We start from the raw sequence: 54,799 nt of genomic DNA, 5'->3' as shown, positions 1-54,799 counted from the left end.
ACGACCATACTTTAGCGGGTGAATACGTGCTGGGTACGCTGTCGTTAGAGCAGCGTAAGGCGCTAGAGGCCCGGCTACCTAACGAGCCTGAATTGCATAAAGCCGTGATGGCTTGGGAAGAACGTTTCTTGCCCTATACCGCTATCACCGACCCGGTAACGCCTTCTGACAATTTATGGCCGCGTATTGAGCGCAGCTTAGCGTCACAGGAAGCGCTTGCTAAGCGTGCTCGACCTGCCTCTGTCGTGCCGCCAAGACCTCGCCGCATGCTGCACAGCCTGCCGCTTTGGCGCGGCGCTGCCGGGTTTGGCTTAGCGGCGGCGTTAGTATTGGGCGTGATGCTGGCCAATGAAGTCACTGAACCGACGACCCCCGAGTACATGGTGGTTCTGCTTGCTCCGCAAACACAGTCAGCGGGTTGGGTAGTGCAGGCCTCATCGCGCCAGGAAATCGAGCTGATCCCGTTGGGCACTTTCGAAGTACCCGAAGGTAAAGCGCTAGAGTTTTGGACCAAAGCAGATGAGTGGCAGGCGCCGGTGTCATTGGGGTTGGTGGAGCCAGGGCAGCCGATCCGTTTGCGCTTGGATGAACTACCGCCCCTTGAGGATAACCAGCTATTTGAGCTAACGCTGGAAGATGACACTGGTTCGGCCACCGGCCTGCCCACCGGGCCGATTGAGTTTATTGGCCGCGCGGTAGAGATTTAGCCTCTCAAAAGCGCCAATTAAAAGAACGTTAAACCCTAGTAGCTCGAAGCGATCCTGCTGGGTTAGCTGTGCATCCAGTGTACGTAGCGAGATGGCTGCACCAATAATTGACGCCAGTGGGGTACGCAGGTCATGGGAAGCCGATGAAAGTAGTGCCGAACGCAGCCTTTCTTGCTCTTCAGCCAACTGCGCGGCGCTAAGCTCTAATAGACGTCGGCGACTATTCCTGCGAGCTTGTTTGCTAAGCGGCATGACATTATCGCCCTTCATGGTGATTCACTAGCGCCGCCAGAACATCGGCGTCAGCAATACCACGACGGTCAGTATCTCTAGGCGCCCCATCAGCATGCCAATGCATAGAAGCCACTTCGCTGCGTCAGGCAACGATGAGAAATTACCGGCGGGGCCAATGATATCGCCAAGCCCGGGCCCTACATTGGTCACCGCGGTGGCGGCGCCGGAAAGCGCAGTGACTAAATCCAGCCCCAGCGCGGATAGGCTGAGTGCCAGGGCTGCGATGGTGATAAAGAAGAAAAATGAGAACGCCACGACGCTGCGCGAAATATCGTTAGTCACCGGTTGGTGGTTATAGCGATTAGTAAAAACGCCGTTGGCATGAATTAAATACCGCAGTTGGTTTTGCAGCATTAACGTAGCAATTTGGAAGCGGAAAATTTTCATCCCGCCGCTGGTCGAGCCGCTGCAGCCACCTACAAAGGTCAGGTAGAAAAAGGCGGCCACCGGCAGCGCTCCCCACAGCGTATAATCATCAGAGGCGTAGCCGGTGGTGGTCACTACGGAGACCACATTAAAAGTGACATGGGTTAACGACACAAACCAGTTATCGCCGTGCAGGACTCGCCAAGCGCTGAGCACTAAAATCGCAGCCATTAAAAGCTTCAAAAGGCCACGAACCTGCTGGTCTTTCCACAGAGCATCACGTGATGAGCGTATAAAGCGGATATAAAGCACAAACGGTAATGCGCCGCTGAGCATAAATAAGCTCGCCATCCAAAGTAGCCACGGCTGCTCGCTGTAAGCGCCGAAGGAGGCGTCTGAGTTCGCAAAACCGCCGGTAGAGAGGGAGCTCATACCATGGACGGTGGCGTCCAACAGCGTCATTCCGCCAAACCAGTAACTGCCAATCGCGAACAAGGTGAGGCTGACATAAATCGTTAACGTCGCTTTAGCGATACCGCCAGTGCGTGGCATGACTTTATCCGACCAGTCGGATGATTCGGTATGAAACAGCCGCATACCGCCGACTTTCAGAAAAGGCAGAATGGCAATGCCCATCACGATAATGCCAATGCCCCCCATCCACTGCATCAGCCCTCGCCATAGCTTCAAGCCATCGGAGAAGTGTTCAATACCGACCAAAATGGTAGAGCCGGTGGTCGTAATCGCCGATACCGATTCAAACACAGCGTTCGTGAAGGTTAATTGAGGAGCACCCAGTATTAACGGTAGGCTGGCAAAGCCGCTAATTGTGACCCAACTCGCCGCAGTCAGGATAAACATCTGCCAGGGCTTGAGTTCCAGCGATGCCCGATAGGTAAGTAGCCAGGTCAGCGCGGCTGCGCTGATGATTATCAGCACGGAAACAGCAAAGGCGGGCGCATCTGGATCATTTTCAAGAAGCAATACAACCAGGGGTACCAGCATAAACGTGGCTAGCACAATCCAGAGAATCGAGATGATTTTAAAGACAGGCGCCCAATGTCGATAAATATCCCTGCTACGATAAACCCATGGTGTGAACGGTGTCATATGCCCAGCTCGTGATTTAGTATTCTTAACATGAGCTATAACATCATGTTCTTCCATAAAAAATCCGTAAAAAATACAGTTGTATTGAAGACGTTTACCGAAAACCACGCGATGCCCATTAGCTTTTTTTATCCTGCGAAGGCGTCGTGTAGATTTTAAAGTACTCCTTTATCATTACGGATTATTTTTGTAGTAAAATTACACGAATTATTGCGTATAATGCCCACTTTACGGTAGATTTTAGGTAATCTAACTACATTAGATAGCCTAATTATAAATAGGAGCAACGATGAGCCAGTCCAATGCTTCCCAAGGTGCTGCGCTTGGTGATCCGAATTACGCTATTGATTTAGCGCTTTTTGGAGCGCTGGGTGATCTTGCCATGCGCAAGCTATTCCCTGCTTTATACCATCTTGATCGCGAAGGTTTGATGCCTGAAAGCACGCGCATTATGGGACTGGCTCGCCAAGAGCACGATGCGGTGTCTTTTCGGCAACGGGTAAACGAAGCGCTGCAGAAGCGGCTGAAAAGCAGCGAACAAGACGAGCAGAGCCTTGAGCGTTTTCTCGCGCGCTTAGATTATTTAAAACTCGATTTCTCCAGTGTCGATGGGTATGACGCTATTCGCCAGTGGCGAAAGGGCTCGCCTCGTCCCATGGTGGTTTATCTTTCTGTCGGTGCGCGGATTTATGGCGATATTTGCCGACACCTACAGACCAGCAAAAGCCTGGATGAAGAGTCCCGCGTCGTGGTTGAAAAACCCATCGGCTACGATCTGCACTCCTCGGTTGAAATTAACGACGCTATTGGCGAGGTGTTTCCCGAGTCACGTATCTATCGTATCGACCACTATTTGGGCAAAGAGACCGTACAGAACTTGATTGCACTGCGCTTTGCCAATCCGCTATTTGGCACCCAGTGGAACCAAAACAATATCTCCCATGTGGAGATTACCGTTGCTGAAAAAGTAGGTATCGAAGGGCGCTGGGGCTATTTTGATGAGGCAGGTCAACTGCGCGATATGGTGCAAAACCACTTATTGCAGCTGCTATGTTTAATTGCAATGGATCCTCCCTCTAATTTGGACGCTGACGCCATTCGCGATGAGAAGGTAAAGGTTCTAAAAGCCCTTAAACCCTTTGTGGGCGAAGCGCTTGGGCGCGATGTGGTTCGTGGCCAGTACATCGCGGGGACCAGCGATGGCCAGTCAGTGCCTGGGTATTTAGAAGAAGAGGATGCCAATACCCAGAGCCAGACCGAAACGTTTGTGGCTATGAAAACCGAGGTGTTTAACTGGCGTTGGGCGGGCGTGCCCTTCTATTTGCGCACCGGTAAACGCATGCCGGAGAAACTGTCGCAGATTGTGATTCACTTCCGTCAGCAGCCACACTATATCTTCGATCCGGATCAGCGTGGCATCGCTTCAAATAAACTCATTATTCGTCTACAGCCGGAAGAGGGCATCGCTCTGCAGGTATTAACGAAAGACAGCGGCCTGGACAAAGGCATGCGCCTACGCCCCGGCCCGCTGCACCTGGACTTCAATAGCGCCTTTCCCAAATCGCGGATACCCGATGCCTACGAACGCCTGTTGCTGGAGGTAATGAAAGGGCAGCAGTACCTGTTCGTTAGACGCGATGAAATCGAACACGCCTGGCGCTGGTGCGATCAGTTAATCGACGGTTGGAAAAAACGCGATACGCCGCCACGCCGCTATCCGGCAGGCTCCTGGGGGCCCGTTGCGTCTATCGCCATGATCACCCAAGACGGCCGCAGCTGGTACGAGGATTATTAATATGAGCCAAGTTCGCCAACAGCTCGCCGAGCAGCTTGCCGAAGCGGTGTTTCAAGCCCTTCAAGAAGATTTGAACCATCAAGAGCGTGTTTTATTAGTTGTCTCTGGCGGCTCAACGCCGGTGCCCTTTTTTAAAGCGCTGGCGGCGAAAACACTGCCCTGGGAGCGCATTGATGTCACTCTTGCCGATGAGCGCTGGGTAGAGGAAAAAAGCAGCGACAGCAACGCCAAATTGGTTCGTGAGCATCTTCTTCAAGGCGAAGCGAAGGCGGCTAATTTTATACCGTTAACTTGCGCGACACAGACTCCTGAAGAAGGTGTAGAGGAAGTAGCCAAGCGAACGTCTTCCCTGGCATGGCCTGCTAGTGTCGTGGTTTTAGGCATGGGCGGCGATGGTCACACTGCCTCACTATTTCCTGACAGCCGTGAGTTAGACCTGGCACTTGCCACCGATGAGTTGCTGGTGGCTGTGCGTACTCCTAGCCAGCCACAGCCGCGGATAACATTTTCAGCCGACCGACTGCATCAGGCACGTCGCCATGTTTTGCATATTACCGGGGACGATAAACGTGCCGTATTGGCCAAAGCATTAAGCGGCGACGACGTGCGCCAACTGCCTATACGCGTTTTCTTAACCTGCCCACTGGCGATTTATTGGGCGCCTTAAGGCCAATTCTTAAAGCTTAGTCCGTAAAGATTTGCCTTTGAGAAGTAGCCGCCTTAGCCAATAATAATTTGCTTGGAGTCTCACTAATGACTATCGAAAAACAGTTACCGTCCACACGCACCGCAGAGCTTGATAGCATTTGCTCGAAAGCCGAGGTTATTCCTGTCATCACTATTGAGCGCCTGGAAGACGCCGTGCCGTTGGGGCGAGCGTTGGTAGAGGGCGGGCTAACTGTGCTGGAAATCACCCTGCGCACCGACTGTGCTCTAGAAGCAGTCAAGCGCATGCGTGAAGCGCTGCCGGGCGCGAGCATTGGCGTGGGGACGGTATTAACACCGGCGCAGTACCGCCAGGCTGAACAAGTGGGCGCCGATTTCGTTGTTACGCCTGGCGCGACGGAGGCGCTTTATCGGTATGGTGTTGAAAGCCCAGTGCCGATGCTGCCGGGCGTATCCACAATTTCTGAACTGATGACCGGCTGGCAGTATGGCTACCGCCGGTTTAAGTTCTTTCCTGCGGAATCCAGCGGCGGCGCCAAAGCAATCAAAGCGTTTGGCGCCCCCATTCCTGAGGCACGTTTTTGCCCGACGGGCGGCATCACAGTTGACAACGCTGATGACTATTTATCGTTGCCAAATGTTATATGCGTCGGCGGTTCATGGTTGACGCCTAAAGGGATGGTGGAAGCGGAAGATTGGGATGGCATTCGTGAACTGGCCCGCCAAGCAGCTGAGCGTTTTCATCATTAAATAAGCGGTAGTTGCCCAACTTCGCACAGTGTTCGACGTAGCCCCAGTTTATGTTTTTAAACGTTAGTTTTTAAAAGCATAACTGGGGCTTTTGTTGAGTTTTACGGCTTTTTGAACGCTTCATAAATTGTATAAGACCAAAGGCGTATAACGGGCTAAATTTAGCTCAACTAAAATAGCTATACGATTTGTCTGACATTTCGCTATACGCGCATACAGTATCGTGCGTGCCACTTATAATGATGATGAGGTGAGTCAAAATGCACGCGTTGACCCTGGCGTCCTTCCTGTTTTTTACAGGACTTGTCGCCTTTATCACTTGGCGTATCACCCGCCGAGATGACCACTCAAGCACCAGCGGCTACTTTCTCGCTGGACGTACTCTAACCTTCCCATTGATCGCCGGCTCCTTGCTGATGACCAACCTCTCCACCGAACAAATGGTGGGGCTTAACGGCGCTGCTTTTGCCGATGGTTTGAGCGTCATGGCCTGGGAAGTAGTGGCGGTCATTGCGCTGGTGGCATTGGCGCTATTTTTTCTACCCCGCTTTTTGAAAAGCGGTATTGCTACGCTACCGCAGTTACTCGAAATTCGTTTCGACAAAGATACCCAGCTAATCACAAACATTATCTTTTTGATTGCTTATGCCGTTATTCTTTTGCCGATTATTCTCTATTCGGGTGCTATAGGTTTGCAGGGGATGCTCGACCTCCAGGGGCTAACCGGCATTGAGTCTTCTACGACATTGCTATGGTTAACGGTCTGGATTGTCGGCATTATCGGGTCGGTGTATGCACTGTTTGGCGGGCTACGTACGGTAGCGGTTTCCGATACCCTTAACGGTGTTGGCCTATTGATTGGCGGTTTCGTTATTGTCTATTTCGGCTTGCAGGCCGTCAGTGACGGTACTGGCGTTATGGAAGGCTGGAATATCCTTAAAGAGAGCGACCCGGAGAAGCTTAATTCGATTGGCGGCTCCGAGCAGCAAGTGCCATTTTTCACCCTATTTACCGGCGTTTTCTTCATTAACCTTTTCTACTGGAGCACTAACCAGCAGATTATCCAACGCACCTTTGCAGCGAAGAACCTTGCTGAAGGGCAAAAGGGCGTCCTGTTGACCGGTCTCTTCAAGCTGCTAGGGCCGCTGTACCTAGTGTTGCCGGGTATCATTGCATATCACCTTTATGCCGACCAGGGCGTACGGGCCGATGAGGCCTATGGTCACTTGGTGTTCAATGTACTACCACCTTATCTAACCGGGTTTTTCGCTGCGGTCATGGTTGGCGCGATTTTGTCGTCGTTTAACTCGGCACTGAACAGCACCACCACGATTTTCAGTCTAGGTATCTATAAAGGCGTACTGAATAAGGACGCTACAGAAGCGCAGGTTGTTAAGTCGGGCAAGGTGTTTGGCTGGATCATGGCTATTATCACCATGATCATTGCGCCGCTGCTGGCAGGCCAGGAGAGCCTGTTTGGCTATCTGCAAAAAATGAACGCGATTTACTTTATTCCAATCCTGGCGGTGGTACTGGTCGGGCTGTTAACGAAGCGCGTTCCTCCCATGGCGGCTAAAATTGGCTTGGTAGGTGGCTGCTTATTGATTGCCGCAGGCTATTTTGTACCGCCGTTTACCCTATTACCGCAGATAATGCATGAGTTCCACTTTGTGGCGCTAGTCTTCGTGCTGTTGGTAGTGATGATGCTGATTATTGGCAAGGTTTGCCCAAGGGAAACGGACTGGATTCAGGAACACAGTGGGGATGTGGATCTAACGCCCTGGAAAGGCGCCGTGCCCGCCGGGATCGTTTTGGTGGTATTGGTAATCGTTATGTACATTAGCTTCGCTGGCTAAGCGACGATTGTCGGGAATGAGGCCGCGTCGTTGCGAGGAGCGCAGCGACGCGGCAACGCCAACAAATTTATTCTAGACGCAGCAGTGGATCTGCTAGCCCTTTAACACCGGTTTCGACGACATAAAGCGAGCCGGCGGTTGGCTCCTGGGCAAGCTGTTCAGCGCTAAACCCCTCTTGGGCCGTTGTGATATACAGCGTTTTGAGGTCCTGACTAGCAAAGGCTGAGCAAGAAGGTTGGCTGACGGGAAGCTCAACACGACCGATAACTTGGCCGTTATTGTCCAGACGAACAACCCGGCCCGCGCCCCAAAGGGCCAGCCATAGGCAGCCTTCGCTATCCACTACCGCGCCATCAGGATTGCCTGTTGTTGAGGAAAAGTCTGCCCAGGGCTGCGGTTCACCTTGGGGCCAACCCTCACTGTCGAGCGACCAGCGCATAACCACGCCCGTCACTGTGTCGGTAAACCAGGCAAACTTGCCATCAGCCGAGAAACAGATGGCATTGGGTATCGTCAGGTTTGAGCGCAAACGTGTGAGCCTACCGCGATGCAGGCGGTAAAGGCTGCCTGCGTTTTTTTCAGCGGCTTTTCCCATGGTGGAAAGCCATAAGCTGCCGTGACGATCCACACGGGCATCATTGCTACGGGTGATAGGGTTATCGGCTTCAAAATCACAAAACGTTTCAGTACTGCCGTTGCTTGGATCGAAGCGGCTCAAGCGGTCTTCACCGACTAGTAGCAGGCCGCCGCCATCGAGTGGAGCGGCCAGCGATACCATATGATCAAGCTGGTAATGACCACTATCTCCGCTGACAGGTGACAACCAGTGCAGTCGTTGTTCGAGAATATCGCACCAATAGAGACGTTTGTTATCAGCGTCCCATTGAGGGCCTTCACCCAGGGTGCAGCGACAATCGACCGCTAATTCGGCCTGCCACGCTGAATCACTCATGTCGGTATGCATTTTAGTTTGTTCTCCTTATTGTTTTCGTTATTGTTCTCCCGCTTGCCAAGCGTCGACCAGTGCCTGCGCCTGTTGACCTACCTGAGAGGCACTTTGGCCGGGTCTGTATAAGGCGCTGCCAAGACCAGCGCCATCGACGCCTGCAGCGCGCCACTGGGCAAAGTTTTCGACGCCTACGCCGCCCACTGCATATAAAAGTGTACCTGGCGGTAGTACCGCGCGTACGGCTTTCATACCTTCTAACCCAACCTGTACTGCCGGGAATAATTTAAGCCCGGTAGCGCCTGCATCGAGTGCATCGAAGGCTTCGGAAGGTGTGACAATGCCTGGCCAACTTGCCATGCCAAGCCGGTGCGTTTCTTCTATCACCGCGGGTCGGCAGTTGGGCGAAACGATTAATCGTCCTCCAGCGTCGTACACATCGCGCACTTGAGCAACCGTCAGTACCGTGCCTGCGCCAACCAATGCGCGTTCCCCAAAAGCATTCACCAACAGACGAATGCTTTCCAGTGGGTTGGGTGAGTTGAGCGGCACCTCAATTTTCGTAATCCCCGCGGCCAGCACCGCTCCTGCGATTTCAACGACTTCTTCGGGGGTAACACCACGCAAAATACCAATCAGTGGCAGTGACATAGGCAATCTCTCCATTTTATGTACGGTACAACTTATGTAGGGCACAACGACGGCAGCCTCAAACCTATAACGCATGGTGGGCTAGCCGTAAGCCCGCAAGCACCGCCATATCGCCATCCAAATGCTGCGTCTGATAGCCGATCGTATTCAGTGCCACGGTATAGCGTTGGCAAAGGGCTTGACCGCCAATCAACATGATTGGCTCATCGTTAGAGCGCTGACGACAGGCGCCGGAGAGTTCAAGGCCGATGGCAAGACCCGAAAGCCTTGCAGCAAGTGCTGCTCCGCGCATCTTCCCAGTAGGAAGCTGGCTATCGAGTAAATCTTGCGCGCGCAGGCCAAAAAGGCGGCTGCTGAATGCTTCGGGCGCTTCATAACTCTCTTTGGCTGCTGCAGTAAAAGTGTCAAGACAAACCGCGTCGTTCAGGTCGTCATTGCCAATAGAGTGCTGCAAAACCGATTGGCGCGCTAGCAACTGGTAAAGCTCACCGGTTAGATAGGTAGTGAACTGAGTGACGGCGCCAGCTTCAAGCGTTGCCCATTTGGCGTGGGTGCCAGGTAGGCAGGCGAGGCCCGAAAAATCTGGTCTCTCGGCGACCAAGCCTGCCAGTTGGGTCTCTTCACCGCGCATCACATCAAAGTTCGTCGTGGCACTGCGGGTTTGGCTTAATCCCGGGAGCAGATAAACACGTAACTGGCTGCCCGTCAGCATGGGCGTTACCGCACCCAGGCTGAGTTGGTCAAGCCGCGTGGGTACCGGCAAATAGGCGGCTTCCAGCCAGCCCTGGCGGGCACCCGCCATACCGCATATCATTACATCAACCTGGCCAGTGGTGGGCAACCAGTTGCCCACCAGCCGCAGCAGTTCGGTTTCATACTCATTGGCCTTTAGTGACAGCATGCCCTTATCGCTATTGGCTTGGCTAATCACTTGGTCGTCTTTATCCAACCCCCAGGCACGCAGGTTGCTGGAACCCCAGTCCACAGCAATCCACGCTAGGCTATTTAATGCCTTGTTTGTACTCATCAGCTTGCTCTCAAGATTGACCGCATGGCTTACCATTCCGCAACAGAGCCGTCTTCGTGAGCCCAGACCGGATTACGCCAGCGGTGGCCCACTTTGGCGCGTTCTTCAACGAATTCTTCGTTGATCTCAACGCCAAGCCCAGGGCCTTGGGGAATGGCGCAGAAGCCATCTTCAATGGCAAGTGCTGACTTATCGACCAAGTAGTCGAGTACGTCATTACCCTGGTTATAGTGAATGCCCATGCTTTGTTCTTGTATAAAGGCGTTGTGACTCACCGCGTCCAGCTGCAACGAAGCCGCTAAGGTCAATGGGCCAAGCGGGCAGTGAGGCGCCAGGGCAACGTCGTAGGCGGATGCCAGGGCAGCGATCTTGAGGCCTTCACTGATACCGCCACAGTGAGAGATATCCGGCTGAATAATATCGATCATACCGTCGGCTAGCAGGTCGCGGAACTGAAAGCGTGTATGTAGCCGCTCGCCGGTGGCCAACGGGTAGCCTAAACCACCGGCAATGTCTTTCAGGCAAGGCAAGTGCTCGGGCGCGACCGGCTCTTCTACAAACATCGGGTGGAAGGGTTCTAGCTCGCGCAGCAGCGCTTTGGCCATTGGGCGGTGTACACGGCCATGAAAGTCGATACCAATACCCACATCAGGACCCACCGCATTACGGGCTTCCGCTACGCGAGCCACAGCTTCATCGACCTTGCGGTGTGAGTCGACGATTTGCATCTCAGGCGTGCCGTTCATTTTGAAGGCGGTAAAGCCTTTCTCGACCAACGCTTTGGCGCCAGCGCCCACATCGCTTGGGCGGTCGCCACCTGTCCAGGCATACATGCGCATTTTGTCGCGCACGGCACCGCCTAATAGTTGATGAACGGGCACGCCCAGGTCGCGACCTTTAAGATCCCATAGTGCCTGATCGATACCGGCAATGGCGCTCATTAAAATGGGCCCACCGCGATAAAAACCGGCGCGATACATGATGTTCCACAGGTGTTCGATGCGGTGAGGGTCCTGGCCGATCAGGTAGTCGGAAAGCTCGTGTACGGCAGCTTCAACGGTGGCGGCACGGCCTTCTATGACCGGCTCGCCCCAGCCGTAGCAACCTTCGTCGGTTTCGATCTTGAGGAACAACCAACGCGGGGGAACTTGCCAAGTCTTGAGCTGGGTAATTTTCATATTCGGTCGTCCTTCTATTATTGACTAACGATGCCAAGGTCGGTGGCGGTGCGGCGCAATACTTCTCTGGCGGCATTTTCAGCTGCGTTGACATCGCGGTTGCGTATGGCTTCAAGCACTTGGCGGTGGCGGGCTAGGCTGTCGTCTAAGGTGTCGGTGCGGTGCTGTGAACGGTGTACCAGCGCCATGATGGAAGGGCGGAGTAAATGACCCATTTGCCGCCAGACAAGATTGTGGCTGGCCCGGTAGGTGGCATCATGAAAAGCAACGTCGTACTCAGCATGCTCGGCACGCGAATCAACACTGCCAGCGGTGTTTTGCATGCCCGCAAAAGCTTCCTCCAACTGATCAATGTCCTCAGCCTGGGCTGCCAGTGCTGCCAGCCCCGCCACTACCGGCTCGGCGGAGTAGCGAAAAGCGTAAATCTCCCGTACCAGCTGAGGATCAAGGTTAACCAGGCCCGTCATCCACTCGCTCATGAGTGGGTCGAGCAGGTGCCAGTCCCCTATCTCGCGAACCAACGTGCCGCGGCCCGCCGTGCGTTCTAATAATCCCGCGGCAGTGAGGCTGGTCAGTGCGTTACGGACCTGATTGCGGCTAACCGCAAAGTGTCGGCTGATATCCAACTCACGAGGGAAGGTGTCCCCCGGCTGCCAGTGGCCTGCTAGTAGCGCTTGGGCGAGTAAACGCGCTAAATGTTCGGCGCCCCCTTGATGGGGCGGCAGGGCGTCCAATGTCATGGTGTGTCTCGTAATAGACGTTATTGAACTCAGTCTATTAAATGTCTGACATTTGTACAAGTCGACAGCTTTAGACATAAGTACGAATAGAATTCGCGTATAGAAAACCCCTCAAGAAGCATAGCAACTCTTAACGGAGGCATAAAAAATGGCGTGCCTTTTTGAGGCGCGCCATGTTGTTAATACTCTGCTTTCTGTTGATTAGGTAATATCAGCCCGCGTTGGCAACGCCGCGTACGCGCCGGGCCGGGTGACTGCGTGGGCACCGCAGCGGCAAGCAGTAACAACGGCACGGCGTAGAAAGTCGCTATCGCTTTGCCAGTTTTCATTGATGCCATGGGCCGAGAGCTCAGCCAGCAATCCACCAATAAAGGCGTCGCCCCCGGCCGTGGTGTCTACGGCTTCAACGTTTGGTGGTGTAATGCGCTGGTCGATTCCGACGCCTTTAAGCACGACGTCATTGGGGCCGTCGGTAATCAGAATGACCTTAACCCCCGATGCCAACCGTTCTGAAAGCCAGGCTTCTGCGGGGTGGTCGGCGCGTAAGTAGTCAAGCTCTTCCAGGGAGAGTTTGAGCAGCTCCGCGCTGTCCAGCAGTTGCGTTACCAAGTGGGTATCCGCTTCTCTACTCGGCCAAAGGTTATGACGCAGATTAGCGTCTACGCTGACCAAGCAGCCTGCCCGTTTGGCCATGGTGGCCATCGCCAGGGTAACGTCGGCAATCTCTGGGTCGGTCAGGCTATTGCTGCATAGATGCAGAATGGCTGGGTTTTCAAATACGCCCTGGGGTAAATGCTCAAGGCGATAAAGTAAATCAGCCGCGGGCGGGCGATAAAAATCAAAGGTGCGTTCACCGTGTGTATCACGGGAAACAAACGCCAGTGCAGTGCGTGATTGCTGAGTGTAGACCACGCCACTGGTATCTACGCCGTGGCTGGCGAGTTCGCGCACGATGAAGTGTCCGAACGTATCGTCGCCCACCATACCAAGGAACTGGCTAGGCACTCCTAAGCGGGCACAGGCGACCGCCACATTGCCAGGTGCCCCGCCCGCATAGGGCGTAAAGGTTTCCTGGTCATTCGTTGCTGCCCCTAAACGGCTGGAGAGCATATCAACCAGTGCCTCCCCAAAGGCGATGACTGGAGTCATCTGTCGCTCCTTTATTGATATTGTTAGAAAACTTCTTCGTTATGCAGCGCTTCGGCGGCGCCTAATAAGCCGGTCCAGGGGGCGGTAACCACCCAAATAGGGATGTCGGTGTTGTAGGTGCCCATACGGCCTTTATTGCTAAAAGCGGCGCGCAATTCGCTTTTTGGCAGCCAGTCCAGCAGGCGCGGTAGTATGCCGCCACATAGGTAAACGCCGCCGCGGGCGCCCATGGTTAAGGTGGCGTCGCCGCACGCATCGCCAAGAATTTTTAGAAAGCGTAGTAGGGCAGCAGTGGCTAGACGGTCGCCTTCATTGGCTGCTTGTGTGACTTCCGCTGGGCGGGTAAAACGTGGCTCAGTGCCTTCAAAACTGCAGTAGGCTTGGTAAAGCTCTACTATGCCCTGACCGCATAATATGCGCTCTACGCTGATGCGTGTACGGCGTTGTTTAAACACATCTACAATCGCCCGCTCGGTATCATCTGTCGGTGCGAAGGTGACATGGCCGCCTTCGGTGGGAAGCGGGATCCAGGCTCGCTGACCGGGAAACACGCCGGCAACGCCTAGCCCCGTGCCAGGCCCGATGATAAGGCGCGTGGCGTGCGCTTGGCTCTTGCCCGGCTGGACTTCGACCAATTCATTGGCAGCGACATGAGGAACGCCCAACGCCTGGGCGGTGAAGTCATTGATAACCTTAAAAAGCGACAGGTTCAGCGTCTGCCGAACATCGCCTTTTGAAAACGCCCAGTGGTTATTGGTCATTTTGACCCGCTCAGCGTGAACGGGGCAGGCGAAGGCTAAGCAAGCCTCTTGGGGCGCGTTTGCACCCGTGCCACCTACGCGTTCCAGATAGTCATGAACCGCTTCGATAACGCCGGGGTAGTCAGCACAGGGTAGATTAATAATATCGTGCGGCGTGATTTCGCCTGGCGTTACTAGCGCCAGGCGTGCATTGGTGCCGCCGATATCGCCAATGAGGGCCGGTCGGCTCATTGGTCCTCCTGCTCAATTTTTTCGAGTTCCCGCGCTAGCACTTCCGCTTCGAAACCGCCAAATACGCCCGCCCCCTCTTCAGCCTTAGTGGCTAAGTGGCGGAAGCCGCCAAAGAGCTCACGCCCCATGCCGAAGTGGTTATGCTCCAGGTTAGCCTCAGCACAGGGGCGTGCATTCATTGTTGCGGCATCCAACAGCACATTTAGTTCGCCGCTCTCGGCATCAAGGCGCACGATATCGCCATCTTGCAGTTTTGAGAGTGGTCCGCGATCAACGGCTTCTGGCGTGACGTGGATGGCGGCAGGTACCTTGCCCGATGCACCGGACATGCGCCCGTCGGTTACCAGGGCAACTTTGTAGCCACGGTCCTGGAGTACGCCCAAAAACGGAGTGAGCTTATGGAGTTCGGGCATGCCGTTGGCCTTGGGGCCTTGGAACCGAACCACAACGATAACATCACGATCAAGCTGGCCGGATTCAAATGCCGCTTTTACCTGATTTTGGTCATCAAACAGTTTAACCGGCGCTTCAACAATCCGGTGAGCCTGCTTAACCGCCGAGATTTTGATTACGCCACGGCCAAGGTTGCCGTCAAGCACGGTAAGACCGCCGGTGGGGGAGAAGGGGTTGCTAACCGGACGCAGTACGTCTGAGTCATGACTGGTCGTCGGGCCTTCTTTCCATATGAGCTTACCCTCTTCAAGGAAAGGCTCCTGGGTATAGGCGGTCATATCAGTGCCAAATACGGTAGGAATATCCGCATGCATTAGCCCTGCCTCAAGTAGCTCACGAATAAGTAGGCTCATGCCGCCAGCTGCCTGGAAGTGGTTAACATCCGCTTGGCCATTGGGGTAAATGCGGGTCATGCTGGGCACAACGGCTGAAAGGTCGGTGAAGTCGTCCCAGTTAATGGTAATCCCCGCTGCTGCCGCCATGGCAACCAAGTGCAGGGTGTGATTGGTAGATCCGCCTGAGGCCAACAAGCCGACAATGGCGTTAACGATCGCACGCTCATCAATCTGCTTGTAGAAGGGGCGATAATTGCCACTTTGCTCGGTATTACGAATAGCTTGTTCGGTTGCGTAGCGGGTGAGCGCGTCGCGTAGGGGAGTGCCGGGGTTCACAAAGGAGGCGCCAGGCAAATGCAGGCCCATCATTTCCATCATCAGTTGGTTGGAGTTGGCGGTGCCGTAGAACGTGCAGGTGCCGGGGCTGTGATACGACTGCGATTCAGCCTCCAGTAGTTCTTCACGACCGGCTTTGCCTTCTGCGTAAAGCTGACGAACACGTGCTTTTTCGTCGTTGGGCAGCCCAGTCGTCATCGGGCCGCCGGGCACAAATATGGCGGGCAGATGGCCGAAACGGGCCGCGCCAATGAACAGCCCAGGCACGATTTTATCGCAGATACCTAAATACAGAGCGGCATCAAACATATTATGGGAAAGTGCCACTGCTGTCGCCATGGCGATCACATCGCGAGAGAAAAGCGATAGCTCCATGCCCGGCTGGCCTTGAGTCACCCCATCACACATGGCGGGTACACCACCGGCAAACTGAGCGGTTGAGCCCATGCCGCGTGCGGCTTCTTTAATAGCGGCGGGATAATCTTCAAAGGGCCGGTGGGCTGAAAGCATATCGTTATAGGACGATACGATGCCCAAGTTCGCGCTATTGGTTAACTTAAGCCGCCCCTTATCGGTAGGCACGTCGCAGCCTGCAAAGCCGTGCGCCAGGTTGCCGCAGGAAAGTTCGCCACGATGTACGCCTTGTTTATGCTGGGCAGCCATATGGGCTTCATATAGAGCACGCCGTTGTCCCGAGCGGTCACGAATACGCTGGGTAACCTCAGCAACGGTGGGGTTTAAAGTAGCAGGTGTTGAGCTCGACATAGGGACCTCTGCATGATAGAGACGGTGTGTGACATGTAGTTATTTTACATTTTTTAGCGTCGATATAAGAGACTTTACGGCAATAAAAACCACATTTGTAGTTTTCTTACCCGAATATAGGCTGGCGAATACGTCACGCCGCTAGGCGCGTGAAACTTCAAGACCCCAACAGCTTGGTAGAGCCACCAAGGAAATAGCAAGTATAGCACTCAGGCTTTTGCTACCATTTTGCGCGCCATGTTTAATCTTTATTGTCAATTCACCAAGCCGGAGCCTGCATGCACGCCATTATTGACCACATTCAGTCAGTTGATTTACATGCGGGTGAAGAAGCGCGTCGTTATTTGGATACATTGACCAAACCGCCAGGTAGCTTGGGCGCATTGGAAGAGTTAGCCGCACAGCTGTGCGCCATTACCGGGGAACTTAAGCCCAGCATTACGCCACCGGCAGTGATCGTCTTTGCTGCCGATCATGGGGTTGCTGCTGAGGGCGTTTCTGCCTTTCCGCAAGCAGTGACCGCGCAGATGGTGGCGAACTTTGCTCAGGGTGGCGCGGCGATTAATGTTTTTGCTCGTCAGATTGGCGCGCGTATTGAAGTTGTGGATGTCGGCGTGGCGAGCGATATCACGGCTGCTGGTGTGGTCAATGCCAAGGTATGTCGCGGTACCGCTAATATGGTGGTAGCGGATGCGATGCAGCCTGAGCAAGCGTTAGAGGCTGTTAACGTCGGTGTGTCAGCGGTTGAGCGGGCAAAAAAAACGGGGGCAAAGTGCATCATGGTCGGAGAGATGGGGATTGCTAATACCACCGCCAGCAGCGCAATGCTGGCGGTATTTACCGGCGAGCCGGTGGCAAGCCTGGTGGGCGTGGGAACCGGTATTCATCAGCAGCAATTAACTCACAAAGTGGCAATAATCGAACGCGCCATAGCCGCACGCAATGCTGGCCCCCTGGATCCTTTGGAAGTGCTTGCCAAACTAGGCGGGCTGGAAATTGCCGCCATGACCGGTGCGTATTTAGCCGCTGCCGCGCATCGATTGCCGACCATTGTGGATGGCTTTATTGCCACCGTCGCTGCGTTAACCGCCTGTCGAATTTATCCAGCCGTGCGCGGTTATTTGATTTTTGGCCATCGCTCCCAAGAACCCGGACACGAGGTGGCGCTACGTGCCCTCGACGCGAAGCCGCTGCTGGACCTGGGCATGCGGCTAGGTGAGGGCAGCGGCGCCGTGCTGGCTTATCCCTTGCTTCAATCAGCGGCAGCGATGATAACGGAAATGGCCACCTTTGATTCAGCAGGTGTCAGTGACAAGGCGAGGGCATGATTGTTGGTGCCACGTTAGGTGGGATGACGCTGATCGCACTGGCGATCGCGATTGATTTAATCGTTGGCGACCCGCGTGCTCTGCCGCATCCGGTGGTGATAATGGGCCGCTTTATCAGCAGTTTTGAACGGCTATGGAATCGCGGTACGGCGCAGCAGCGAAGATGGAGCGGCGCGCTGCTAGCGCTCATCGTGGTCGTTGGCGTATGGGCTATTAGCTGGCTGTTGCTTTCAGCACTGATGCAATTGCACCCCGGGCTGGCGCTTATTGCAGAACTTTGGCTGCTTTCCACGACACTGGCGATTAAAGGCTTGGGCGATGCGGCCCGTGCTGTGGTAAAGCCGCTGACCATGGGCGATTTAACCTCTGCTCGCCAGACGCTGGGGATGATTGTCGGCCGCGACACCCATAGCCTGAACGAAGCAGAAATCACCCGCGGTACGGTGGAAACTGTCGCGGAAAATACCGTGGACGGTATCACTGCGCCGCTGTTTTTTGCCCTGATTGGCGGGGCGCCGCTAGCGCTGGCATATAAGGCAGTGAATACCCTGGATTCGATGGTCGGCTATCAAAATCAACGCTATGCTGATTTTGGTTTTGCCTCCGCCAAGCTGGACGATGTAGCCAACTGGTTACCGGCACGCTTAACCGCGCTGTGTCTATGGCTCGCCGGTATGCTAATGAGTGTTTTAGGTATTCTAAGATTGCGCTGGCAAGGCGCACTGCACGACACCTGCCGCGATGCCCCACGTCACCCCAGCCCCAACGCCGGCTGGCCGGAAGCCATGGTGGCTAGGTTATTGGGTGTGCAGCTAGGTGGCACTAATTTTTATCAGGGCGTGGCTTCTCATCGCGCTACCCTGGGTGAACCCCTGGAAATACTTGGTGTTGCACACATCAATGCCACGATTCGTTTAATGCATGGCGCTTGGATGCTGTTTATGCTGCTCTCAGTGGGCGTGATAGCTGGACTACTATTCATTATTTAGGCTTTGTTTGAACAGTCAGCGAGCACAGCTAGTTTTTTCAGATACAGCCTCGAGGCGCCTATGAGTACACATGCATGGCCTAGCCACGGCGGCCAAGCCAAAGCGCTATTAGCGCACTTTGGTTTGCCAGCAAATTATCGTCTGGAAGATTTTAGCGCCAACCTGAATCCACTGGGGCCGCCCGCATGGGTACGCGATTGGTTAACGAAGCAACTGGCAGGCCTTGAGTACTATCCAGCACCAGACTATTGCGCTGCCTGTCATGCGATCGCCGCTCAACACCAACTTCAGCCTGAACAGGTGCTACTAACTAACGGTGGTGCTGAGGCGATTTATCTCGCCGCCTCACTGCATGCAGACCAGCGAGCCGCCATTATCAACCCAAGCTTTGGCGAGTATGCCCGAGCCTGTCACGCCCATCGGCTTTCGATCAGCGAGATCGCGCTGCCAGCACCGCACTTCAATTTAGATGTTGATGCGCTACTGGCATCACTCAACGACATTGATGTGCTGTTTCTTTGTCGACCCAATAACCCCACGGCCACGCTCATTGACCTCTCAGCGATGCAAACAATACTGGCGCACACCGCTGCGATTGGTTGCCGCGTTGTGGTCGACGAAGCCTTTGTCGATATGGTGGGTGAGACGGTGGGTGAAACGCCACAACAGGGCTCGTTGGCACCGCTGTTGGCGCGCTACTCGCATCTGATGCTGCTGCACTCAATGACCAAGTTTTATACCCTGCCGGGTCTCCGGCTGGGCTATCTGCTGGCGGATGCGGCGACTGTTCAAGCGGTACAGGCCCACCAACCGCCCTGGAGCGTTAATCATCTTGCGGCTGAACTAGTGGCGCCACTGTTGGCAGACGATGTGTTTGTCCGGCGCACCCAGCGGTGGCTGGCCGCTGAGCGACCGCGTATGGCACAAGCGCTTACTCAGTTAGGCCTGGAGGTCGTGCCTAGCCAAGCGTGTTTTTTCCTGATTCGCCCTGGGGTGGAACAGCGTGGGCAGGGCATCACCAGCGACATCCTGTTTGAGCGGCTGCTGCGCCGGGGCGTACTGGTACGTCATACGCATAATTTTATTGGACTTGACGGCGAATGGCTGCGGGTGGCGCTGCGCGACGAGCCCGCCAATCGACGCTTGATAAAGGTGCTAAATGATAGTCTTCGTTAGCGGTGGTGCGCGTTCGGGTAAAAGCGACATCGCCGAGCAGCGGGCAGTGAGCGCAGCAGGCGATTCATCCTGTTATTACTTAGCCACTGCCGACGTATACGACGAAGAGATGGCCGAACGAGTGGCCCGCCATCGTCAATCCAGGCATGAGCAGTGGCAGAACGTTCAGTGGAAAACGATTGAAGCCCCGCTGCGTATTGATCAAGCGATAGCCAAGGTGCCGGATGGCAGTGTCGTTCTGCTCGACTGCTTAACCCTTTGGGCCAGCCAAGTGCTGTATGCCAGTGAGTTGAGTGAAGAGGCGGGGTTGGCGCTGTTGGCAAACGCACTCTCTGATGCCCGATCGCGTCGCATGCATTTTGTAATTGTCTCCAATGATATCAATGAAGCGTTGCCGCCTACAGATGTCGAAACCTGGCGCTACCTGGCGTTTCTTCAGCGCGCCCATCGCTGGCTGGCGGCGGAAGCCGATTCCGTCGTTGAGGTGGTCGCGGGCTGTGCCGTGGAATGGAAAGAAGAAGAAGAGAGGAAGCGAGAAAGGGAGATGTGCGTTTGAGAAATGCGTTGTTTGGGCTGGTATTAGCGCTACAGTTTCTGACTCGAATACCCATTGCCATAGTTGCCCCCTGGACACCGCAGACCCGACGCTGGGCCGTGCGCGCCTATCCGTTGGTGGGTTTGTTAATCGGTGGCTTGATAGGGTTATTGGCAATATGCATGCAGAACGTTCCTGCACCAATCACCGCACTGGCCATATTAAGCGTATGGGTAGCGCTGTCGGGTGGGCTGCATTTGGATGGTGTCATGGATATTGCCGACGCGTTGGGCAGTAACCAGCCGCTAGCGCGTCGTTGGGAGATCATGAAAGACCCGCAAATCGGTAGCTTCGGCATGCTGGCGCTGGTATTTCTGCTTGCCTGGAAGGCCGTGCTGCTGTGGGCATTACTGGCTTATCACGCACCCTGGTGGTGGCTGTTAATAGTCCCCGCGCTAGGGCGCTGGACAGGCGTTGCATTACTGGTGCTAACACCCTGCGCCCAGCAGAAGGGCTTGGCGTGGAGCTGGCAGCAGTCGCTCAGCAGACAGGACGTGGCGTTTGCGCTGCTGCCGCTGGCGGTGTTTGCGCTGTGGGCGCCCAGCGTTGTGGTAATGGGGCTAGTTGTCACTGCTTTTGTGGTACTGATGCGCTGGTTCATGTTGCGACTGTTTAATGGCATTAACGGCGATATGGTAGGCGCCACCATCGAAGGAGGGGAGCTTTGGCTACTGATCTTACTGTGGAGCTGGTGGCAGTTCGCCACGGTATCACCGCTTGGAATTTAGAGCGCCGTTATCAAGGCCAGCGTGATATCCCACTGCTGTTTCCCGACGCGGAAGCGGGGCTACTAGCGCTACGGGAAGCCTTGGCTGATGAGCATTTCGATGCCATCTACTCAAGTGACCTTGATCGCTGCCAGCAGACCCTGAAATGGGCGGAAGCGGCTAGGGAAGGAATGCCGCTAGCCCTTGAGCCACGCTTGCGCGAACTCAATTTTGGCGAGTACGAAGGCAAAGTTTACGATGAGCTAAAAGACTTGCCCCATTACCGCGCCTGGATCGATAGCGTAGGCGAACTGCAAATTCCCGGTGGCGAATCGGCGGCCCAACTGCGTGAGCGTTTAGACGCTTGGTTGTATGACCTAGCGGTTAATGCACGTGCTAACGACCATAAAAAGATTCTGGCCGTTACCCACGGCGGCGTGATTCGTGAGCTGCGCCGACGTTTTGAAACGATCCACTTCTGGGACAGCACGGTACTTCAAGCCCAGGGAAGACGCTGGCAGCTTATTTATCAGACAGACGAGCATGGAAAAGGGGAATGGCAATGCAGCTCTTCATCGGCGGTGCCTGCGCTGGCAAACGCGACGCCGTAACGTCACGCTTTCCTTCGGCAAGTTGGCACCGGCTTGAGGCTGAACAACCGCTCATCGATAGCCAGCAGGCGATAGTCGCCAATACGCCGCTGGTAATAATCGGTGTGCTTGAGTGGCTTGGCGCTCTACTTGAGCGTGACGATAACGATGGCCTGCGCCAGCAGTGGCGGAGCGATATGGCAACACTCTGCCAGCGTGCCGAAGCGCTTAATGCCGCGTTAATCATCATTGCCAGCGAAGTCGGCCGTGGGATTGTGCCCATGCAACCCGAACAGCGCCGCCTGCGCGATCTCAATGGCTGGTTCACCCAGGACGCCACCACCCAGGCCAGCCAAGTGTGGTATGTGCGCCACGGGTTGGTGATGGCGCTCAAATAGCCATCGGCTCCTTGCCTGCACGGCTTGTACCGCACTCCATTGCCCCCTGTTTCAATTGACCTCCCTTTGGCAAGTTGCTAGTTTACGCCCACTCTCAGGTGCTGGCGGTTGAAAAGCCGCTAGTGAAACGGGAAGTTGGTGAACGCCTCGCGTGATTCCAACGCTGCCCCCGCAACGGTGATCGAGATAAGAACGGCTAAGACGCCACTGTGTTTTTGCACGGGAAGGTGGTCGTTCGGATAAGGATGGCTCTACGTGTTAGAGACACCTTTCGCTCGTCAGCCCGGAGACCGGCCCGAGAGTAACGGTTCAACCGAACCGATACATGCCGAGACGCGGTGGGCGCTCTCAGGGCAGTGAACGGTAGCGCAATGCTACGGTGACGCCCTTGTTGTCCCCTGTGCTCGGTCAAAAAAATTGCGTTGTGCGGGTGAGCACGACGAGCAAGGGATCTCACATGAACTACCATTTTCACACCTCCGCCAAACGGGCGGCGTTTTGTATGGCTGCGTTACCGCTGGCCGTGCATGCTCAAACCAACGAGCAGAACCCAGTCGCCACCTCCGCTGATGCCGACCTCAACCCCGTGGTGGTTACCGCGGTACTTGCCCCGCGTACCGCTAATGAAAGCCTCTCGTCGGTCACGGTGTTGGATGAAGCCACTTTTCGCCGCCAAGATCCGGTAAGCATTACGGATCTTTTCCGTGGGCAGCCCGGCGTGGATGTCTCCTCGAATGGCAGCTTTGGTAAAAACAGCAGCGTTTATATTCGTGGCACGGGCAGTAGCCAAAATGTGCTGTTAATCGACGGCATTCGCTTGCGTTCTGCCACCAGCGGCGGCGCTGCCTGGTCGTATCTCGATCCGCGTATGTTTGACCGCGCTGAAATCGTGCGTGGCCCCCGCGGCAGCCTTTACGGTGCCGATGCGATTGGAGGTGTAATTCAACTCTTTACGCCTGATGGCGAAGAAGAGGGCCCGCAACCCAGTATTTCAGTCGGCGGTGGTTCATTTAATACTCAGCGCTTAAGCGCCGGCATCAGCGGTCGGCAAGGGGGCACCCGTTACAGTTTTGCCGGTAGTCATTTTGCTACCGACGGCCAGCCTATTCGCCGCGACGGTGATGACAAGGGCTACGATAATACGTCTGCCCTGGCACGGGTTTCTCACACCTTCGATTCCGGGGCCGAAATTGGGGTGCTGGCGCTACGTGCCCGCGGTAACAACGAATACGACGGTGGCGAAAACGACTTTGTTCAGCAAGTGGCCGGGGTATACGGCGAGCTGCCGCTCACCGACTATTGGCGTAGCCGCATCACCTTAAGCGAGTCACGCGATGAGAGCGATAATTTTGCCGATTCGGGTGATTCCGTGTTCAATACCAAAGTGCACACCGCGCGCTGGGAAAACACCTTTACATCCGGCGCCCATGAGCTGGTGGCAGGAGCTGAATACAGCCAAGACAAGGTCGACAGCAGTATCGATTACGATGAAACCAGTCGCAGCAATGCGGCGGTATTTTCACAGGCGCTCCTCGATTTTTCCCCTGTCATTTTGCAGGCCAGCCTGAGGTTCGACGACAACGAATCCTATGGAAAAGAAGTAACGGGCAGCCTAGGGGTAGGTTACGAGCTGGACAGCTACCACACATTGCGGGCCAACTATGGCACCGCTTTCAATGCGCCGACCTACAATCAGCTTTACTACCCAGGTTTCGGTAATCCGGACCTTGAAGCCGAAACCTCCGAAACGTTGGAAGTCGGGGTGCGCGGGCAGTACGCGCACTGGTTCTGGGACGCGGCTCTCTACCAAACCGATATCGATAACTTGATCACCGGGCAAGGTATGCAGTCGAATGTGCCTACGTCACGAATCCGCGGTGCTGAGCTTTCCAGCGGTGTTGAAATAGCTGACTGGACCCTTGCCGCTGCGCTGACCTATACCGACCCTGAAAACCGGTTAACCGGTCATCGCTTGCAAAACCGTGCGACGCAGAGCGTACGTTTCGATATAGATCGTGAGCTTGGGGACTGGTCGCTGGGAGGCTCTTGGATTGCACAAAACCACCGCTACCGCGACGCCCAGAATGACGATCGCCTAAGTGGCTACGGTCTTGTTAACCTACGAGCTGGCTGGCAATTTGCCCCGCTATGGAGTGCGCGCGTGACGGTTGAAAATGCGCTGGATCAAGACTACATCACCACCCGTTCGTTTGATGGTGCCGATTACATCAACGCCGGCCGAGCAGGGTTCTTGAGTGTTCACTTTGGCCAATAAAAAAAGTGTGTTAGCACGTGGGGCCTTGGGCCTCACGCTGCTGCTTATGGTGACTACGGCAAATGCCGATGACCCCGCCCGTTGCGCAGTGGATGATCGTGGCCGTGAAGTATGCCTTCACACTGCTGCCCAGCGGATTGCCACGCTCTCGCCTGGCGCTACCGAGTTGACCTACGCCGCAGGTGCCGGGGAACAAGTGGTCGCCGTCGTCTCGTATAGCGACTACCCACCGGAAGCCAAGCAAGTGGCCTCGGTGGGTAGTCACACACGGATTGACTTAGAAAAGCTGGTGGGGCTGGCACCCGATTTGGTAATTGGTTGGATAACGGGGAATCCGGCAGAGCAACTTGAAACCCTGGAAGCTTTGGGCATGCCGGTGTTCTATATCGAACCCCGCGATATGAACGGTGTGGCTAGTGCCATCGAGCGTTTAGCGCGACTGGCGGGCACGGAAACGGACGGGCAAGCGGTAGCCGATAATTTTCGCACGACCATGAACGCGCTCGAAGAGCGCTACCGAGACCGCGAGCCGGTACCCACCTTCTATCAGGTGTGGGATGAGCCGCTTATGAGCGTGAATAACGAACACCTGATCGGTCAGGTGATGGAGATTTGCGGCGGTGACAACGTATTTGGCGATCAGGCGCGCCTAGTGCCGCGCATTGATGATGAAGCCGTGCTGGCCGCCAACCCTGAAGCCATTGTGGCCGGTGGCATGGGGGAAGAGAACCGCCACTGGCTGACCCACTGGGAGCAATACCCCAACTTGACGGCGGTGGCGAAAGGCAATCTATTCTTTGTGCCACCCTCGCTGATACAGCGGCCAACGCCGCGACTGATGGAGGGCACACGTGTCCTTTGTGAGAAGTTGGATGCCGCCCGCCAAAAACGTCGGGGCGCTTGATGCTGGCGCGCCTGGGATTTCCGCTTGGCTTACTGCTACTGGCCGCACTGGGTGCCTTGGTTATCGCCCTGGGCGTCGGTAGCGCGCAGATTTCTCCCGCCCAGATCTGGGAAGTGACCCAAGGCAAAGGCGATGCATTGGCGCGCACCATGGTGATGGAGCTACGCTTGCCTCGGGCGCTATCGGCGTTTGCCGTGGGTGGGTTGTTGGCGGTAGCGGGCGCGCTAATGCAGGTGCTGCTACGCAACCCCTTGGCAGACCCCTATGTGCTGGGGCTTTCTGGCGGTGCCTCGATCGGCGCACTGGCCGCTATGCTCGGTGGCTTAGGTGGGCTGGCGATTTCGGGCTCGGCCTTTGGTGGGGCACTGCTCTCGACCTTTTTAGTCTTCGGCCTTGCCCACGGTACCGGAAGCTGGACGCCTTCGCGGCTGCTGCTTACCGGTGTAGTAGTCGCATCGGGGTGGGGCGCAGTGATTACGCTGATGCTGGCGTTGAGTCCCGCCGAGCGCTTGCCGGGCATGCTCTACTGGCTAATGGGCGATCTCTCTTATGCGCGTACGCCTTGGCCGCCGCTACTGTTGCTGTTGGCCACTTGCGCAGTGCTGATTCCGCTGGGGCGCAGCCTCAATGTATTGGCCCGTGGCCCACAGCAGGCCGCCGCCCTGGGCGTGGCGGTTCGGCCGCTTGAGTGGTGTATCTACGTTTCTGCCAGCTTACTGACGGCGGCGGCGGTCACTACTGCTGGCAGCATTGGTTTTGTCGGCTTAGTGGTGCCGCATATGCTGCGCCTGCTGTTAGGCAATGATCAGCGGCTGATACTTCCCGCATGTGCCCTGGCGGGCGGCACGCTGTTAGTGCTGGCCGATACCCTGGCACGCACCATGATTGCCCCAGAGCAGTTGCCCGTTGGGGTAATCACTGCTTTATTGGGCGTGCCCACCTTCTTGTTCCTGCTTTACCGGAGCCGCTGATGGGTACTCTCTCGACGCACGACCTTATTATCAATGTGCCTGGGCGCGAAGGCGGAACGCCGCTCAATCTAACCCTTGAGCCTGGGCAGAGTTGGGGTGTGCTAGGCCCCAACGGGGCGGGTAAAACCACGCTGATGCACACCCTGGCTGGGCTGCAAACCCCGCGCTCAGGCGAGGTAAGGCTGATGGGGCAGCTCCTTGGCAAGCTGCGTCGTCGCCATGTTGCCCAGCGCCTGGGGTTGGTGTTTCAAGACCGTCAGGACGGCTTTCCCGCCTCGGTGTTGGAAACCGCGCTGATTGGTCGTCACCCTTATCTTTCGCCCTGGCAAATGGAGGGTGCTGATGACTATGTCCGCGCGGAGGCTGCTCTTGAACGCCTGGATGTGGCGCATCTGCGCGACCGTTTGGTAAGCACACTTTCCGGCGGCGAACGCCAGCGGGTGGCGATTGCCACTCTGCTGACCCAGGCGCCCGACGTATGGCTGGCCGACGAGCCAACCAACCATCTGGATCTTCATCATCAGAGTGCCGTGATGGCGCTAATGGCGGAGCAGGCCGCCGAAGGGCATGCCGTCATGATGTGCTTGCACGACCTGAACCTGGCTGCCCGCTGGTGCGACCACGTGCTGTTGATGTACCCCAACGGTGAGGCTTGCTGGGGCCCAAGGGAAACCATGCTGGTGCCCAGCGTGCTGGAAAGCCTCTACCGCCAAAAGCTAGCAGTGGTGGAGGTGGATGGCGCGCCGGTGTTTGTGCCGATAAAGGCCTAGCTTATTGCGCTAGTTCATCCCGCCACGTGTGGCGAGGTTCGAAACCGACTAACCGGCGGGCCTTTTCGATACTGTAGAAGGTTTCGAATTCGCCCATATCGCGCTTGATCGGTACGCCTGCGTAGAAGCGCTCGATCACTTGGGCGTTGGTTAGGCCTACCGAGAGATCGTGATTGGCGACGTTGAACACCTGATAACCGAGGCCATCCGTTTTCAGGCAGCAGTCGACCATCTGGCCCAGGTCGCGGGCGTCGATGTAGGCGAAAATGTTGCGGCGACGCAGGGCGGGCTCATCCAGGTAGGCCGGAAAATCCTGGCGGTACTCGTGAGGCTCGATAACGTTGTTGATGCGCAGGCCGTAGATGTCGATGCCTGAACGCGCCTGGAAGGAGCGTGCGGTCACCTCGTTGACGACTTTGCTCATGGCGTAGCTATCTTCTGGCACGGTGGGGTGCTCTTCATCGATGGGAAGGTAGTCCGGTTTCCTCTCGCCATCGGCAAAGCAGACGCCGTAGGTGGTCTCGCTGGAAGCGAAGATCACCTTGGGAATGCCCAGCTTGGTGGCGGCATCCAGCACGTTGTAAGTGCTTAGCGTATTGATGCGGTAGGTCTCATTATCCGGCCGGTGGAGGATGGCAGGGATGGCGGCGAAATGAACGATGGCATCGTAACGCGGCACGCCGGTGCCCGGCTCAAGCTCGTCGAATCCGGCGTAAGCATGGCAGGCATTGAACACCTGGCCAGCATCGGTCAGGTCGGTTTTCAGGGTGGTGATGCCGGGCACGTCAGACGTCACCCAATCCAGATTGGTGACGCGGTGACCTTGATCGCGAAGATAAGCAGTGGCATGGCGGCCAGCTTTGCCACTGCCGCCGGTGAATAGAAGACGCATGCGGTAACCCCGGTTGATGAATCGAAGCGGAAAATTGAGTCGAGCAAACACTTTCACCTTAGCAAAGAAAGGTTCGACCCGCCGACGCTCAGCCCTGATCGCATGAAAAATGCTTAACCATCAACCGTTAAAAGGATCGTTATGTTTCAGGGCAAAGCACACGCGGCGTTAATCAGCGCACCCGGTTCTGGCCAGGGGAAATCGATGGTCACCGCGGCACTGGCACGGCTGCACCGCAACGCCGGGCTTACCGTACGGGTATTCAAACATGGCCCTGATTATCTGGACCCCATGATTCAGGAAGTGGCCTCCGGTCAGCCGGTGTATCAGCTTCACCCCTGGATGACCGGTGAAGAGGAGTGCCGCTGGCGCCTGGCCGAAGCCGCCCAGGAAGCGGATGTGATCCTGGTCGAAGGCTCCATGGGGCTATTTGATGGCTCTCCCTCCAGCGCTGATTTGGCCATCTTGGCGGGCATTCCCGCGCTGCCGGTGATTGATGCCTGGGGCATGGCGCAAACCTTCGGCGCGGTGGCGCAGGGCCTGGCCAACTATCACCCCGACCTCGCTATTCATGAAGTGATTGCCAACCGTGTCGGCAGCCCCGGCCACGGCAAACTGCTCGCCGACAGCATGCCCGAAGGCATTGCGCTACTGGGGGCCATTCCCCGCAATGAGGCAATGAAGATCCCTGATCGCCATTTGGGCTTGGTGCAGGCCAGCGAGCTAAGCGGCCTGGATGCGCAGTTGGATGCCGCCGCCGAGGTGTTGAGAGAAGCAGGTTTAGACCGCTTGCCCAAGCTGGTCACGCTTAGCGCGGAGGCGCCAGCGCCGGTGCCGAATTACCTGAATGGCGTGCGCATCGCGATCGCCCGAGACGACGCCTTTGCGTTTATCTACCGCGCCAATGTAGACGTGCTGCGCGCCATGGGCGCAGAGGTCAGCTTCTTTTCACCGCTGACTGATCACCAGTTACCCGAGTGTGACGCGCTCTGGTTGCCGGGTGGCTACCCCGAGCTTAACGCGGCGCGACTGAGCGCCAACCACAACATGCTCGAAGCTATTCGCGCCCATTACCGCGCGGGCAAACCGATACTCGCCGAGTGCGGCGGCCTAATGGCCTGCGTTGAGCAATTGATGGATGGCGAGGGCGAAAGCCACGCCATGCTGGGGCTGCTCAACGGCACCGCGAAAATGGCCGGTAAACTCACCGCGCTAGGTCTGCAAAGCCTACACGCCGGGGCAGGTGAGCTGCGCGGCCATACCTATCATCACTCGTTACTTGAAACCACCATGACGCCACTGGCGCGCACGCGTAAATTGGCGGGCAGCGAAGCCGAGCCGATTTACCGCGTAGGCGGGCTGGTCGCGAGCTACTTCCACGGCTACTTTCCCTCTGCGCCCAAGCTAGTCGCGGATATTTTTACCGGGCAGCCGATTAGCCTCAATAACGGTTAACGAAGGATGTGGAATATTTTTCCATAAAATTGATCTGCGCTATGCTGTGTGCCTTTCAACCCTGAATTTAACTCAGCAGGAGAACACCATGAGCTTTTACGTCTACCTTTCCGGCGAGATTCACACTGATTGGCGTGAAGAGATTCAGCGCGGCGCTGACGCGGCGGGCCTGGATATCGTGTTTACCGCCCCGGTAACGGATCACGCAGCCTCTGATGCCGCCGGTGACCACCTGGGTAAACCGGAGAATGGCTTCTGGCGTGATCACCAGTCATCCAAGGTCAACGCCATCCGCACCCGAACCATGATCGAGCAGGCCGACCTCGTTGTCGTTCGTTTTGGCGAGCAGTACAAACAGTGGAACGCGGCTTTTGATGCTGGCTACTGCGCTGCCTTGGTCAAGCCCTACATCACGCTGCACAGCGAAGACATCGTTCACCCACTGAAAGAAGTCGACGCGCAAGCCCAAGCCTGGTGTACCACGACCGATCAGGTGGTTGAGACGTTGCGCTACGTACTAAAAGCCTGACCTTAAATAGAGAGCTTCATAGAAAGCTTAATAGAGAGCTTTAATAAAGAGGACGCCCCATGCGCGAGAATGCCAAAACCCCCGAACGCCATGCCCAGCGCATGGCGGCCAAGCAGAAAATCATGAACGAGCGCATCGCCCGCGCCGATAAAGAGCAGGGCGTGCTGCTAGTGCTCACCGGCCCCGGTAAGGGCAAAAGTAGCTCCGGGTTTGGCATGCTCGCCCGCGCCCTCGGGCACGGTATGAAAGTCGGCGTGGTGCAGTTTATTAAAGGCGCGTTTAGTACTGGCGAAGAAGCGTTCTTCCGTAACCTGCCCAACGTCGATTACCACGTCATGGGGCAGGGCTACACCTGGGACACCCAAGACCGCGAGCGGGATGGCGCCGCCGCTAACGCCGCCTGGGCAGAAGCCAAACGCATGTTGCAAGACGAAAGCTACCACTTGGTACTGCTCGACGAACTCAACATCGCCTTGCGCTACGAGTACCTAGACCTCGATCAAGTACTCGACGACCTACAAGCCCGCCCAGAAATGCAACACGCCGTCGTCACCGGCCGTTATGCACCCCAGCAACTTATAGACCTCGCCGACACCGTTACAGAGATGAAGGTGGTCAAACACGCTTTTAAAGATCAAGGTATTAAGGCCCAGAAAGGGATTGAGCTTTAAGGGTGAGATGTAATGGTAAGGCGTGAAGAGTAATAAAATGCGGGTATATGTGAAGGCGTAGCGCGGCGTAACGCTTGGCGAGGAATGAGCCAAAAGGCACCCGCGAAGGCCCCGCTAGCTGCCCAAAGCCTACTCCAACTCAATTTTTCTTCAAAGACATGTGACCTAAGCGAAATTTACCAATAAAGTATGATTGAATAGTAAAGCTAGCGGTCAAGCGAATTTTTGATATGCTGCCAGATGGCAGAAATAAGATTTTTTGTAACAGTGGCTTATGGAGTTTTATACGGCTAAATAATATCAATAAATGCGCTGTCGCATTCAATAGTTTTATGCGGAAGGCAATATAATCACTGTTATGCAAAAAGAGGGAAGTAAATGTTCTTTGATTCGGAATTTATCGCAAAGGTGGAAGAGAAACCTATCGAAGGTCTGGTTGAGGCCTGCAAAATGGCAACCTCTGCGCAAGCCGAAATGGATAATGGGCAAGAATGGACTGATCAGGAACATGAATTATTGTGGGATGCGTCGACATTTGTGGATCTAATAATTCAAGCTAACGGTTTAGATTTGGGTTTAGAGCTTCCTGAGCCCTCTACAAAAATCGATGAGAATTGCAATGCTCTTAAGGGATATCTTGATGAAGTTGAAAAAGCTCTCAGAGGCGAAGCTACAAAACTAAAAATAAATTCCTTCAAAAAGCGATATGATACCGCGCTTAAGTCATCGTTTGCTTATGAGTTCACTCAAGGTGATCTTGAGCGAGTTCAATTGCTAATAAATGAAATTAGAGTACAAGTTACTAAAATAGAGGACTTAGGACAGGGACATAAGCAGCGTCTTCTAAAAAGATTAGAGAGCTTGCAGGCTGAGTTGCACAAACGTGTCTCGGACCTTGATAGATTCTGGGGGTTGGTAGGTGACGCTGGGGTGGTTCTTGGAAAACTGGGTAAAGATGCTAAGCCCATTGTGGACAGAATAAGGGAAGTTGCACAAATTGTTTGGAAAACACAGGCTCGGACAGAAGAACTACCCAGTGGGACTGATAACCCAGTTCTAGAGCAGAAAACAGAAACATAATCAGTGTAGGCATGGCGACGCCCACTACATTGCGCCTTCGGCTCCATTCCTTAGGCGAGCATGCTGCAAGCGTTGAGACTATTGAAAAAAATTAAGACTAAGTTTTGACAGGATCTAGAAAAAAAGACGAGTAGCAGTCAGCATGCCGCGCTTTAATCCCTACAACCAACACCAGAACCCATGGTTGTGACCAACCACTAAGATCAGCTCCAGCCCGGTACCTTTGAATACGCAGTGCACTATCTGATCGAGCACAAGCTAGACTTATCCGGTTTCCCATGCCAAGTACCAAAACGATGCGACCAGTCGACTTGCTATTCTATAAATTCAAGTTATTCAAGGCGGTACATCATTATTATGGCGAGAAAAACACTAGGTTTGAAGGCGAAGAGAAAGACAGATGCCAAGCCCGCAGACGAGGTTGAAGACCAATTCCCTAATGATCCCGAAAAGCGCTTTTTAAATGGTGTCGCTATTCATCCTTCTCCACGCATTTACTTAGAGCCTGGTTCTCAGCAGCGTACTGTGCGAGCGATGGATTTGATTACGCCCATTGGGATGGGGCAACGCGGGTTGATTGTGGCGCCGCCAGGCTCTGGCAAAACGACGATGTTAAAACATATCTGTCAGGCCTTGGCAGAGGCTCATCCTGATATAAAGCTGTATGCCTTGCTGATTGATGAGCGCCCGGAAGAAGTGACTGATTTTAAGCGCAGTGTTTCGGCAGAAGTGCATGCATCGTCTTCAGACGAAAGCTACACCCACCATGTGAAAATGGCCGATAAGCTTCTTGAGACGGCGCGTAGGCAAGCGGGGGAGGGGCACGATGTGATGATCGTGATCGATTCTCTAACGAGACTCTCGCGTGTACATAATGCCGAGCAGCGAGGCAATGGTCGCACCATGTCGGGTGGATTGGATAGCCGAGCAATGGAAATACCGCGAAAACTGTTTGGTGCCGCGAGAAAGATCGAAAACGGCGGATCGCTCACCATTCTGGCCACCGTGCTGGTGGATACGGGAAGCCGTATGGATCAGGTGATTTTCGAGGAGTTCAAGGGTACGGGTAATATGGAGCTCGTGTTATCACGCGAAGTGGCCAAACAAAGGCTTTTCCCGGCGATCGATATTGCCAAAAGCAGTACCCGCCGCGAAGAGCTGTTGATAGATGCAAAAGATATTGAAAAAGTTAGGACACTGCGTAGAGGTTTGACAACGCTTAAACCAGTAGAAGGTGCGCAGAAGCTGCTTGCGTTATTGGATAAATATCCCACTAATGCCGAACTATTGGATGCGTTTTTACCAGATTCGTGAAATATCGATAAGAAAGAAGCCCACCTTTTTAAGAGTGAGCTTCTTGGGTAAGTTTTAACGATTACTTTGTTTGCTGTAATTCAAGTTTGATTCAGGCACTGCTTTGCGAACCGGAAAACCTGCAATCTCTTTGCGCTCAATAATACTTTTTAAGCGTCTTTCAATGGCACAAAGGTTTTTAAAGTCACTCATGTCTACCAAAGAGATGGCTTCGCCTGAGGCACCCGCTCGGCCGGTTCGGCCAATGCGGTGGATGTACTCTTCTGGCTTAAAGGGTAAATCGTAATTCACTACGCGGCTTAGTTCACCAATATCCAAGCCCCGCGCGGCAACCCCTGTGGCGACCAAGTACTTTAGCTCACCAGATTTGAACTGAGCCAAAATCTTTTCGCGCATTGCTTGGCTTCTATCGCCATGGATAGAGTCCGCTGTGATGCCGCGTTTTTCCAGTTGAGCAACGAGTTTGGCCGCATTGTGTTTTTTCTCGGTAAAAATGAGTGCCTGATCCCACTGTTGCTCGTTAATCAAGTGACTCAACAAGGCGGACTTAGTGTCTTTGTCGACAGTGATTAGCCATTGTTTGACATTAGCGGCGGCGCGGACGTTGGGAGAAATGGATATTTCAGCCGCGAGATCGGTCATCTTGCTATCGGAAAAATCGTAGGCGAGGGCGCGAACGTCGTCTGTGATGGTGGCCGAAAATAGTAGGTTCTGACGGTTTTCAGGTAGGCGTTCTATGATTTTATGGATATCGTCGACAAACCCCATGTCGACCATTCTGTCAGCTTCGTCCAATACCATGGCTTTCAGTTCATCAAAGTGCAGCGCACGCTGATGGGCCAAATCGAGCAATCTGCCCGGCGTGGCGACCAGAATATCCACCCCTTCGATTAGGCGCTCTTTTTGCGCTGCGGTATCCACACCGCCATACATCGCCATTGAGGTTAAATGCGTGTGTTTAGCGTATTGCGCCACACTGGCTTCGACCTGAACCGCTAACTCACGGGTCGGCACGAGAATCAGGACGCGTATGCGTTTGCCGCGTAACGTTCCTGCTGTACTGAATCGTTCTAGCAGAGGCAGAACAAAGGCAGCGGTTTTTCCTGTGCCTGTTTGTGCGGTGGCGATTAAGTCGTTACCCGAAAGAATGGCAGGAATTGCTTGTTCCTGGATGGGCGTTGGCGTTTGGTAACCTAGTTCAGTAATCGCTTGAACAAGAGGAGGGGATAATCCTAGTTTTGCAAATGGCATAAGCCGCCCTGACAGATTGTCGTAAGGTTTTTCAAAAAATAAATAAGAATGCAGTATAAAGTAAAAGCAGTCGACCGCTGAAGCGGATGCTGATTGAGGCGTTAGAAGCCAATCCTTAAATGGTCTATCGATCCACCTTGGCCCGATGCTCAGCCTGGTCCAGCAGGACAGGGCCGCTACCTAATTCGGCCAACTTGTCATCCGGGTTATAGAGCGGGCAACTGGTCATGCTTAGGCAGCCACAGCCGATACAGCCTGCTAAGTTACTACGCAGCTTTTGCAGATAAGCAATCCGGCCATCGAGCATCTGCTGCCAGTTCTTTGAAAGCTGCTGCCAGTCTTCAACAGTGGGTGTGCGGTTATTGGGTAGTGATTCAAAAGCCATCTTAATCTCTTCCAGGCTGACGCCGACTTTCTGCGCGGCTTTAATCACCGAAATTCGCCTTAGCACTTCCGGTTTATAGCGGCGCTGGTTGCCCGTATTTCGTGAGCTTTGGATCAGCCCTTGCTGCTCGTAGAAATGCAGGGCGCTGACGTTAATGCCGCAGCGCTTTGCCACCTTGCCAACACTCCAAATAGCTTCTGCCATCATCCACTCCTGAATTTTTTGCCATTTTTTCTCAAAAACCGCTTTACCTCAACTAATGTTGAGGTTTTAGCCTGTGATCTCACTTAATGCAAGGAGACACTGATGTACTTGGAACACGTAAATCTGGTCGTTGACGATATGGATGCCATGTTGGATTTTTACCGCGCCGTCTTCCCACACTGACGGGTGCGCGATGAAGGCCATGGCGAGTGGTATGGCAAACCCCGCAAATGGGTGCATTTTGGTGACGATGAGCATTACTTGGCCTTAAGCGATCACGGTGAAGGGGCCAACCGTAACCTGAAAGGCCATAGCGTTGGGCTGGCCCATTTTGCTTATGTGACCGATAACCTCGATGCCGTGGTTGCCCGGTTAAATAACGCGGGCTTTGCCATCGCCAAACCCGGCGCAACGGAGCCATTTCGGAAAAACGTTTATTTTGTCGATCCGGCTGGGTTTGAGGTGGAGTTTGTCGAATACTTGAGCGATATCCCGGCCGAGCGGAATTTAAATCAGGATGCCTATTAATAAGTAACGCAGCTCCCTTCGGGGGGCTGAACCGAGATCGATTTCGATTTTATACACCTTGATATATTCTTATAATAATCTGTTAAAATTCCTGGAACCTACCGTAGGATTAGAAAGCAAAAAGCTATTGGAAGTGAAGGGAGCTATTTACTCCTATGGAAGGAACAGATTTACCCTAAGGAAGGTAAAGCCTTCCTGCCTTATTTTATGAAGCTGTCTAGCCCTGGTACAGGTGCAAGCCTATCCCTTGGCTAGGCAGCTTTTCATTAACGCCTTTGGCTCCGTTGACCATCATTAGGAACATCTAGATGATTCGTAACTACCGGGAGGCAGATATTGAACAAATTTTGGATATCTGGCTTTCAGCATCGATTAAAGCCCACTCTTTCGTTGGATCAGAATTTTGGCAGTCAAAAGTTAGCGAAATGCGCGATATGTACATCCCTGCATCGGAGACCTTTGTCTATGAAGTTGATGAGCAGATAGCAGGGTTTTATTGCCTCTATGGAAGTACGCTGGCAGCCGTTTTTGTGTCGCCAAGCCTGCAGGGGCAAGGAATAGGGTCAGCGTTGATTGATGATGCCAAGAGCAGGCGGTCGTGTTTGCAGCTCAGTGTTTACAGCCAGAATGCGCCCAGTATCAATTTTTATAAGAAACATGGCTTCATTTCACTAACTGAGCAAATTGACGAACAAACTGGCCACTCCGAATTCATCATGGAGCATTACTGTTAACCATGTATAGCGGTAAAGCGTTTGTTTGTTGGACGCTTACATTACGTACCAAAGGACCGTTCGATGAAAGGTGAATGTCTTTGCGGAGAGGTGGCGTTTGAAATTGAGGGTGAGCTACCAAACATCTACCAATGCCATTGTTCCTTGTGTCGCAAAGCGACCGGGTCTACTGCTAACGCTGCCACGTTTGTGGAAGAACAAAACTTTCGTTGGTTGTTTGGCCAGCCCCACATCCGCTCTTTTCAAAAGCTAACAGGCTATCGAAGTGACTTTTGCTCGGTATGCGGTAGCCCGGTGCCCAATAAATTGAGAAATACTGATTTGATATGGGTTCCTGCAGGTTTACTTGATGAAGCGACGGCATCTCAAGTGGCTATTCATCTCCATTTGTCTTCATCGGCCTCATGGGCGCAAGAGTCAGATTGCTGTGTTCGATTGGTTGGTGGCCTTGATAGTTTGGAGTCATTTAACCAAGCATTGCAGCGGAAAATCGCTCCAGCTAAATCTAATTAACCTCCCATCCAAAAAACGAAAAATGTTCGTCCGTGGAGCTATCCTCAAAGGGTATAATGTTACCGACCCTGGTAGTTTGGCTTTGTTAAATGCATTAATTTTCAGCAGGCTTGTTTACTTGTTACTGTTTCCAAATAGAGAAAAGGTAGTCGTTCATGATTAACACCAAAATATATAAAGCGGTTTACGAACTCGCTGAAAAGCTCATGAAGGCTGCCGATAGAGAGGATAGAGAGGCTTTTGATGCGCTCTATGCGCAGTTGGAAGCGATCTGCATCGAGAACGAAAACAGCGATAAAGATCACCCCGAGCAGTGGGAAACATTGGCTGATTTCACTGAAGAGCTCGATGAGGCGTTGGCAGTCTACGAAAAGGCTTTTGAGAAAGCCGTCGCGATTGATTCGAAAGACCACATGTCATCGATTGCGTTCTCCATGGCAAAACTGCAAGTTGAGCTGGGCCAGACTGACGCGGCGATCAGCAATCTTAAAAACGCCCAAATCACCGCCAATAAAATTGAAGATGGCGAGCTTAAAGACGAAATTGACGAGCTGCTTGGAAAACTGACAACAGGTTAGTTTTTTTGAGCTGCTGGTTTTAATCATATTCACGATAAACGTAGATGCACATAAAGCCTGATTGTGCTGGGTTTGCCTAAGACTAGGGACACTATTTTGACCAATAATGATATTTTTCGCCGTATACGTTACACCTTTGATTTAAAAGAAAGCACCATCGTGGATATCTTCGCCTTGGCGGAGGTCAGCGTGACTCAGCAGCAAGTCACTGCTTGGCTGAAAAAGGATGAAGACGACGCCTTTGTCACCATGAAAAACAAAGAGCTGGCGGCATTTTTAAACGGCTTTATTAGTTTTAAGCGTGGCAAGCGCGAAGGCCCGCAGCCCGTGCCAGAGTCGCAGTTGAACAACAATATGGTGTTTCAGAAGCTGCGCATTGCGCTGAATTTAAAAGCTGACGATATTTTGGCTGCTTTTGAACTGGCTGGCTTCAATCTAAGTAACCATGAATTAAGTGCGTTTTTCCGCAAGCCCAGCCATAAGAATTATCGAGAGTGCAAAGATCAGGTGCTGCGAAATTTCTTACTCGGCATCCAGCTACAGTTACGGCCAGACCAGGAGGCTTCTAGCTCTGAGTCCTGAGCTTCATGGCCTGAATTCATATAATAGCTGCAGCACTTTGTATCATTCGGTATAGGCTAGCTTCGGCTTTGATATAAGGTATGAAGCAGTGACTAGGCTCCCCGATTTTGCTACCCACTATTATTTGCGAGAGACTGGCCCGTTTCGGAGTCTCTCAGAGCTTGCGGCTGGCTCGGAAGATCCTGTATTCCGAGATATCCTGACTCGTCATCAGCGTGATCCTGGTTACCGGCGGCGCTACGGTAGGAATTACATAGGAGTCCGACGTGAGGTTGAAGCTCGGCTGCGAGAACTCTTCGTTGCGCGTGGAGGTAAGCCCCGCCGCGATCATCCCTTTTATCTAGTGCTTGGAGAATCCCCTTGGTTTCGTGACCTGAACGCGAACCAAGGTGAGCTTAGAATCCCTCTCTCGGAGCTCGATCCCGAAGTAACGTCTTTGACTTACCCGGATAGCTTTATTGCGCTAACCCGAGACGATAAGCCTTACTACAATCAAGTGTTTCTGCTTAGCGAGGTGAGTAAGCTCGTTACTCGCTTCGGAATCCCTGCCAATGATCACTTGATTCCTTACGGGCGCTATTGGGAAACTGATTTTGAGCTCTATATCGAGGTGCAGCTTTGGGACACTCCACCCATATTAAAAGTCTAGGAAATGATATAAATTCAATCGTTTGCGACCAGGGTCAGCAAAGCGGTGCCGCTACTTTGAATGTTAAGCATCCAAACAGCATTGCTGCTTCAAAAAGGATAGGGTTGAGGTACTATCGGCGCGAAGATATCGCATCAAGAGTTAACACCTTCACTGACGTCGAGAACGTCGCTGCTCAAATAGCTATAGAAAAAGCGGGTTTTATATTCACGAAAAGAGCTGAAAAATTTTATCAAGCCCCACAATTGAACGGCGAGTATAGGGACGTTTTCCACTACGAGTTAAGGAGTTAATAAAAGCTAGTCTCGGGCTACTGTTGAGCTAAGTTAACCTTCGCAAAAATACTTCGATGTCACCAGCAATGAGCCTTACGGGAGCCTTTCCAGTGATCAAGCAAGTGGGTGGAGTTAAGATTCAACCTAAGCACAGTGCTACATGCCACTGCGGCATGGTGGGGCTCGAGCTTGATCTGCCTGAGGGGCTTGTTGACCCGAAAAGGTGTAACTGCTCTATTTGCAGGCGCAAAGGCGCTGTTATGGCCTATGTACCATTGAGCGGCCTTCGCATCCTCTGCGGCGCTGAGCATCTAAAGCTTTATCAGTTCAATTCGGGCGTCGCAAAGCATTACTTCTGCTCAAATTGCGGCATCTACACCCATCACCAAACGCGCTCGAACCCCAATGTGTATGGATTCAATGTCGGGTGCTTGGAAGGCGTTAACCCCTGTGATTTGGATGGCGTAGCGGTTAGCGATGGTATCAATCATGAATCTGATCTGTAGCAGCAGGGATAGGGGGAGCTGTAAGTGTCTTGCGTTGGTTGGCTCTCCACCTACTAGCAATCCAGAATAGGCGCATTGGTAAGGTATTGAGATGGAGCATGAAGCGCTGGTCAAAAAATGGCTGATGAGTGATCCGGCCCGTATGGAGGCGCTGGCAATAGCGGCTGCGCAGAAGCTGCCGGGGTGGTGTCTCGCTGCTGGATTCGTTAGAAACTTGGTGTGGGACAAGCTGCATAACTTTTCAACGAATACGGCCCTTAACGACATCGATTTAATTTACTTCGATCCTGATGATATAAGTGGTTCCCGCGATCATGAGATTGAGCAAGGATTAAGGGAAGTCTCAACGTTTCCCTGGTCGGTAAAGAACCAGGCAAGAATGCACGAGAGAAATAGTGACTGTCCGTATACGTCTACTGAAGATGCCATGAGTTTCTGGGTAGAAGTAGAAACTGCCGTAGGCGTTGCTTTTGATGACGATGGAGACGTTATCCTTGTCGCTCCCTTTGGCGTTCAGCCGCTGTTTGACTACACAATTACATTAAATCCCAAACGACCAAAGCGAACGGATTTTGAAGCCCGAATATGCGCTAAGCAATGGCTACAAACCTGGCCAAGGTTGGTGGTAAATGCTTAAAAAGGCATTCAAATGGCACAGCTATTACGAAGTCAGCTCCAAAGAGCTTAATGGTTTAGAGGAGATGGATATCGGCTATGATTGTGCTGGATACCGAAAGCTTTAGTGCTAGTGTCATTAATTTTGCATAGTAGAAATTTTGCCGCATCAGCTCTTATAGCCGCTAGGTAGCTAAAACCCAGCGGCTATATCAATGTCGAACGTCGACCCAATTAAACGCACTTCTTACCAGCACCTTTCATACTCATCACGTAAATAATGAACATGATCAGTGAGCCCATTACAAAACACCATACGCCTACGGTTGCGTAGCTCGCAAAAGCGGGAAGAAATAAAAGACTCCCAAAGAAGAAAAATAAGCTTGATAAGAGACCGAGTAGGTTGGGTAGCTGTTGATGCTGCGCTATCTCATTGTTCATTTTATTTCCTTATCTGAAATATTACTTTCAAGAGCCTCACAGTGCTTAAATACTGATGTCCGGTGCAAACTGAAAGCCCACCGATACCCGATTCCAACTGTTGATTTGGACAATAATGGCGGTGAGGTCAATTAGCCCCTGTTCACCAAACGCAGCTAGGGCGTTTTGATAGTCGTGGTCACTCACCGCTTGCTGGCTGACCAGTGTTAGTGCTTCGGCCCAGGCGAGTGCGGCGCGCTCTTGTGTACTGAAGCAGGGCGCTTCACGCCAAGCAGGCAATACGTCTAAACGAACCTGGTGTTCGCCATCGTCTCTGGCTTCTTGCGAATGCATGTGCTGACAAAAGCAGCAGTGATTAATTTGCGAAACGCGCAGGTTGACTAAGTGGATTATCGAGCGATTAACCGTTGAGTCTGGGGCAACGTCGCCTAGTGCAGTCAGGTGTTTAGCTAGGCGGGGGCAAAGGCGATACACAGACTGTTGAGACATACGAGTAGACATGTGGGTGACCTCGGTGAGTAAGTTGAGAGCTCAGCTTAACGTCGAGGTTTTTTTACGCCTTGTAAATTTGCGACAGTTTGCGCTTGCGATAGGCGGCGGGCGTTTCATAGGCGAGTGATTGGAAGGCATGGGTGAAGTGAGCTTGATCATAATAGCCGCATTGCAGGGCTATTTCCGTTAGGGGGAGCGTGGTTGCAAGCAGTCCATGGCGGGCTCGGTTCAGTCGGGCGTAGGCCACTACTTGGCCTGGGGTAACGCCTACCTCACGTTTTAATTTGCGCTCCAGAGTACGTCGAGTAAACCCTAGCGTGGCGCCTAACTGTTGGGGTGGAAGCTGTAGTTCTCCAATGGCTTGAACAATCGTAGTGATACGGCGATTGGCGGGTGGCTGGCTTTCTAGTCGATGTAACAACCATGTTTCCAGCAGACGCAAGCCCTGTTGCGAGTCCAACTGGTAGAGACGCTCTACCACAGGTATTAATCCTTGCAGTCCTAGTGGTTCAAGCTCGTTCTCCAAGCGGTAGTGTGTATCTGTGAATGCTTCGGGTAGCAAACCCAGCAAGCAGTGGGCGCCGGCTGCCTTAAAACGAATGCCCAGACAGGGTGCGGTGGTGTCGAGTGTTTCTATCAACGTGGTTTTGTTGAAACAGAGCGTGATGACGGGGCGGGAGCTGGTGAGCTTGATGCTGAGACTAGCACCCGCATCTGGGTAGAACTTTTCGGTTCGGGGATCGGTGAGATGTCCTGAGCCACCCATTGACCAAAAGCACTGAATCCATGGGGCTAAGCGTTTATCAGGCAGGCGATGCTGAAAATTAAGATCGTTAGCGTTGCTTGGAAAGATGAATTCGGTCATGGCGTCAACCAATGGTATGTTTTTTTAATGATGGCTCACATTAACTCAATTTCGCAGCGTCTGGGAGCTGGACCGCCGCCATGCACTAGGCGGCGCTTTTTCCTGGCGAGCCCAGTTGCGCCTTAGCTGCCGCTCATCGCCGAATCCGGACGCTTCGGCGATGCGTGCTAGCGTCCATGTCGTTTCGGTCATTAACGCTTTGGCTCGCTGCAGGCGTAACCCCATAATGTAGTCGCCCACCAGCATGCCGGTGAGATTTTTGAATTGGCGCCGAAAATGACGCTCGCTCATGGCTGCCTGAGTCGCCAATGTTTCGACACGCCAGGTTTGCGAAGGGGCGGCACATATTGCATCTTGAACGCGATGCAGCCGTTCATCCACATGATTGCGGCCCTCAAGCCAGGCTCCCAGTTGAGGCTCCTGACCACTGCGACGAAGATACAGCACCATCTCGCGCGCTACCGCCAAGGCCAGTGAATGACCACAAGCACGGGTAAGCCAGTACAGCATGGTATCAATGCCGGTTGAAATCCCCGCGCTGGTTAAATAGCGCCCGTCCTCGGTAAAGATACAATCACTTTGTACTTTTGCTTGTGGGGCTTTGGCTTGTAACTGCTCGATTAGCGCGTGGTGGGTGGTACAGCGCCGCCCCTCTAACAGGCCAGCGTCCGCCAGTAATAACGTGCCCGAGCAAACAGTCATTAGCGTATCCGCACAGTGGGCATTCGCCTTGAGCCAAGCAACACACTCTTGCTGCGCTAATGGCTCAAGGCTATTGCGGTATTGGCCAGGGATCAGCAGTAAATCTTGAGTAGGAAGCTGTTCAGGTAAGGGATCAATGCCGCTAAGGGTTAGCGGCCCTAGCCACTGCATGGCCACTTTGGGGCCGATATAGCGCACCTGAACGTCTATTGAAAGCCTATCTGCACACTGCAAGACCTGTAGCGGGCCAATCAAATCAAGTGGCACCTGGCCGGGCATCATCAATACCGCCACCCACAAGGTGGTGGCTCTTGTGGATGGCGGTTGGCTATTGTGTTGCTCTTCACTCACGTGGGTTTTGCCATTCGTTGATCATGTCTTGTGTGCTGATAATACGCGCAAAGCGGTCTTCAAGTACCAGTTCGGTGCGCGTCTTAATATCATCTGCTGACCAGGTGATGCCGTGGCGTGTCATGGGAAACGTTAGGGTAGCATCGCTGATAAAGTCGACGCTAAACCCTAAATCCGACGCCACGCGTGCGGTGGTTTCGCAGCATTGCTCGGTACGAATACCGCTAATCGCCAGCCGTTCAATGCCTCGTTCCTGTAACCAGCTTTCTAGTGAGGTATCGCTGAACGCGTTATGCGCACGTTTATGGAAGGTCACCGCCACTTTATCGTTAAAGTCATCAAGCGGACGAATGAGGCCACCATCAGGGTCGAAAGCCCCTTGGCTGCCAGGTGCTTCATGCAGAATTCGCACAACCGGTATCTCGTTGGCCTGGGCTGCGTTTAGCACCGCACGCTGCTTGGGGCGCCACGCCTGAGCCAGTGACTCTACCCAGTAATCACGGGCTGGAAAGGAGGCTTGAACATCAATTAATAACAATGCGGTTTTAGGCTGGTTCATGGCTAATCTCATTGTGTTGAAGTGAGGTTACAGATTAGCTGTTACGCATTCTGCCAACGACGTGTTGACCGGTCATAAAGGGGACAATTTCGGCCATGTGTGGCCAATGTATTCTAACGGACAGCGCGGGAGGGGAGGTGGTGATTTTCAGGGGCAAGTAGGGGTTATTTCTTCACACAGACAAAAATAGCGTTTCCTGAGGTGTTATCCCATGGAATGATTGTCTCGTAGTTATGTTCAAACACATGAACCTCGAAGTAAGGCGTCAGTAGGGTGTTTAGTTTTGCAAAGCTCACCGCTACCATGGGGTGTTCGTCGTTCCATAGCTGTGTTCCTTCAGCGTTGGCTTTTTTAATGCTGAGTCTAAGCGACTGCTTTTCACCCTGACCACTGTAGTGCCATCCCGAGTGGAACGTGAATAAATCGCTTTCTTGTCGGGCGGTGTGTTTAACAGATAAGCCATTATCGATTTTATCTTTATCGACCGCGTTAAAACAGAAAACACCATCGGTTGCTAGTGCGCGATGGGCACTGGCAATGCATGTTGTTAGCTTTTCGATGCCTTCGTTGTAGTGGATTGAGTATAAAAAGCAGGTGATTAAATCCAGCGGTTCACTAGCGTCGAACGTACTCATATCTTGTAAGGTGAACAGGGCTTCTGGGCAGCGCTTGGCGGCGATATCCAGCATCGGCTGGTTAATGTCCAGCCCGCTGCTGGCATAGCCAACATCAATAAAATGACGCACGTGGGGGCCAGTGCCACAGGCGAGATCCAGGTGAGCGGTGCCGCCGTTACCAAAAATCTGATGCAGCCGACGAATAGCGTTACTTTGCGCTTGATAGTCGATATCGACGCACATCAAATCGTAGTAGCCAGAAAGGTCGGTATAGAGGGCGTTGACGGACATAATCGCCTAATGGTGAAAGCTGAATCGGTTGGGTGGCGCATGGTAAACGAGTGGGTGTGGTTTGAGAAGCGAAGGCCGCCACTGGGCGGCCTTTCTACCGTTTATCGCCATTCGAGTAGGATTATTGTTAAAGAAATTACGCGGACTTCCGATAATTACTTAAGACGCACGAATAATCCTGGTTGCCAAAGAGCTCGCTATGCCCAAAACACTGACGTTTATCACTGCTACCTTGCTCCTCTTTATGTCGACCCATGCTTATCCGCATACTGATGCGGCAGAGGCGGCGGCGTTGGAGTGGCTAAAAGCCATCGATAGTGGTGAGTTCGATCAGGCGTGGGAAAACTCTTCTACACTGCTACAGGTGCCGCTGTCGTCACATATGTTGGCCCGCACCATCAGCGCTGCTCGCCGTGATTTCGGGGCTGTTGAGTCCAGGCGGCGAGTGCGCGCGATCCGTCAAACCTCCATGCCGGGTGCGCCTGCCGGCGATTATGCGGTGTTTACGTTCCAGACGCGTTTTGAAAATAAGCCGCAGATCACTGAAACCATTACGCCTCACTTGGAAGAGGGTATTTGGAAGGTAAGTGGCTATTATGTGAACTAAGCAACCCACCAATGTCATCGCACGTTCCTCTATCCTTTAAAGTAGCCTCATTGAATTAGGCTCTTTTTCACTCAAAATCCTCTCACCAACTCATTCATGACGAAGCTCACTGTGGGTGCTACGTTGAATAGATACCTCATGCGAACATTGCCTGCTTAAACTCTGAAGCAGCACGAGTAACCAAAGCAAGGCGACACTCTACCAAGCGCTATGTAATCGTTTCAAGGCGCTAATCGGGAGATGTGACTATGCTGCGCCTTTCTCATAAATCACACTGGCTGTGGCTTTTACTTGTCGGCTTGCTAATGGCGATAGTGTCGCTTACGTGGCAGGCCATGGCGCAAACCTCCTCGCCTAATGCTTTGGTGCTCAGCATTGAAGGTGCCATTGGTCCCGCCACCAAGGACTATTTTGAGCGTGGGCTAAATAATGCACGCGAGCAGGATAGCGAGGTAGTGATTGTTGAAATCGATACCCCTGGCGGGCTGTTCGATACCACACGCGACATGATCCGAGAGATGCTTAACTCAGATCTCCCGGTGGTGATGTATGTTTCCCCCAGCGGGGCGCGCGCAGCTAGCGCAGGCACCTACTTGCTTTATGGCAGCCATGTAGCGGCCATGGCGCCCTCTACTCATTTAGGCTCTGCTACGCCGGTGCAAATGGGCGGTGGCGGGCTGACTGGCGGCGCTGATGACGAAAGGGAAGGCGTTGAAGGCGCGGATGAAAACGGCGGCAGCGCCATGGAGCGCAAGGTGCTGGAAGACGCAGTGAGCTTTATTCGGAGTTTAGCTGAACGCCATGGCCGCAACGCCGATTGGGCTGAAGAAGCCGTTCGTGATGCGGTAAACCTCACGGCTAACGAGGCGCTGGAACGAAACGTCATTGATGTGGTGGCGCGAGATATTGACGATTTGCTCGCCCAGATTGACGGCATGACGGTGGTCATGGAGCAAGGTGATTACACGCTGGCAACGGCTGATCTTGCCATTGAACGCTACGACCCGGATTGGCGTACCCAGCTATTATCGTTAATTACGAATCCCAACATCGCTTATTTCTTGATGATTATTGGCTTTTACGGGCTGATTTTCGAACTTGCCAGCCCCGGCAGCTTGTTCCCTGGCACTATCGGAGTGATTTGTCTGCTGCTGGCGCTATTTGCATTTCAGGTATTGCCGATTAACTACGCTGGGCTAGCGTTAATCGTAGTGGGGTTGGCGTTGATGGTAGGAGAGGCGCTCATGCCCAGCTTTGGCGTGTTGGGGACAGGAGGAATCATCGCCTTTGTGTTGGGGTCGGTGATGCTGATGGATGCCGAACATCTGGCCATTTCGTTACCACTCATTGGCGGTGTGGCGCTGGTGTCCGCCGGATTAATGCTTTGGACATTAATGCGCTTTACAACTCTGCGCCGTCGCCCTGCACACACCGGTGTGGAGCAGTTAATTGGCGCAAGCGCTATTGCGCTAGAAGATTTTGATACGACTGGCCATGTGCGGTTGCACGGTGAGCGCTGGAGCGCGGTGAGCGATATGCCCGTTAAACGGGGTGATGAGCTTGAGGTGGTGCGTCTTGAAGGCCTGACGATCTACGTGACGCCCCGTTAGCGCTTAATGCTGTTATGAATTTTTTACATAACTAACCATCTGCAAAACGAGGTGCCTTATGATTATTTCGTATTTAGTTCCTGTCGTGCTGGTGGTGATGTTGATCGCTGCCTCTATTCGTATCCTGCCGGAATACAAGCGCGGCGTGGTGTTCTTTCTGGGCCGCTATCAGAAGGTAAAGGGGCCTGGGTTGGTCATCGTGATCCCCGCTATTCAGAAGATGGAAGTAGTGGATCTGCGCGTGATCACAATGGACGTACCTGAGCAGGATGTCATCTCCCAGGATAACGTCACCGTTAAGGTTAATGCGGTGCTTTACTTCCGCGTTGTCGACCCTGAAAAGGCGATTATTCAAGTCGAGAATTTCACTCAGGCGACTAGCCAATTAGCGCAGACCACGCTGCGTTCCGTGCTGGGGAAACATGATCTCGATGAAATGCTATCGGAACGCGATAAACTCAACGATGATATCCAGGAAATCATCGATACCCAAACCGAAGCATGGGGTATCAAGGTGGCCAATGTTGAAATCAAGCATGTGGATTTGGATGAAAGCATGATCCGCGCCATTGCGCGCCAAGCCGAAGCGGAGCGTGAGCGTCGCGCCAAGGTCATTCATGCCGAAGGCGAGCTTCAGGCGTCTAAAAAACTGGTTGAGGCGGCCAATGTGATGCAGGAAAATTCGGCGGCATTGCAACTGCGTTACCTGCAAACCATGAGTGACATGAGCAATAAGAACGCCTCCACGATTGTTTTCCCGCTACCGATGGACATCATGGAGGCATTCAAGGATATGAAGGCTAAACATATGGCGTCAGCGCCGGGTACGAAGCAAGACGATGCATAAGTCAGTTGTTTTGCTCGCTGCCAATGGGCTGGTTTAGCTTTCGCTACATAACCAGCCCTGCCAAGGCCTGCATTCCCAACGCTACCACCAGTACAACTACCCCTGCCATTAAACTGGTCACTAAGGCGTGTCTTTTCCATAGCAATAATACACGGTGACCAAAGCGATGAACCAACCAGGCCAAGCCGAAGTAGCGCAGGCCGCGGGCGATTAACGCTGCAAGCGCAAAGAGCAAAACCGGATAACCAGAGAGCCCAGCGGTAATCATCGCGATCTGAAAGGGAATAGGGACAATACCAATCGTGAGAATGGCGACAAAACCGTATTGATCAAAAAAAGCTTGAAACGCTTGGTAGCTGTCCTGCATCCCCATTAATTCAATAAACCAAGAGCCTATCGACTGAAAAAGCAGCATGCCGACGCCATAGCCGACCAGCGATGCAATAAGACAGCCTACGGTAGTGACCGTCGCTAAAAGCCAGATACGGTGTTTATTGGCGGCCATTAGCGGGATGAGTACTAGCTCAAGCGGTATGGGCAGAATAATTGTTTCAAGAAAAGAGAGGGTACCGAGTAGCCACAGCATATTTTTTGAGCGGTTGAGGCGCTCAAACCAAAGCTTTGTGCGGTTAGTCGCATTAGCCATGTCAAGTGACTACATGCTGGCATTAATGCGGCGGTAGACAGCGGCTAATAGGCTGTAAAGGCCAAACGCAAAGAGACCTATAGCGACAATTGCTAGCAGCCATTGACCGTATACTTGGCTACGCAGCGTGGTAAATACTTCAGCCGTACCACCTGCCTCATTAGGGTTGAATTGGTAAGCGGCAATAATAAAGAAGCTACCCACGATTACGAATACAATCCCTCGGGTCACCAAACCAAAACGGCAAATGGGGTAAGCCCATTGTTGAGTTTGCGTTGGCATGTCGAAGTGTTTATGAAACTTGGCTTTGTAGCCTTTGAAGGCATGGGCGATGCCAGCGCCAATCATGATTACCCCGACTGCACCTACCAGCCAACGACCGAAAGGCTGTTGCATTAGCCAGCTAGCCATTCCCTGTGAGCCCCCACCCGAGCCCCCAGAAGAGCCGCCAAATTGGAAGATAAGGGTTGCCGCAAAAAAAGCTAACAGAATATGCGTAACAGCGCTCACCATTAAGCCAGTACGAATAGCAATGCCCTTAGCGTCAATGCCGTGGTGGTCGGCGTCTTTGATCGCTTGTATCGAGCGCCACAGGGCATAGCCAACCAAGCCCAATGCAATGAGACCTAATAATATTTTTCCAAAGGGGGCGGCGAGCACCCTTTCTAAAGCACCACGACTGCCTTCTGTTTGGCCACCTTGACCAAACGCCGCCAATGCGGCGAGACCGCCAACTAAGAGATAAACGATGCCTCGAGAGGCGTACCCCAGGCGTGCGAAGAGTTTTATCGCATCACGGTGATCGGGGTTACTCATATCGTTGGCCATGGTGTCCTCCTGACTAATAATGGCATTGCAAAATGTCCGTATCCGGCCAGCTATACTGTGGGACCAAACTACTATTGTCCAGCGTAGGAGAAGTAGACAGAAGCGCATAGTTATTGTTTGCTTGGAGATAGTTATTGTTTGCTTCGAGTAGGTTCTTGGTAATCACTTGATGGTCAATATTGGAGTTATACATGGCTGGTGCCCATTCCCCTATCTTTTGGCGCGATCCTGGTATGCCTTATGTAGAACTACGTTCAGTTGGTGATGCGCGACAAGTTTGCTATGCACCCCACAGTCATGCCCAATGGTCACTTGGAGCCGTTACTGCAGGCAGCAGTATGTTTTGCTATCGAGAGGCCTCATACCGGATCAATGCAGGCGACTTGGTAATGATGAACCCTCACTGGGTGCATGCCTGCAACCCTATCGAGGACCAGCCCTGGGCTTACCTGATGCTCTATGTGGATATCGAATGGGTGAGCACATTACGCTATCGATTGGGGTTATTGAAGGCACCTCACTGGCAGGATATTGCAACGCCGGTAATTAGTCAGCCGGACCTTTATAACCAGTTCTGCAATATGGCTTCGTGTCTGCTGGATGATCGCCGAGATATTTTGGATAAGCAAACGGCGCTGAACGGATGCTTGTCGCGCATAATGCATATTCTCGCCCTGGAGTCTCCTGTGACACTGTCTCGGATTCCCGAGCCGCTTGAACGAGTCGCTACCTATCTACGTGAGCATTGCGCTGTTGATAGTTCGCTTGAAAGTTTATGCGAGCTGTCAGGATATAGCGCGGGTCACCTTATCCGTGCGTTTAAGCAGCACTTTGGGCTAGCGCCTCATGCTTATCTAATTAACCAGCGCATTCAGATGGGGCAGAAAGCGCTAAAGCAAGGGCGACCTATCGTTGAGGCAGCTTTGAACGCTGGCTTTAATGACCAGCCCCACTTTCAAAGAACGTTTAAGCGGCTGGTAGCAGCGACACCTAACCAGTACCGCTATCCGCTACTCAAACAGTAAGACAATAGCGCTAGCCGCCAGGCAGATAGCGAGTGCGCGGTTAACCGTCAGTAAGATAATAGGACGATGAACATAGCGTTTCAGAAAAGCGCCTGCATATACCCAACTGGCTAGCGATAGCCAGCAAATAGGCAGATAGAGAGCGGCGAACATCCATAGGTGATAGGGCTCATTAGCACTGGTGTAGGCGCTAATGCCGGCGGCAGATGCCAGCCACGCTTTGGGATTAAGCCATTGCATCAAGGCACCCGCCCAAAATCCCGGCGCACTATCGGTGCCTCGTTCCTGCAAGCGGCCGTTGTGCTGTAAAAGTTGATAGCTGAGATAGAGTAAGAAAAGTATACCCGCCCAACGTAAAATCTCCTCCAGCACCGGTACCGCATTCAGCAGTGAGTAAAGCCCCGCGCCAACACCTAAAAACAGCACAATAAAACCCAGCGTGGCCCCGGTCACAAAGATTAGCCCTTTCGTGATGGGGTAGTGGGTGCCGCTGCTCAAGCAAACAATGTTGACAGGTCCTGGTGAAATCGACGCGGCAAGCGCAAAGGCAGACATGGGTAAAAGTAACGATGTGCTCATGATTATCCTCCAAAAAAGTAGGAGGAGTTTGTTGAAATACATTCTTGCCGTATTGAACAAAATTGAGGTAGTTGCTTAAAAAAGTTAATGCCCAAACACTGACCAGCCCGTACGTTGCACAAACATTTCGAGCGCCTGGGTGCCTAGCAGGCTGTTGCCGTAGGCGTCCAAGCCCGGGGACCAAACAGCAATGGAACCATGGCCTGGCGCGATGGCGAGTATGCCGCCGCCTACGCCACTTTTACCGGGTAAGCCAACGCGAAAGGCGAACTCCCCCGAGGCGTCATAGTGTCCGCACATCATCATTAGTGAATTGATACGCCGTGCCCGCTGGGGAGCCACTACGCGAATGCCGCTGGGTTCGTTCACGCCATCTGAGGCCAGGAACAAACCTGCATGGGCGAGTTGTTCGCAGCTCATGGCGATGGCGCACTGATGGAAGTAGGTACCCAGAACCTTATCGACATCGTGGCGAAGATGACCAAACGCTTTCATGAAATGCGCGAGTGACGCATTGCGGTCGCGGTGGGCCATTTCGGAAGCGGCCACCGAATGATCAAAGTAAATGCTGTCGTCATCGGAGATATAGCGTACAAAGCTAAGAATCTCGCCCAGGGTCTCTTTGGGCTCGTGGCCCATCATGATCGCATCGACCACCGCAATGGCCCCGGCATTGATAAACGGGTTACGCGGTATACCGCTTTCATGCTCTAGTTGCACGATGGAATTGAAGGGATCACCTGAGGGCTCGCGGCCTACTTTTGACCACAGCGAATCGCCCACTTGCCCCAATGCAATGGTCAGCGTAAATACTTTAGAGATGCTCTGAATCGAGAAGGGCGTGGTAGCACAACCAGCCGAGTAAATGTTGCCATCCACGGTGGCGAGCGAAATAGCAAACTGCTGTGGGTCAATATGGCCAAGCTCGGGAATATAGTCTGCGACCTTGCCGCGCTCCTCTGCTTTTGCCATGGCTGTCGCAATGTCGTTGATCAAATCTTGCATGGGCTTATCGGATACCCTCTATTGAGGTGGAACTTCACCCTAGCGGAAAATAGGCAATGTGTCTTTTGTACATCACCGTCATCCTAACGCTAAAACAGTGAGCGATTATTCGCTAGTTATTGAGCAAGATTCGGGTCGGCAAGCGCGCCTCGATCCCTTAGGCTGTCAGCATAAGTACATAGAAAAACCTATAACAGGGCGCTCAGTGAGGCAAAAATGAACGATTATGCGCGTATCGAAAAAGCCATGGCCTATATGGTAGCTCATGCAGCGACGCAGCCTAACTTGGAAACGGTGTCTGCTCACGTTCATCTGAGCGCTTTTCACTTCCAACGTCTGTTTTGCCGTTATGTAGGGATTAGCCCCAAGCGCTTTTTGCAGGCGCTCACGTTAGAGCGGGGCAAGCAGCTGATGCAATCTTCCACTTCGCTGTTGGATATTGCTCATTCCCTGGGGCTTAGCGGTGGCTCGCGGCTTTATGATCACTTTGTTCAGCTAGAGGCTGTCACTCCGGGTGAATATAAGCGCCAGGGCGAGGGCGTTGAGATTACTTATGGCGTGCATGAAACGCCTCTTGGTCATATTTTTGTGGCCATAACTCCTCGCGGGATCTGCCGCATGGGCTTTGTCGATGCTACCAGTGCCGACGAGTTGCTGGTACGACTTGCCAAGGAGTGGCCGCGCAGCACGTTCCACCATAACCCCGTTGCTACGCGCTACGCGGTGGAGGCGATTTTTGCCAAGTCAGAAGCGTCGCCAGCGTCTTTATCATTGCACGTGACAGGCACTAACTTTCAAGTGGCGGTTTGGCGGGCATTATTGACGATTCCCGAGGGCCAATGGGTTAGCTATACACACATTGCTCAGGCGCTGGGAGCGCCTAACTCTTCCCGCGCGGTAGGCAATGCCGTCGGCGCCAACCCGATTGCCCTTTGGATTCCCTGCCATCGGGTGATTCAACAAAGTGGAGCGCTAGGCGGCTACCGTTGGGGGATAGCTAAAAAGCAAATGGTGCAAGCTTGGGAGTTGGCGCAATTGGATACTACAACATCTGAGGCTGAGCTCTCTTTATAGCGTGACCGTTTGCTTTACAACGTAACCTTCTGCTGTTTTACGCTGATGATTTGGTGGTTTATCAAACGTGTTTCAGTCAATTAACCCGTTAGAATCATAGAAGGGGAAAGGGCCTAAGCAGTGCTCGAGGAGTATCGCTTGGTGATATACATGTCTTTGAAGGAACAGACACATTGCACCGCTTAACACCTCTCGCTAAAGTCTTGCTCTTGTTCACCTGGGCGAGACCTCTCTATGGCCACACTGATGATTCAAGGCACCACCTCGGATGCGGGTAAAAGCACCGTGGTGGCAGCCCTTTGCCGAGCGTTGGCAAGGCGTGGGATATCAGTGGCGCCGTTTAAACCCCAGAACATGGCGCTGAATAGCGCAGTGACTGAGGACGGCGGCGAGATTGGCCGTTCCACTGCGTTACAGGCCCAAGCCTGCTATTTAGCACCCCACAGCGATATGAATCCGGTATTGCTAAAGCCGGAAACCGATCGTGGCGCCCAGGTGATTTTACGCGGCAAGGTGCATGGCCATATGGATGCCCTGGATTACCACGCTTTTAAACGCACCGCCAAAGAGAGTGTAATGGCCGCGTGGCAAGCGTTAGAAAGCCGCTTTGATGTGGTTATCGCCGAAGGGGCGGGCAGCCCGGCCGAAATCAATTTGCGTAAAGGCGATATCGCCAATATGGGCTTTGCCGAAGCGGTAGATTGCCCGGTATTACTGGTGGGTGATATTGACCGTGGCGGAGTATTCGCCCAATTGGTGGGTACGCTGGCGCTATTGAGCGAGAGCGAACAGGCGCGCACCAAGGGCTTTATTATCAATCGCTTTCGGGGTGATATAGCACTGCTAAAACCTGGGCTCGAGTGGTTGGAGGAACGCACTGGAAAATCCGTGTTGGGGACCCTGCCTTATCTGCAGGGGCTGGTACTCGATGCAGAAGACAGCATTGGCTTAACCCAAGGCGAAAAAGCCAGCCAGACGCTTAACGTGATCGTTCCCGCGCTACCGCGCATCAGTAATCACACTGACTTTGACCCCCTGCGGCTACATCCCCAGGTCTCGTTGACGTTTATCCGGGCTGACCAGCCAATTCCTGCCGCCGATGTGATTATGCTGCCCGGCAGTAAAAGTACCGCTAGCGATCTTGAATGGCTGAAACGCCAGGGCTGGGATAAGGCAATCCAGCGTCACTTGCGCTATGGCGGCAAAGTGCTGGGTATTTGCGGTGGTTTTCAAATGCTGGGCGAATGGGTAGATGACCCTGACGGCCTGGAGGGAAAACCTGAAAAAATAGCGGGGTTAGGGCTGTTACCCCTTACCACCCGGATGGTGGCAGGTAAGCAACTGCGCAATGTGATTGGTTTAACGGTGGCGGAGGGCGCTGCCGTTACCGGCTATGAAATCCATAACGGTGTCAGCGACGGGGCAGCGCTTAGTTCACCGCTATTTAATATAGAAGGCCGACCAGAGGGGGCGATCAGTGAGGATGGACAAATCTTTGGTACCTATCTCCATGGCTTATTTGATCACCCCGATGCCTGCCATGCGCTGTTAAAGCAACTGGGCCTCGCTGACGGCGAGCAAAGCGATTACCAAGCTCACCGAGAGCGTGAACTTGATCGCCTGGCGGATATGCTGGAAGCCCATGTAGATATTGAGGCTGTTATTGCTCTGATAGGTGTTGGCGTTTTGCCATCACGGTAATTTCAATACTGCTACCGCCGCTGAGATTGGGGGATTCTGTGCAGGTACGGGCGGGGTAGCGGCCGGGTTCAAAGTATTCGGCATAAACGCTATCCATGTCTTGGATAGCGTGCAAATCAGTCAGATGGATATCCACTCGCACTATATCCGCGACGCTACCACCTTCCAGCTCAAGCATGCGGGACAGGGCGCGCATTACAAGGCGGGTCTCTTCTTTAACGTTTCCACGTGCGGCATGGCCGTTAGAGAGATCGGCGACAGTCAGCCCAGAAATAAACACATAGTGATCATCGACAACTATATGGCTGCCGGGAAAACTGGGTGTCGGCATGGTAGGGTCATTGGTAAAGGTGGGCATGCTAGCTCCTTCTAAGTCAATGGTCACATTTACAGTTACTTCCGACAGATTCTTCAGAGTCGTGTTCAGTAACAGTGTAAATGAAGAGGCTTATCGTGTTGCACAATGCACTGTCAAAACCGCTGTGATTGCTCTAGGCTTGCGGCTTTTCAGTCGGTGAGGTGATTCAAATGAAGGTCGTACACGTTAACGCAGAGGCCCAGCGCAATGCTTGTCTGGCGCGATTATGCGCTGAAGTATACGGACAAGAAGCGGGCCTAACGCCGCTGGTCGTGTTCACCGGCACCTGCAGTGTATTTTTCCCGCAAGAAGCCGCGCGTCTATTTGCTGCTGTTGATGGCAACGGTAAGCCTCAAGCATTGGCGCTGCTAGTGCTGGACGAAGAGGGCGAGGGCATGACCGTTACACATGCCTGCACACTTAACCAGGCCGATGCCCAGCAGCGCTTGATTAGTGAACTTACCTTAAAGGCGCCGTTGCGTGTCGAAGTAAATAACGCTGAACAAGAAGCATTTTACCAACAAAGTGGCATTAAGCGTTGGTTTGGCGGGGCGGACGGAAAGCGAATTGGCTTAGGAGCACGTCATCCCGCTAAAAATATTAATGAGCTGGCGCCTACTC

Annotated in this window: 59 protein-coding genes, 2 pseudogenes and 1 riboswitch (2 of these 62 cut by a window edge); of the genes and pseudogenes, 37 read left to right on the top strand and 24 right to left on the bottom strand. The window is 53.4% G+C overall.

Annotated elements, in window-relative coordinates:
- Positions 1-707 carry the 3' portion of an anti-sigma factor gene (locus ACUVOF_RS17945; RefSeq protein WP_447045626.1) on the top strand. It extends 31 nt beyond the left edge of the window, so the window shows 707 of its 738 coding nt (coding positions 32-738); its start codon lies beyond the left edge, outside the window; the stop codon is at positions 705-707.
- Here ACUVOF_RS17945 and ACUVOF_RS17940 read toward each other — a convergent pair.
- Positions 624-977 carry a histidine kinase dimerization/phospho-acceptor domain-containing protein gene (locus tag ACUVOF_RS17940; protein WP_447045625.1) on the bottom strand — a complete coding sequence of 118 codons (354 nt, stop codon included), beginning with the start codon at positions 975-977 and terminating at the stop codon, positions 624-626. The two genes, ACUVOF_RS17945 and ACUVOF_RS17940, sit on opposite strands and share 84 nt — an antisense overlap.
- Positions 978-986: 9 nt before the next feature.
- A complete protein-coding gene (locus tag ACUVOF_RS17935; protein WP_447045624.1) occupies positions 987-2,477 on the bottom strand; it encodes a TrkH family potassium uptake protein in 1,491 nt (496 codons plus the stop codon).
- 289 nt (positions 2,478-2,766) lie between these two features.
- On the opposite strand from ACUVOF_RS17935, the gene zwf reads away from it, so the two are divergent.
- The 4 genes from zwf (at position 2,767) to ACUVOF_RS17915 (ending at position 7,544) form a co-directional block, all read left to right on the top strand.
- Positions 2,767-4,272 carry a glucose-6-phosphate dehydrogenase gene (gene zwf / locus ACUVOF_RS17930; RefSeq protein WP_447045623.1) on the top strand — a complete coding sequence of 502 codons (1,506 nt, stop codon included), beginning with the start codon at positions 2,767-2,769 and terminating at the stop codon, positions 4,270-4,272.
- Position 4,273: 1 nt separating this feature from the next.
- Entirely contained in the window at positions 4,274-4,939 is a 666-nt protein-coding gene (gene pgl, locus ACUVOF_RS17925) for a 6-phosphogluconolactonase (RefSeq protein WP_447045622.1), read from the top strand.
- Positions 4,940-5,025: 86 nt separating this feature from the next.
- A complete protein-coding gene (locus tag ACUVOF_RS17920) occupies positions 5,026-5,688 on the top strand; it encodes a bifunctional 4-hydroxy-2-oxoglutarate aldolase/2-dehydro-3-deoxy-phosphogluconate aldolase (RefSeq protein ID WP_447045620.1) in 663 nt (220 codons plus the stop codon).
- Positions 5,689-5,948: 260 nt separating this feature from the next.
- Positions 5,949-7,544, top strand: coding sequence for a solute:sodium symporter family transporter (locus tag ACUVOF_RS17915; RefSeq protein ID WP_447045619.1), 1,596 nt, complete (start codon positions 5,949-5,951; stop codon positions 7,542-7,544).
- Between the two features lie 67 nt (positions 7,545-7,611).
- Here ACUVOF_RS17915 and ACUVOF_RS17910 read toward each other — a convergent pair whose 3' ends face one another.
- From ACUVOF_RS17910 to edd, 8 genes are all read right to left on the bottom strand, one after another.
- Entirely contained in the window at positions 7,612-8,508 is an 897-nt protein-coding gene (locus tag ACUVOF_RS17910) for an SMP-30/gluconolactonase/LRE family protein (RefSeq protein WP_447045618.1), read from the bottom strand.
- A gap of 27 nt (positions 8,509-8,535) precedes the next feature.
- Entirely contained in the window at positions 8,536-9,156 is a 621-nt protein-coding gene (locus ACUVOF_RS17905) for a 2-dehydro-3-deoxy-6-phosphogalactonate aldolase (protein ID WP_447045617.1), read from the bottom strand.
- A 49-nt stretch (positions 9,157-9,205) separates the two neighbouring features.
- On the bottom strand, positions 9,206-10,168 hold the full coding sequence (locus ACUVOF_RS17900; RefSeq protein WP_447045616.1) for a 2-dehydro-3-deoxygalactonokinase: 963 nt from the start codon (positions 10,166-10,168) through the stop codon (positions 9,206-9,208).
- A 29-nt stretch (positions 10,169-10,197) separates the two neighbouring features.
- Positions 10,198-11,346 (bottom strand): galactonate dehydratase, encoded by a 1,149-nt coding sequence (gene dgoD, locus ACUVOF_RS17895; protein WP_113269512.1) that lies wholly within the window; start codon positions 11,344-11,346, stop codon positions 10,198-10,200.
- Between the two features lie 17 nt (positions 11,347-11,363).
- The gene (locus ACUVOF_RS17890; RefSeq protein WP_447045615.1) at positions 11,364-12,086 is read right to left on the bottom strand and encodes a FadR/GntR family transcriptional regulator; all 723 of its coding nucleotides are present in this window, start codon (positions 12,084-12,086) and stop codon (positions 11,364-11,366) included.
- A gap of 201 nt (positions 12,087-12,287) precedes the next feature.
- Positions 12,288-13,235, bottom strand: a complete 948-nt coding sequence (locus ACUVOF_RS17885; RefSeq protein ID WP_447045614.1) for a carbohydrate kinase family protein — start codon at positions 13,233-13,235, stop codon at positions 12,288-12,290.
- A gap of 23 nt (positions 13,236-13,258) precedes the next feature.
- Complete coding sequence (gene glk / locus ACUVOF_RS17880) at positions 13,259-14,227, bottom strand: glucokinase (protein WP_447045613.1); 969 nt, start codon at positions 14,225-14,227, stop codon at positions 13,259-13,261.
- Positions 14,224-16,116, bottom strand: a complete 1,893-nt coding sequence (gene edd, locus ACUVOF_RS17875) for a phosphogluconate dehydratase (RefSeq protein ID WP_447045612.1) — start codon at positions 16,114-16,116, stop codon at positions 14,224-14,226. Before edd ends, glk begins: the two co-directional genes overlap by 4 nt.
- Positions 16,117-16,394: 278 nt before the next feature.
- On the opposite strand from edd, the gene cobT reads away from it, so the two are divergent.
- The 11 genes from cobT (at position 16,395) to ACUVOF_RS17820 (ending at position 26,819) form a co-directional block, all read left to right on the top strand.
- The gene (cobT, locus tag ACUVOF_RS17870) at positions 16,395-17,444 is read left to right on the top strand and encodes a nicotinate-nucleotide--dimethylbenzimidazole phosphoribosyltransferase (RefSeq protein WP_447045611.1); all 1,050 of its coding nucleotides are present in this window, start codon (positions 16,395-16,397) and stop codon (positions 17,442-17,444) included.
- Positions 17,441-18,433 carry an adenosylcobinamide-phosphate synthase CbiB gene (cbiB, locus tag ACUVOF_RS17865; RefSeq protein WP_447045610.1) on the top strand — a complete coding sequence of 331 codons (993 nt, stop codon included), beginning with the start codon at positions 17,441-17,443 and terminating at the stop codon, positions 18,431-18,433. Before cobT ends, cbiB begins: the two co-directional genes overlap by 4 nt.
- Before the next feature lie 60 nt (positions 18,434-18,493).
- Positions 18,494-19,609 (top strand): threonine-phosphate decarboxylase CobD, encoded by a 1,116-nt coding sequence (cobD, locus tag ACUVOF_RS17860; RefSeq protein WP_447045609.1) that lies wholly within the window; start codon positions 18,494-18,496, stop codon positions 19,607-19,609.
- Positions 19,593-20,165, top strand: a complete 573-nt coding sequence (locus ACUVOF_RS17855; protein ID WP_447045608.1) for a bifunctional adenosylcobinamide kinase/adenosylcobinamide-phosphate guanylyltransferase — start codon at positions 19,593-19,595, stop codon at positions 20,163-20,165. The genes cobD and ACUVOF_RS17855 overlap by 17 nt, the downstream gene beginning before the upstream one ends.
- Positions 20,162-20,932: an adenosylcobinamide-GDP ribazoletransferase gene (gene cobS / locus ACUVOF_RS17850; protein ID WP_447045607.1), complete on the top strand. Its 771-nt coding sequence runs from the start codon at positions 20,162-20,164 to the stop codon at positions 20,930-20,932. The genes ACUVOF_RS17855 and cobS overlap by 4 nt, the downstream gene beginning before the upstream one ends.
- Entirely contained in the window at positions 20,869-21,522 is a 654-nt protein-coding gene (locus ACUVOF_RS17845; RefSeq protein WP_447045606.1) for a histidine phosphatase family protein, read from the top strand. Before cobS ends, ACUVOF_RS17845 begins: the two co-directional genes overlap by 64 nt.
- Positions 21,474-21,899: a bifunctional adenosylcobinamide kinase/adenosylcobinamide-phosphate guanylyltransferase gene (locus ACUVOF_RS17840; RefSeq protein ID WP_447045605.1), complete on the top strand. Its 426-nt coding sequence runs from the start codon at positions 21,474-21,476 to the stop codon at positions 21,897-21,899. The genes ACUVOF_RS17845 and ACUVOF_RS17840 overlap by 49 nt, the downstream gene beginning before the upstream one ends.
- Positions 21,900-21,978: 79 nt before the next feature.
- A riboswitch (cobalamin riboswitch) is annotated at positions 21,979-22,212 on the top strand.
- A gap of 144 nt (positions 22,213-22,356) precedes the next feature.
- Positions 22,357-24,174 (top strand): TonB-dependent receptor domain-containing protein, encoded by a 1,818-nt coding sequence (locus ACUVOF_RS17835; RefSeq protein WP_447045604.1) that lies wholly within the window; start codon positions 22,357-22,359, stop codon positions 24,172-24,174.
- A 46-nt stretch (positions 24,175-24,220) separates the two neighbouring features.
- A complete protein-coding gene (locus ACUVOF_RS17830) occupies positions 24,221-25,078 on the top strand; it encodes a cobalamin-binding protein (protein WP_447045603.1) in 858 nt (285 codons plus the stop codon).
- Positions 25,078-26,049: a FecCD family ABC transporter permease gene (locus ACUVOF_RS17825; RefSeq protein ID WP_447045602.1), complete on the top strand. Its 972-nt coding sequence runs from the start codon at positions 25,078-25,080 to the stop codon at positions 26,047-26,049. The genes ACUVOF_RS17830 and ACUVOF_RS17825 overlap by 1 nt, the downstream gene beginning before the upstream one ends.
- Positions 26,049-26,819 (top strand): ABC transporter ATP-binding protein, encoded by a 771-nt coding sequence (locus ACUVOF_RS17820; protein ID WP_447045601.1) that lies wholly within the window; start codon positions 26,049-26,051, stop codon positions 26,817-26,819. Before ACUVOF_RS17825 ends, ACUVOF_RS17820 begins: the two co-directional genes overlap by 1 nt.
- A 1-nt stretch (position 26,820) precedes the next feature.
- Here ACUVOF_RS17820 and ACUVOF_RS17815 read toward each other — a convergent pair whose 3' ends face one another.
- Positions 26,821-27,711, bottom strand: coding sequence for an NAD-dependent epimerase/dehydratase family protein (locus tag ACUVOF_RS17815; protein WP_447045600.1), 891 nt, complete (start codon positions 27,709-27,711; stop codon positions 26,821-26,823).
- 141 nt (positions 27,712-27,852) lie between these two features.
- On the opposite strand from ACUVOF_RS17815, the gene ACUVOF_RS17810 reads away from it, so the two are divergent.
- The 6 genes and pseudogenes from ACUVOF_RS17810 (at position 27,853) to rho (ending at position 32,760) form a co-directional block, all read left to right on the top strand.
- Positions 27,853-29,166: a cobyrinate a,c-diamide synthase gene (locus ACUVOF_RS17810; protein WP_447045599.1), complete on the top strand. Its 1,314-nt coding sequence runs from the start codon at positions 27,853-27,855 to the stop codon at positions 29,164-29,166.
- Between the two features lie 88 nt (positions 29,167-29,254).
- On the top strand, positions 29,255-29,695 hold the full coding sequence (locus ACUVOF_RS17805; RefSeq protein ID WP_447045598.1) for a YtoQ family protein: 441 nt from the start codon (positions 29,255-29,257) through the stop codon (positions 29,693-29,695).
- Positions 29,696-29,754: 59 nt separating this feature from the next.
- Positions 29,755-30,366 carry a cob(I)yrinic acid a,c-diamide adenosyltransferase gene (gene cobO / locus ACUVOF_RS17800; protein WP_447045597.1) on the top strand — a complete coding sequence of 204 codons (612 nt, stop codon included), beginning with the start codon at positions 29,755-29,757 and terminating at the stop codon, positions 30,364-30,366.
- A 378-nt stretch (positions 30,367-30,744) separates the two neighbouring features.
- Positions 30,745-31,446 (top strand): hypothetical protein, encoded by a 702-nt coding sequence (locus ACUVOF_RS17795; RefSeq protein ID WP_447045596.1) that lies wholly within the window; start codon positions 30,745-30,747, stop codon positions 31,444-31,446.
- A gap of 142 nt (positions 31,447-31,588) precedes the next feature.
- A pseudogene (locus ACUVOF_RS17790) lies at positions 31,589-31,722 on the top strand (transposase); the annotation flags it as partial.
- Between the two features lie 81 nt (positions 31,723-31,803).
- Entirely contained in the window at positions 31,804-32,760 is a 957-nt protein-coding gene (gene rho / locus ACUVOF_RS17785) for a transcription termination factor Rho (protein ID WP_447045686.1), read from the top strand.
- 54 nt (positions 32,761-32,814) lie between these two features.
- On the opposite strand, the gene ACUVOF_RS17780 is transcribed toward rho, so the two are convergent.
- Together ACUVOF_RS17780 and soxR are read right to left on the bottom strand one after the other, a co-directional pair.
- Positions 32,815-34,011, bottom strand: a complete 1,197-nt coding sequence (locus tag ACUVOF_RS17780) for a DEAD/DEAH box helicase (RefSeq protein ID WP_447045595.1) — start codon at positions 34,009-34,011, stop codon at positions 32,815-32,817.
- A 124-nt stretch (positions 34,012-34,135) separates the two neighbouring features.
- On the bottom strand, positions 34,136-34,600 hold the full coding sequence (gene soxR, locus ACUVOF_RS17775) for a redox-sensitive transcriptional activator SoxR (RefSeq protein ID WP_447045594.1): 465 nt from the start codon (positions 34,598-34,600) through the stop codon (positions 34,136-34,138).
- 102 nt (positions 34,601-34,702) lie between these two features.
- On the opposite strand from soxR, the pseudogene ACUVOF_RS17770 reads away from it, so the two are divergent.
- The 8 genes and pseudogenes from ACUVOF_RS17770 to ACUVOF_RS17735 all read left to right on the top strand — a co-directional run bounded on the left by ACUVOF_RS17770 (position 34,703) and on the right by ACUVOF_RS17735 (position 39,602).
- Positions 34,703-35,128 (top strand): annotated as a pseudogene (locus ACUVOF_RS17770) (VOC family protein).
- Between the two features lie 308 nt (positions 35,129-35,436).
- On the top strand, positions 35,437-35,862 hold the full coding sequence (locus ACUVOF_RS17765; protein ID WP_447045593.1) for an N-acetyltransferase: 426 nt from the start codon (positions 35,437-35,439) through the stop codon (positions 35,860-35,862).
- A 63-nt stretch (positions 35,863-35,925) separates the two neighbouring features.
- Positions 35,926-36,375 (top strand): GFA family protein, encoded by a 450-nt coding sequence (locus ACUVOF_RS17760; protein WP_447045592.1) that lies wholly within the window; start codon positions 35,926-35,928, stop codon positions 36,373-36,375.
- A gap of 155 nt (positions 36,376-36,530) precedes the next feature.
- Positions 36,531-36,953, top strand: a complete 423-nt coding sequence (locus ACUVOF_RS17755; RefSeq protein ID WP_447045591.1) for a tetratricopeptide repeat protein — start codon at positions 36,531-36,533, stop codon at positions 36,951-36,953.
- Between the two features lie 96 nt (positions 36,954-37,049).
- Positions 37,050-37,535, top strand: coding sequence for a DUF1456 family protein (locus tag ACUVOF_RS17750; RefSeq protein WP_447045590.1), 486 nt, complete (start codon positions 37,050-37,052; stop codon positions 37,533-37,535).
- An 88-nt stretch (positions 37,536-37,623) separates the two neighbouring features.
- Positions 37,624-38,184, top strand: coding sequence for a hypothetical protein (locus ACUVOF_RS17745; protein WP_447045589.1), 561 nt, complete (start codon positions 37,624-37,626; stop codon positions 38,182-38,184).
- 349 nt (positions 38,185-38,533) lie between these two features.
- A complete protein-coding gene (locus tag ACUVOF_RS17740) occupies positions 38,534-38,965 on the top strand; it encodes a GFA family protein (RefSeq protein WP_447045588.1) in 432 nt (143 codons plus the stop codon).
- 91 nt (positions 38,966-39,056) lie between these two features.
- Positions 39,057-39,602 (top strand): nucleotidyltransferase family protein, encoded by a 546-nt coding sequence (locus ACUVOF_RS17735; protein WP_447045587.1) that lies wholly within the window; start codon positions 39,057-39,059, stop codon positions 39,600-39,602.
- A 212-nt stretch (positions 39,603-39,814) separates the two neighbouring features.
- On the opposite strand, the gene ACUVOF_RS17730 is transcribed toward ACUVOF_RS17735, so the two are convergent.
- The 6 genes from ACUVOF_RS17730 to ACUVOF_RS17705 form a co-directional block, all read right to left on the bottom strand.
- The gene (locus tag ACUVOF_RS17730; protein WP_447045586.1) at positions 39,815-40,021 is read right to left on the bottom strand and encodes a YrhK family protein; all 207 of its coding nucleotides are present in this window, start codon (positions 40,019-40,021) and stop codon (positions 39,815-39,817) included.
- A gap of 45 nt (positions 40,022-40,066) precedes the next feature.
- Positions 40,067-40,522: a carboxymuconolactone decarboxylase family protein gene (locus ACUVOF_RS17725; RefSeq protein ID WP_447045585.1), complete on the bottom strand. Its 456-nt coding sequence runs from the start codon at positions 40,520-40,522 to the stop codon at positions 40,067-40,069.
- A gap of 52 nt (positions 40,523-40,574) precedes the next feature.
- A complete protein-coding gene (locus ACUVOF_RS17720) occupies positions 40,575-41,378 on the bottom strand; it encodes a helix-turn-helix domain-containing protein (protein ID WP_447045584.1) in 804 nt (267 codons plus the stop codon).
- Between the two features lie 45 nt (positions 41,379-41,423).
- A complete protein-coding gene (locus ACUVOF_RS17715) occupies positions 41,424-42,431 on the bottom strand; it encodes a GlxA family transcriptional regulator (protein ID WP_447045583.1) in 1,008 nt (335 codons plus the stop codon).
- The gene (locus ACUVOF_RS17710; protein ID WP_447045582.1) at positions 42,424-42,990 is read right to left on the bottom strand and encodes an isochorismatase family protein; all 567 of its coding nucleotides are present in this window, start codon (positions 42,988-42,990) and stop codon (positions 42,424-42,426) included. The genes ACUVOF_RS17715 and ACUVOF_RS17710 overlap by 8 nt, the downstream gene beginning before the upstream one ends.
- A gap of 164 nt (positions 42,991-43,154) precedes the next feature.
- Positions 43,155-43,898 (bottom strand): class I SAM-dependent DNA methyltransferase, encoded by a 744-nt coding sequence (locus ACUVOF_RS17705; protein WP_447045581.1) that lies wholly within the window; start codon positions 43,896-43,898, stop codon positions 43,155-43,157.
- A 199-nt stretch (positions 43,899-44,097) separates the two neighbouring features.
- Between ACUVOF_RS17705 and ACUVOF_RS17700 the strand changes: the two genes are divergently transcribed.
- The 3 genes from ACUVOF_RS17700 to ACUVOF_RS17690 all read left to right on the top strand — a co-directional run bounded on the left by ACUVOF_RS17700 (position 44,098) and on the right by ACUVOF_RS17690 (position 46,962).
- On the top strand, positions 44,098-44,505 hold the full coding sequence (locus tag ACUVOF_RS17700; RefSeq protein WP_447045580.1) for a DUF4019 domain-containing protein: 408 nt from the start codon (positions 44,098-44,100) through the stop codon (positions 44,503-44,505).
- A gap of 248 nt (positions 44,506-44,753) precedes the next feature.
- Positions 44,754-46,115, top strand: a complete 1,362-nt coding sequence (locus ACUVOF_RS17695; protein WP_447045579.1) for an NfeD family protein — start codon at positions 44,754-44,756, stop codon at positions 46,113-46,115.
- Between the two features lie 58 nt (positions 46,116-46,173).
- A complete protein-coding gene (locus ACUVOF_RS17690) occupies positions 46,174-46,962 on the top strand; it encodes a slipin family protein (protein WP_447045578.1) in 789 nt (262 codons plus the stop codon).
- Between the two features lie 43 nt (positions 46,963-47,005).
- Here ACUVOF_RS17690 and ACUVOF_RS17685 read toward each other — a convergent pair whose 3' ends face one another.
- Entirely contained in the window at positions 47,006-47,608 is a 603-nt protein-coding gene (locus ACUVOF_RS17685) for a YqaA family protein (protein WP_447045577.1), read from the bottom strand.
- A 9-nt stretch (positions 47,609-47,617) separates the two neighbouring features.
- Positions 47,618-48,436: a DUF1206 domain-containing protein gene (locus ACUVOF_RS17680; protein WP_447045576.1), complete on the bottom strand. Its 819-nt coding sequence runs from the start codon at positions 48,434-48,436 to the stop codon at positions 47,618-47,620.
- 191 nt (positions 48,437-48,627) lie between these two features.
- On the opposite strand from ACUVOF_RS17680, the gene ACUVOF_RS17675 reads away from it, so the two are divergent.
- Positions 48,628-49,461, top strand: coding sequence for a helix-turn-helix domain-containing protein (locus tag ACUVOF_RS17675; RefSeq protein ID WP_447045575.1), 834 nt, complete (start codon positions 48,628-48,630; stop codon positions 49,459-49,461).
- Here the strand turns inward: ACUVOF_RS17675 and ACUVOF_RS17670 are convergent.
- Both ACUVOF_RS17670 and ACUVOF_RS17665 read right to left on the bottom strand, forming a co-directional pair.
- Positions 49,447-50,040: a LysE family translocator gene (locus ACUVOF_RS17670; RefSeq protein WP_447045574.1), complete on the bottom strand. Its 594-nt coding sequence runs from the start codon at positions 50,038-50,040 to the stop codon at positions 49,447-49,449. The two genes, ACUVOF_RS17675 and ACUVOF_RS17670, sit on opposite strands and share 15 nt — an antisense overlap.
- 84 nt (positions 50,041-50,124) lie before the next feature.
- Positions 50,125-51,045, bottom strand: a complete 921-nt coding sequence (locus tag ACUVOF_RS17665; protein ID WP_447045573.1) for a glutaminase — start codon at positions 51,043-51,045, stop codon at positions 50,125-50,127.
- A 216-nt stretch (positions 51,046-51,261) separates the two neighbouring features.
- Between ACUVOF_RS17665 and ACUVOF_RS17660 the strand changes: the two genes are divergently transcribed.
- Both ACUVOF_RS17660 and ACUVOF_RS17655 read left to right on the top strand, forming a co-directional pair.
- Positions 51,262-52,119: a bifunctional transcriptional activator/DNA repair enzyme AdaA gene (locus ACUVOF_RS17660; protein ID WP_447045572.1), complete on the top strand. Its 858-nt coding sequence runs from the start codon at positions 51,262-51,264 to the stop codon at positions 52,117-52,119.
- A gap of 234 nt (positions 52,120-52,353) precedes the next feature.
- On the top strand, positions 52,354-53,820 hold the full coding sequence (locus ACUVOF_RS17655) for a cobyric acid synthase (RefSeq protein WP_447045571.1): 1,467 nt from the start codon (positions 52,354-52,356) through the stop codon (positions 53,818-53,820).
- Here ACUVOF_RS17655 and ACUVOF_RS17650 read toward each other — a convergent pair.
- Positions 53,780-54,178 carry a RidA family protein gene (locus tag ACUVOF_RS17650; RefSeq protein WP_447045570.1) on the bottom strand — a complete coding sequence of 133 codons (399 nt, stop codon included), beginning with the start codon at positions 54,176-54,178 and terminating at the stop codon, positions 53,780-53,782. The genes ACUVOF_RS17655 and ACUVOF_RS17650 overlap by 41 nt on opposite strands.
- Positions 54,179-54,348: 170 nt before the next feature.
- Here ACUVOF_RS17650 and ACUVOF_RS17645 point away from each other — a divergent pair, with 170 nt between their 5' ends.
- On the top strand, positions 54,349-54,799 hold the 5' portion of the coding sequence (locus ACUVOF_RS17645; protein ID WP_447045569.1) for a hypothetical protein. It continues 113 nt past the right edge of the window; only the first 451 of its 564 coding nucleotides appear in the window; it begins with the start codon at positions 54,349-54,351; its stop codon lies beyond the right edge, outside the window.

The sequence above is a fragment of the Vreelandella sp. H-I2 genome, from assembly GCF_052959335.1.
Note: the sequence above shows the minus strand (reverse complement) of the source record. Positions and strands in the feature narration are given on the sequence as shown.

Bases quoted from the DNA above. Each gene is read 5' to 3' on its own strand.
- ACUVOF_RS17940 (WP_447045625.1), bottom strand. From the start codon at position 977: ATGAAGGGCGATAATGTCATGCCGCTTAGCAAACAAGCTCGCAGGAAT.
- ACUVOF_RS17935 (WP_447045624.1), bottom strand. From the start codon at position 2,477: ATGACACCGTTCACACCATGGGTTTATCGTAGCAGGGATATTTATCGA.
- zwf (WP_447045623.1), top strand. From the start codon at position 2,767: ATGAGCCAGTCCAATGCTTCCCAAGGTGCTGCGCTTGGTGATCCGAAT.
- pgl (WP_447045622.1), top strand. From the start codon at position 4,274: ATGAGCCAAGTTCGCCAACAGCTCGCCGAGCAGCTTGCCGAAGCGGTG.
- ACUVOF_RS17920 (WP_447045620.1), top strand. From the start codon at position 5,026: ATGACTATCGAAAAACAGTTACCGTCCACACGCACCGCAGAGCTTGAT.
- ACUVOF_RS17915 (WP_447045619.1), top strand. From the start codon at position 5,949: ATGCACGCGTTGACCCTGGCGTCCTTCCTGTTTTTTACAGGACTTGTC.
- ACUVOF_RS17910 (WP_447045618.1), bottom strand. From the start codon at position 8,508: ATGCATACCGACATGAGTGATTCAGCGTGGCAGGCCGAATTAGCGGTC.
- ACUVOF_RS17905 (WP_447045617.1), bottom strand. From the start codon at position 9,156: ATGGAGAGATTGCCTATGTCACTGCCACTGATTGGTATTTTGCGTGGT.
- ACUVOF_RS17900 (WP_447045616.1), bottom strand. From the start codon at position 10,168: ATGAGTACAAACAAGGCATTAAATAGCCTAGCGTGGATTGCTGTGGAC.
- dgoD (WP_113269512.1), bottom strand. From the start codon at position 11,346: ATGAAAATTACCCAGCTCAAGACTTGGCAAGTTCCCCCGCGTTGGTTG.
- ACUVOF_RS17890 (WP_447045615.1), bottom strand. From the start codon at position 12,086: ATGACATTGGACGCCCTGCCGCCCCATCAAGGGGGCGCCGAACATTTA.
- ACUVOF_RS17885 (WP_447045614.1), bottom strand. From the start codon at position 13,235: ATGACTCCAGTCATCGCCTTTGGGGAGGCACTGGTTGATATGCTCTCC.
- glk (WP_447045613.1), bottom strand. From the start codon at position 14,227: ATGAGCCGACCGGCCCTCATTGGCGATATCGGCGGCACCAATGCACGC.
- edd (WP_447045612.1), bottom strand. From the start codon at position 16,116: ATGTCGAGCTCAACACCTGCTACTTTAAACCCCACCGTTGCTGAGGTT.
- cobT (WP_447045611.1), top strand. From the start codon at position 16,395: ATGCACGCCATTATTGACCACATTCAGTCAGTTGATTTACATGCGGGT.
- cbiB (WP_447045610.1), top strand. From the start codon at position 17,441: ATGATTGTTGGTGCCACGTTAGGTGGGATGACGCTGATCGCACTGGCG.
- cobD (WP_447045609.1), top strand. From the start codon at position 18,494: ATGAGTACACATGCATGGCCTAGCCACGGCGGCCAAGCCAAAGCGCTA.
- ACUVOF_RS17855 (WP_447045608.1), top strand. From the start codon at position 19,593: ATGATAGTCTTCGTTAGCGGTGGTGCGCGTTCGGGTAAAAGCGACATC.
- ACUVOF_RS17840 (WP_447045605.1), top strand. From the start codon at position 21,474: ATGCAGCTCTTCATCGGCGGTGCCTGCGCTGGCAAACGCGACGCCGTA.
- ACUVOF_RS17835 (WP_447045604.1), top strand. From the start codon at position 22,357: ATGAACTACCATTTTCACACCTCCGCCAAACGGGCGGCGTTTTGTATG.
- ACUVOF_RS17830 (WP_447045603.1), top strand. From the start codon at position 24,221: ATGGTGACTACGGCAAATGCCGATGACCCCGCCCGTTGCGCAGTGGAT.
- ACUVOF_RS17825 (WP_447045602.1), top strand. From the start codon at position 25,078: ATGCTGGCGCGCCTGGGATTTCCGCTTGGCTTACTGCTACTGGCCGCA.
- ACUVOF_RS17820 (WP_447045601.1), top strand. From the start codon at position 26,049: ATGGGTACTCTCTCGACGCACGACCTTATTATCAATGTGCCTGGGCGC.
- ACUVOF_RS17815 (WP_447045600.1), bottom strand. From the start codon at position 27,711: ATGCGTCTTCTATTCACCGGCGGCAGTGGCAAAGCTGGCCGCCATGCC.
- ACUVOF_RS17810 (WP_447045599.1), top strand. From the start codon at position 27,853: ATGTTTCAGGGCAAAGCACACGCGGCGTTAATCAGCGCACCCGGTTCT.
- ACUVOF_RS17805 (WP_447045598.1), top strand. From the start codon at position 29,255: ATGAGCTTTTACGTCTACCTTTCCGGCGAGATTCACACTGATTGGCGT.
- cobO (WP_447045597.1), top strand. From the start codon at position 29,755: ATGCGCGAGAATGCCAAAACCCCCGAACGCCATGCCCAGCGCATGGCG.
- ACUVOF_RS17795 (WP_447045596.1), top strand. From the start codon at position 30,745: ATGTTCTTTGATTCGGAATTTATCGCAAAGGTGGAAGAGAAACCTATC.
- rho (WP_447045686.1), top strand. From the start codon at position 31,804: ATGGCGAGAAAAACACTAGGTTTGAAGGCGAAGAGAAAGACAGATGCC.
- ACUVOF_RS17780 (WP_447045595.1), bottom strand. From the start codon at position 34,011: ATGCCATTTGCAAAACTAGGATTATCCCCTCCTCTTGTTCAAGCGATT.
- soxR (WP_447045594.1), bottom strand. From the start codon at position 34,600: ATGGCAGAAGCTATTTGGAGTGTTGGCAAGGTGGCAAAGCGCTGCGGC.
- ACUVOF_RS17765 (WP_447045593.1), top strand. From the start codon at position 35,437: ATGATTCGTAACTACCGGGAGGCAGATATTGAACAAATTTTGGATATC.
- ACUVOF_RS17760 (WP_447045592.1), top strand. From the start codon at position 35,926: ATGAAAGGTGAATGTCTTTGCGGAGAGGTGGCGTTTGAAATTGAGGGT.
- ACUVOF_RS17755 (WP_447045591.1), top strand. From the start codon at position 36,531: ATGATTAACACCAAAATATATAAAGCGGTTTACGAACTCGCTGAAAAG.
- ACUVOF_RS17740 (WP_447045588.1), top strand. From the start codon at position 38,534: ATGTCACCAGCAATGAGCCTTACGGGAGCCTTTCCAGTGATCAAGCAA.
- ACUVOF_RS17735 (WP_447045587.1), top strand. From the start codon at position 39,057: ATGGAGCATGAAGCGCTGGTCAAAAAATGGCTGATGAGTGATCCGGCC.
- ACUVOF_RS17730 (WP_447045586.1), bottom strand. From the start codon at position 40,021: ATGAACAATGAGATAGCGCAGCATCAACAGCTACCCAACCTACTCGGT.
- ACUVOF_RS17725 (WP_447045585.1), bottom strand. From the start codon at position 40,522: ATGTCTACTCGTATGTCTCAACAGTCTGTGTATCGCCTTTGCCCCCGC.
- ACUVOF_RS17720 (WP_447045584.1), bottom strand. From the start codon at position 41,378: ATGACCGAATTCATCTTTCCAAGCAACGCTAACGATCTTAATTTTCAG.
- ACUVOF_RS17710 (WP_447045582.1), bottom strand. From the start codon at position 42,990: ATGAACCAGCCTAAAACCGCATTGTTATTAATTGATGTTCAAGCCTCC.
- ACUVOF_RS17705 (WP_447045581.1), bottom strand. From the start codon at position 43,898: ATGTCCGTCAACGCCCTCTATACCGACCTTTCTGGCTACTACGATTTG.
- ACUVOF_RS17700 (WP_447045580.1), top strand. From the start codon at position 44,098: ATGCCCAAAACACTGACGTTTATCACTGCTACCTTGCTCCTCTTTATG.
- ACUVOF_RS17695 (WP_447045579.1), top strand. From the start codon at position 44,754: ATGCTGCGCCTTTCTCATAAATCACACTGGCTGTGGCTTTTACTTGTC.
- ACUVOF_RS17690 (WP_447045578.1), top strand. From the start codon at position 46,174: ATGATTATTTCGTATTTAGTTCCTGTCGTGCTGGTGGTGATGTTGATC.
- ACUVOF_RS17685 (WP_447045577.1), bottom strand. From the start codon at position 47,608: ATGGCTAATGCGACTAACCGCACAAAGCTTTGGTTTGAGCGCCTCAAC.
- ACUVOF_RS17680 (WP_447045576.1), bottom strand. From the start codon at position 48,436: ATGGCCAACGATATGAGTAACCCCGATCACCGTGATGCGATAAAACTC.
- ACUVOF_RS17675 (WP_447045575.1), top strand. From the start codon at position 48,628: ATGGCTGGTGCCCATTCCCCTATCTTTTGGCGCGATCCTGGTATGCCT.
- ACUVOF_RS17670 (WP_447045574.1), bottom strand. From the start codon at position 50,040: ATGAGCACATCGTTACTTTTACCCATGTCTGCCTTTGCGCTTGCCGCG.
- ACUVOF_RS17665 (WP_447045573.1), bottom strand. From the start codon at position 51,045: ATGCAAGATTTGATCAACGACATTGCGACAGCCATGGCAAAAGCAGAG.
- ACUVOF_RS17660 (WP_447045572.1), top strand. From the start codon at position 51,262: ATGAACGATTATGCGCGTATCGAAAAAGCCATGGCCTATATGGTAGCT.
- ACUVOF_RS17655 (WP_447045571.1), top strand. From the start codon at position 52,354: ATGGCCACACTGATGATTCAAGGCACCACCTCGGATGCGGGTAAAAGC.
- ACUVOF_RS17650 (WP_447045570.1), bottom strand. From the start codon at position 54,178: ATGCCCACCTTTACCAATGACCCTACCATGCCGACACCCAGTTTTCCC.